Consider the following 55,814-nt stretch of genomic DNA (forward strand, 5'->3'; position numbering starts at 1 on the left):
ACGTCACGCCGCGCTATTGCGAGGCCGACCCGTTCGAGGGCGGCAAGCAGGCGGTGGCGGAAGCCTGGCGCAACATCACCGCGGTCGGCGGCCGGCCGCTCGCCATCACCGACAACCTCAATTTCGGCAATCCGGAACGGCCTGAGATCATGGGGCAGTTCGTCGGCTGCCTGAAGGGCATTTCGGAGGCCTGCCGCACGCTCGACTTCCCGGTCGTGTCCGGCAACGTGTCGCTCTACAACGAGACCAACGGCAGGGCGATCCTGCCGACGCCTTCGATCGGCGGCGTCGGCCTCCTCGACGACTTCACCAAATCGGCGACGCTTGCGTTCAAAACGGAAGGCGAGGCGATCCTGCTGGTGGGCGAGACCCATGGCTGGCTCGGCCAATCGGTCTACTTGCGCGAGCTCTGTGGTCGCGAGGAGGGCGCGCCGCCGCCGGTCGATCTCGACGCCGAGAAACGTAATGGCGATGTGGTTCGCGGCATGATCCATGCGGGCACTGCGACTGCTGTGCATGATCTGTCCGATGGCGGACTTCTCGTTGCGATTGCCGAGATGGCGATGGCATCGGGCATCGGCGCGCGGCTGTTGGCTGCATCCGGCGCGATCGTGCCGCACGCCTATTGGTTCGGCGAGGACCAGGCTCGCTACCTCGTCACGGTGCCGGAGAGTGAGGCGGGCCGGGTGCTTGCGAAGATGCGCGGCTGCGGCATTCCCTGCGTCAGGATCGGCACCACCGGCGGCGACGCCATCGCGATCGCCGGCGAGGCCTCGGTCGCGGTCGAAGCGTTGAAGACGCGGTTCGAGAACTGGTTGCCGGCCTACATGAGCGGCGAGCTGTAGGGGGCATTGCCTGCTCGTCGTCCCGGCCAAGCGAAGCGCGAGCCGGGAGCCAACTCCCAGGCCGGAGTTGGCTTACGCGCTGGTCGAAGATCGCGGGGACGACAGCGGTATTTGTTCGTCGTGCGCAATCTCGCTCTTGTGATTGCGGATCGCTCTACAACACGCTGTTTGCACCGGGAATCTGCCGCAGCGCCCGCGTCGCGCCCCAGCTCAGCAGCAGCGTGCCGACAAAGGCGATCGTAGCCTTGACGATCGCTGGCAGGTGGAAGTCGAACAGCCAGTATTGGATCCACAATACGAACGGATAATGCACCAGGAAGATGCCGTAGGCGTCGGCCTGCATGCGATCGAGCACGGAGAATTCCGAGCGCCGATTGTTCAGGAAGTAGGCGAGAATGCAGAACATCATGCCGGCGCTGAACACCGCAAAGAACAGGCCGTAGCTTGCTTCATACCAGTCGGGCTGGTCCGGAGGATTGCCCAGCACCTCGCGCTTGATCGCGATCAGGCCCCATAGCAGGCAATACGGGATCAGCGTGGCGATGATCCAGCGCGGCAGCCCGTCTTGCGAGAGCTGGCCATCGGCGCCCAGCACGCCGCGCTCGAAATTGGCCGCTCCAATGCCGGCTCCAACGTAGAAATAGGCCGCATAGAGCAGTACACGGCTCGTCTGCACCGAAAAAGGGCCGAATTCGAACCATTCGTTTGGACCGAAATAGACCCGCGAGGGGACATAGACGATTGCGGTGAGGGCGACCAGGAACAGGAAGACGGTGCGCGGCCGGTCGAAGCCGCGCAGCGATAGCCGGTTGATCGGATCGAGCAGGTTCGGCGACAGCTGATGGAGCAAGCAAGCCGAGAGATCGAAGGCGAGCAGCACCCAGACGAACCAGACCGGGCCGCTTGGCCATGGGCCAATCGTGACGGTGGTCCACCAGAAGGCGGAAAAGCTTGTGCCGGGATTGGCGCGCAATTCGATCGCATAATAGGCGAGCGGGATGATGGTCAGGGTGGCGATGGCGAAAGGCAGGCCGAGCCGCAACAGGCGATCGCGCAAGAAGACATGCGGCGCCTTGTGCTTCAGTCCCGGCCACACGAACAGCCCCGACAGGAAGAAGAACATCGCCATGAAGAAACTGTCTGTGGCGAGCACGATGCAGTCGAACCCTATGAACGAGCTCGGGTCCGTGTGTCCGAAATAGGTGTAGGGGATGACACTGTGGTGCAGCACGACCACGATGGTCAGGAACGTGCGCGCGTGGTCGAGCGCGGCATTGCGCGCCCTGGTGTGCGGCAGCGTTTGGAGTTCCACCTTTCCAGCCGCAGCGGATTGCGAAACCGAGATGACCATGCGAGCCCGCCCCCCTGATGCCCTGATTCCGCAACCTGCAAATGAGCTTGCCGAGCGAACTTCGGAATCGAAGCACTCGATCCATGTTGTCGGTTGCACTGCAAATGGCAAGGGCAGCGCACCATGTTGCTCAGTCTGTCTTGCGGAAACACCCCCGTTCCGGCGGCGGCTGGCGCTCGCTCTCCGCGCATTCGCTGGAACTGTCTCCAACCCTCCTCGTTAATCACGTGGACTGCGCCGCTGCGGCGCACAATTCACTACTGGGAGGATTGGACCGTGACACTTCTGAGATGGGCGCTGCTCTTCTTCGTGATCTCGGTGGTCGCCGGCATTCTCGGCTTCACCGGAATCTCGGCGGCTTCCGCCGACATCGCGCGCATTCTGTTCTACATCTTCCTCGTGATCTTCCTGGTGCTCTTGGTCCTCGGACTTACGGTCTTCAGGGTATAGCGTTGTGTGCCGATACCGTTGGCCCTCCGGCGTCCGGTGCCTTCGCGCCAGACGCTGGAGGCTGAACGATGGAGTCAGCCGGCCACTTCCTCGATCCTGACCCTGTCCGGGTAGAACGCCAGATAGCCCGAGATCTCGGCCATGGCCGGGAACGGCGTCTCATACGTCCAGATCGCATTATCCAGCGTCTTGCCGTCTGCGGCGACGCTGAAATAACTGGCGTCGCCCTTGTACGGACAATGCGTTACACGCTCGGTGCGCTGAAGCAGCTCCATCTTGGTGTCCGCGCGTGGCACATACTGGACGGCGGGATAGCTTGCCTCCTTCAAGGTCAGCGCCTTCGTGGTGTCGGCGATCACCACGCCGTCGGCTATGACGCGCACCCGGTTCGGATTCGCGGTAATCGTGATCGGATGATCTGGTCCCGGGAGTTTCATGACGGGTTGGCCTCCAAATCGCCGCAGGCAAGCAAGTCGCCGCAGGCAAAATAAGTCGCTCCGGAGAAAATCCGCCGCAGATCATGCGGTCTGCTCGTCCCCGGCGCTGTGGTGGTTATATAGGCACTTGAGAGGTGACGCTGGAAGCGGTTCGGGCTAAATTTCCGCATCACGGTCGCGCGAGAGGGCCTTGATTCGCGCCGCTCAATCGGCACGAATGAGCGCGACGATCGATTGGCTCAACTGAAGGAGACAAACTGGGATGCCGATGGATGCCCGCGATATCGAAGCGATGATCAAGGCTGCGATCCCTGATGCCGAGGTGACGATCCGCGATCTCGCCGGCGATGGCGACCATTATGCGGCGACCGTCATTTCCGAATCCTTCCGGGGCAAGTCCCGTGTCCAGCAACACCAGGTCGTCTATCAGTCCCTGCGCGGGCAGATGGGCGGTGTTCTGCACGCGCTGGCGCTCCAGACCGGCGTGCCGGAGCGCTGAAACCGGCCGCTTTCTTTACGGCTCCGCGACCAGCGCGTGAACCGAGAACATCTTCGCGTCATCGGTCCAGGTCGTCCTGACTCTCCAGCTCGAGGCGTGGGCGAGGGCGTCAAAGCGCTCGATACTGTATTTGTAGCTGTTTTCGGTGTGGATGCTTTCGCCTGCCCGAAAGTGGAAGCCCGCGCCGAGCAGGCGCACCGTCTGCGGCTTCTTGGCGATCAGGTGCATCTCGACCCGGTGCTGCTCCCGATTGTAGATCGCATCGTGAGCAAAGGCGGATACGTCAAAATTGCCGCCCAGTTCGCGGTTGATCCGGACCAGGAGATTGAGGTTGAAGCGCGCCGTCACGCCGGCTGCATCATTATAGGCCGCGTGCAGGATCCGCTCATCCTTCTCCAGGTCGACGCCGACGATCATCAGCGCGCCCGGGCCGAGGATCTCACGTGCCGAGCGGAGAAAGCGGCAGGCTTCGTGCGGCTCGAAATTGCCGATCGTCGAGCCCGGGAAGAAGCCGACCTTGGGCAGGTCCTCGATGACATCAGGCAATCTGAATGCTGTCGTGAAATCTGCCGTGACCGGATGCACCGCCAATGCTGGAAAATCGTGGCGCAGAGCGTCGGCTTGCGCATTCAGGAATTCCCCGGAAATATCGACGGGTACATAGGCGGCGAAGTTGCAGCTTTTCAGCAGAAGCCGAACCTTGGTCGTAGCGCCGGCGCCGAACTCGACCAGCGCCGCGCCCTCGGGAATGATCGCCGCAATATCTGGCCCGCGATCGCGAAGAATGCCGAGTTCGGTCCGGGTCGGATAGTATTCCGGCAGGCGCGCGATCTGCTCGAACAACTCAGAGCCAGTGCCGTCATAAAAGTATTTGGGTGACAGCTGCTTGCGGCTTTCCGAGAGGCCCGCGACGACATCTTTCGCAAATGCCGAGGTCTGTTCATCGGGCAGATGCGCATTGGCCAAGGCAGACATGTGCATACTCATGAGACTCTCCTCAACACGCAATCCCGCGCGCTGCGATCGAAAACTGGAGACGGGTCGAAGACGGCGGTAGTCAGGCGTAATCGGCGAGCCGCAGCCCCGTGAACTGCCAGCGGTGGTGCGGGTAGAAGAAATTGCGATAGCTGATACGGCTATGACCGGCCGGCGTTGCGAGCGACGAGCCGCGCAGCACGAGTTGATTGACCATGAACTTCCCGTTGTATTCGCCGAGCGCGCCTTCTGTGGCGCGATAGCCGGGATAGGGAGCATAGGCGCTGCGGGTCCATTGCCAGACGATGCCAAAGGCGTCGTGAAGTTCGTTGCTGCGCGCGGCAACCTCCCATTCCATTTCGGTGGGCAGGTGTTTGCCGCTCCAGCGTGCGAAAGCATCTGCCTCGTAATAGCTGACGTGACAGACCGGCGCATCGGGATCGATTGGCCTGAGTCCACCGAGCGTCATGATCTTCCATTCATCACCGACCCTGTACCAATGACCGGGGGCTTGCCAGCCATCCTTGGCGGCGGTTGCGAAGCCGTCCATCAGCCAAAGGGTCGCTGTTTCGTAGCCGCCGTCCTTCATGAAGGCGAGCCACTCGGCGTTGGTGACAAGATTGCGTGCAAGCTTCACCGGGCCGACCAGCGCGCGATGCGCGGGTTTTTCATTGTCGAAATGGAAGCTGGTGCCGGAATGACCGATGGTATGGATGCCTTCCGGCAGCGTCACCCACGCGTCGCCGCCTCGGTTTGACGACGGAAAGCGCCAATTGACGTCGTAGGCTGGAGCGACCGGATTTTGCGCGAAAGCATGCAGGATGTCGGTAAGCATCAATTCCTGATGCTGCTGCTCGTGGTTCAGCCCCACCTCGATCAGTGGGGCGACGGCGGACAACATCGATGCATCCGCCGCACCCAGGAATTCGACCATGGCCGCATCGACATGATGGCGATAGGCGCCGATCTCCTCGACGCCGGGGCGCGTGATGAGACCGCGCGCGCCACGGGTATGGCGCGGGCCGGCGCTGACATAATAGGAGTTGAACAGGAAGGCGTAGTCAGGGTGAAAGGGCTGGTAGCCTTTACAATGGTCCGTCAGCAGAAACTGCTCGAAGAACCATGTCGTGTGCGCGCGGTGCCATTTGGCCGGGCTTGCATCCGGCATCGACTGCACGACCTGGTCCTCGGGGCTCAGGGGGGCCGCGCGGCGCTCGGTTTCGCCGCGCACCGCCAGATAGGCCTCGATCAGATTCCGGGCGAGCGGCTCGGAGCCGAGGGGGGGCGCTGGGGCGATCGGGGACAGCGTGGCCGCGGCGGAGGCTTGACTGGTCACGAGGAGCTCCGTGTGGATGGGGAAAACGTTGCTCAGGGAAACAGGTTCCAGACAGTCCGTCCTAGATAGGGGCTCGGTTGCAGGATAAAACCCTCGACCGGCCATTATATTGTTCCCATCAGCCCATCGATTCCGGCCCGTCCTTTGCATGCCAGCTCTTCGGCATTTTACTTTGGCGAAACAAGCATTTGCGCTACATATAGATTCAGTGAAGGTTTGCCGGGGACCGAGCCGGTCCGACCACCCGGCGGCAGGGGGCTTCAATCGCCCCAGAGGAAGCGAAAATGAGCATCGAGCAATTCATTGAAAATGAAGTGAAGTCGAACGACGTCGTGTTGTTCATGAAGGGCACGCCGCAGTTTCCGCAGTGCGGCTTCTCTGGCCAGGTGGTGCAAATCCTCGATCATGTTGGCATCGGATATAAGGGCCTGAACGTGCTGGAGTCTGCCGAACTCCGCAACGGCATCAAGGTCTATTCGAACTGGCCGACCATCCCCCAGCTCTACGTCAAGGGTGAGTTCGTCGGCGGTTGCGATATCGTGCGCGAGATGTTCCAGAGCGGCGAGCTGCAGCAGTTGTTCGCGGACAAGGGCATCCCGGCCGGCACGGCAGCCTCCGCCTGAGCTCCCCGGCCCGCAAGATCGGCGCGACGGCGTTCGAGGTCGTCATTGCCGACATTGCGGGCGGATGGGCTTCCCGCGATCTCAACCGGCCTCTAGCGCCCTCTGGCCGAACGCGCCGCGCCCATCGCGGTCGGCGTGACGATCGAGGCTACGCGGGAGGAAACCTACCTCAGTCAGATTGTTTTCTGCTGCTTCTCGGACAAAAGCGCGCAATGGCATGAGCAAGCCCTGAGCGACATCATCGCCCAGGGCAGTTGTTGAGGTTCGTCCGTGGCTATTGGGCCGCTTTCCCGGCGTCAGATACTTGGCGGTCTTGCCGCAGCTGCGATCGTAGGGCTCGCGCACGCCGAACCGCCAGCGACGTCCGCCCGTCATTTCAATTCTCAGGCGCTGCAAAGGGTGGACGACTATTTCCGCCACGAGGTCGCCACCGCCAAGATTCCGGGTGCCGTCGTCCTGATCCAGCAGCACGGCCAGCCTGTCTTTCTTAAGAGCTTCGGCATGCGCAATGCGGCCAGCGCCGCGCCGATGACGCTGGACACGATCTTCCGCCTCTATTCGATGTCGAAGCCGATCACATCCGTGGCAGCGATGATGCTGGTCGATGACGGGCGGCTCAGGCTCGACGATCCCGTATCCAAATACATCCCGGCGTTCGCGGATGTGAAAGTCGCGCTGGCGGCACGCGACGGCAAAACTGTGCAATCGCTACAACCCCCGGCACGCTCGATCACAATCGAGGATCTGCTGCGCCACACCTCCGGCATTACCTACGGCTTCTATGGCGAAACCGCTGTGCGCAAGCTCTATGGGAGCTCGGATCTGTTCGAGGGAGACATCGATAACGCCACCTTCGCGAATCGTCTGGCGAAGCTGCCGCTGGCGGAGCAGCCGGGCACCGTGTGGGACTACGGCCATTCCGTGGATGTGCTGGGCCGCGTCATCGAGGTGGTCTCGGGGCAGACGCTCTATCAGTTCGAGAAGGAAAAGCTGCTCGATCCGCTCGGCATGCTCGATACAGCATTCTCGCTCACCGATCCGGAGAAGCGTGGCCGCGTTGTCGAGCCGCTGCCGCAGGATCGTTTCGACGGGCCGATCGCCGGGCTGGACGATCCCGTCCGTCCGAGGAGATGGGAATCCGGCGGCGCCGGGATGACCGGTACGATTGGCGATTATGCGCGGTTCGTGCAAATGCTGTTGAACGGCGGCACGTTCGACGGCCGCCGCTATCTGAAGGCCGAGACGGTGGCCTCGATGACGCGCGACCATCTCGGCCGGGAGATCGCGCACGATGATTTCTATCATCCCGGACCGGACAGCGGCTTCGGGCTTGGCTTTGCGGTGCGGGTATCCGCCGCACCGCCGTTCACGGCCGGCGAATATCGCTGGGACGGTGTCGGCGGCACCTTCTTCTTCGTCGATCCCAAGGACGACATGTTCGCGGTGGTGATGATGCAATCGCCGTTGCAGCGCGGCCGGATCGAGACCGAGGTGCGGCGCCTGATCTATCAGGCGCTCGCGCCGTAAAGCCGCAGTCTTACGCCGCGCGCACGATCTCCCGGACGTGGCCAATGGTTTCTTCAATCATCGCCGATGTCACGTCGAGATGGGTACAGGCGCGGATGCGGCCGTCCATCATGGCGAGCAGCACGCCGCGCTTGCGCAATTCGCCGACCATCTTCGCACCGGAGACGCCGGCTCCGTCAGGGGTGAAGAACACGAGATTAGTCTCGGGCTCCTGCACCGTTACGCCCTCGATCTGCGATAGCCCCCGCGCGAGCGCTCGCGCATTGGCATGATCATCGGCCAGACGCTCCACATGATGATCGAGCGCATAGAGACACGCCGCGGCGCACACACCGGCCTGGCGCATGGCGCCGCCGAGCCGCTGCTTCCAGCGCCAGACCTCGTCGATGAAGGCGGCACTGCCGGCGAGTACGCCGCCGATCGGCGCCCCCAGTCCCTTGGAGAAATCGATCCAGGCAGAATCCCAGCCTGCGGCCATTTCCGCGGGAGCAATGCCTGTCGCCACCGTCGCATTGAGCAGCCGCGCGCCGTCCATATGGGTTGCCATGCCGTTCGCCTTGGCAATGGCGGCGATCTCGTCGAGCGCGGCTTTCGTCCAGATCGTGCCGCCGCCGATATTGGCGGTCTGCTCCACGCTCACCACCGTCTGCGGCGGCTGGTAGCGGCTGCGCGGGTGCAGCGCGGCGCGCAGTGTGTCCGGCGTGAACTGGCCGTTATCACCCTTGAGCGGCATGATCTGGAAGCCGCCGAGTGCCGCGTGCGCGCCGCCCTCGCGGGAGATGATATGCGCGGTCTCGTGCGCCAGGATCTCATCGCCCGGCCGGCAGTGCACGAGGGTTGCCGCGACATTGCACATCGTGCCTGACGGCATGAATACCGCCGCTTCCTTGCCAAGAAGGCTGGCGACGCGCTCGCATAGCAGGTTGACGGTCGGATCATCGCCGATCTGCTCGTCGCCGACCTCCGCGCGGGCCATCGCCTCGCGCATCGCCGCTGTCGGGCGCGTCTGCGTATCCGATAGAAGATTGATCCGCACGGGCGGGGCGTTCGGATCTCGCGGAGGGGGGGTATAGAACATTGGCTGTGGTCCGCTTCAGGTCTTCAGGCTGCAAGCGGCGGATGTAGCCAGATATCCGGCCGGCGGGAAGGGGCCGTTTCGAACGGCACGGCAACCAGGGACGGCGCCTCGGCATAGTCGAACAGCCAAGGGTCCAACCGGCTCTGCCGCGACGGCGACAGGTAGAACGCGCTGTTCAATCCCGGCGGGCGCTGTCGCCGGACATTCCAACCGACATTCAAGGCAGCCCAGCCGATCAGCATGCTCCGCCACTCATCGGCGACCTCGCGCGCATCTTCGAAACAGTGCAAAAGCTCGAGCGCGTGCGGATCGTAAAGAAGCCGGGGGTCCGTAAACGTCAGCCCGCTCTCCAGATGCCGGATGACGTGGGCGGTGGGATCGGATTGAACGTGCCAGTCGGACCGTTCGAGAATGTCAAAGACCGTCGAAGGAAACGTGCCGTCGTTGAACCGGTAGCGAATTCCGGAGGGACGGCCGCGTAACGGGGGCGAGGCCCGCAGCGGCGGCAAGGGGGACGCAGTGACCGCCTCGGTCATCACCGCGCCAAAACCGATACTGCGCCTGTTGAACTCCATGGCGAACGCCCCGCTACTTTACGAACGCAAACATTGAATCACGGGACGGATTCGCTGTCAGCGGGGGGTAAGGCGATTTCGTGGCACCTGTTGCATTCGGGAATCGGTTGCCGATTCACGACAAAAGGCCCCGGCAACGCCGAGGCCTTTGACGACTGCAATTGGTGGCGGGCAAGCCGCCGGTCAAGATCAGCGCGAATAGAACTCGACGATCAGATGCGGCTCCATCTGCACCGCGAACGGCACGTCCGACAGGGCGGGGACGCGCACGAATTTCGCGGTCATCTTGGAGTGGTCGGCCTCGATGTAATCAGGCACGTCACGCTCGGCGAGCTGGGTCGCCTCGAGCACGAAGGCGAGCTGCTTGGAGGCTTCCTTGACCTCGATCACATCGCCCGGCTTGAGCATGTAGCTGGCGATGTTGACCTTGCGGCCGTTCACCTTGATGTGACCGTGATTGATGAACTGGCGCGCGGCGAAGATGGTCGACACGAACTTGGCGCGGAACACCGCCGCATCGAGCCGGCGCTCCAACAGGCCGATCAGGTTCTCGCCGGTGTCACCTTTCAGGCGGCCGGCCTCGACATAGATGCCGTGGAACTGGCGCTCGGAAATGTTGCCGTAATAACCCTTCAGCTTCTGCTTGGCGCGCAGCTGCACGCCGAAGTCGGAGAGCTTGCCCTTGCGGCGCTGGCCATGCTGGCCGGGGCCGTATTCGCGGCGGTTCACGGGGCTCTTCGGGCGGCCCCAGATATTCTGGCCCATGCGGCGATCGATCTTGTACTTCGCCTCACTGCGCTTAGTCATCGCGTCCTCTTTTCAAGTCGGAAGTCGTGGGTTGAGGAAACGCGCCCTCCTGTGTGGCCCGAGAGTGTCAGGCCACCGACAGGTCCGGCCCCAAAGCTTGCAAAGGGACGGACCACGGGTCGCGAAACGCTTCGCGGGCCGAAACGGCCCGCGAGCAGGGCGGGTTCTAGGCGAGAAACCGGTGGTTTGTCAAACCCTTCAGCTCCCATTTTGAGCCAGAATCCGACGAAAACCGGCCGCATCCGCCGGGATCAGAGGCCCAAATGGCTGCTGCCCCGCGCCCCGGCCACCCGCACCGGCTCTCGAAGGGCCTTGAGCTCGACCGCACGCAGCCCACGCAGCTCGGTTGCGATCTCGGTATTGAGCACCTGCTCCAGCTGGCTGAAAACCCGGGCGATCAGGGCCGCATCGGTCACCCGGTGGTCCCAGCGAATCATCACGGCGATGCTGCCGTCCGGCTTGGCCACGTCGAAGCTGAGGATATACGGCCCCGGGCTCAGCGCCTGCAGCTCGCCCCCGCCGTAGGCAGCAACGCCGGTGACGGCGAAAGTGCCGAACCAGTTGCCGCGCTGGCGTGCGAAATTCAGCCCGATCCGCCAGGCCAGCCGCCGCAGCGGCCAGGGCAGGTGCGTCGCCCGCATGATCTTGCGGAACATCGGCACCTCAGCGATCGGCGCCTCCTTGGCATGGCGGATCAGCCGGTCGACCTCGGTGAGCGCAAGCCGGTCCGGTCCACAAACGCACTGCGGCAGAACGCAAGGTTCCCCATCCTCGACGCGGGCGATTGCGACCATCGCCATGCTGCGCGGCAGCTCGTAGAAGCAGGGCCAGGGCCATTTGGCGTAGACGGTGCGCAGCGTCGGTTCGTCACGCGCGACGATCGCGAAGGCCTTGGCGAAAATCGCCGCGAAACCCGGCGGCTGGGCGAGCAGGCCGCGCGCCTCCAGCGGCGCACGGATGTTCAGCGACCGCGCCAGTGACACAAACGGCACGTCGCGTGACGCGTGCATCAGGTCGATGATGAGGCGGCGCGGCGGCGATATTTTCTTGCTCGTTCCGCGCATTCCTGTCCCGGACTCCCGAAAGGCTCGTTATGGTCTGGCCGGCCTCCCGCCAGCGACGTAGGGCTTGGCTAGCTACCGTTTATGGTGCCTGCGTGGCAAGCGGCTTCGTCTTGCAGGACAAATCGCCACGGGTCCTCAATCGCTTACTGTGCTGGGCTGGTCCCATCGGGAACTTCCGCCGCGCTGCAGGTAATCGGGGTAAGACCAAGACCAGCTCATCGGCGCTTGATTCCCTCAAAACTCGCCGCGATGCCGCGCTGAAACAGCGACCAGTCGAAGCCGAGCGCCAGCGCTACATAACCGCGTGCGATCATCGCATTCGCCTGCTCGGCGGTGCGCGCGACCCCGCCGATCGGCACGCCGCTTCGCAAGATGCCTTGCTCGGCGCGGGCCATCAGCTCCTGCACCTGCGGATCGTCGATCAGGCCGCGCTTGTCGATGGAGGTGGCGAGATCGCCGGGGCCGATCACGGCGATGTCGATGCCGGGCGTGGCCATGATCTCGTCGATGCGTTCGACTGCCTCGACATGCTCGATCGTGATCATGCAGATCATGTCGTCGTCGGCGCTCGCCATGTAGTCGGCCATCGAGACGTTCCAGCGGAACGGGGCATGGAACGGCCCCCACAGCCGCTCGCCGCGGGGTGGGTAGCGCAGGCTGCGCACCGCCTTCTCGGCGTCGGCCCGGCTCGAGATCATCGGAAAATTGATGCCGAGCGCACCGATGTCCATCGGCGCCTTCGCCAGATGCGGCTCGTTGGCGGCGACGCGCGCGAGCGGCACGCAAGGCGTGCCCGCCGTCGCCATGATCATGCCGTGGGCGGTCGAGAGGTCGATCGGCCCGTGCTCCAGATCGACGATGATCCAGTCCAGCGCCTGCGCCATGATCCGCACGGTCTGGATGCTCGGGATGGTGGCAATGGCGCCGAAGGTCGGGCGTCCCTCGCGCCAGGCCTGCTTGAGACGATTGAGCGGCGGCGCTGACATCGGCGTCACAACTCCAGGCGATCAGGCCGGCACGCGGCCGCCAAAGAATGGCGTGAAGGCCTCGCTCAGCCGATGTGATCTGTTCGAGGTGAAAACCATGGTGGCCCCGGCCGGGTCGGCCGTCGGGCCGGAAGGCCTCAGCAGATCCGAGACGCGGCGGGCGATCGCCGGCGCCGGGTCGATCCAGACGACCGGCCAGGGCGCGAGCCGCGTGAGACGGTCGAGCAGCAGCGGGAAATGGGTGCAGGCGAGCACGACGGTGTCGGTGCGATCAGCGGCGTCGGCGGCGTTGCCGACGAAGCAGGGCGCGATCTCGGCGGCAATGGCGCTGTCGGCCACGCTGCCCCCGCTCAGTGCGGCCTCGGCAAGCGCGGCAAGCTCCGGCGCGCCGACCAGCGTGACCTCGCAGCCGCCGGCGAAATCGCGGATCAGCGCGCGGGTATATTCGCGCTGTACCGTGGCCTTGGTGCCGAGCACGGAGACGCGCCTGGTCTTCGACTGCGCGCAGGCCGGCTTGATCGCCGGCACCGTGCCGACGAAGGGCACGCTATAGGCGGCGCGCAGCGGCGCCAGCACCTGCACCGAGGCAGTGTTGCAGGCGATCACGATCAGGTCTGGCCGATGCGCGGCGATCAGGTCCCCCATCAGCGGGACCACGCGGGCGATCAGCGCTTCCTGGGTGTGATGGCCGTAAGGGAAGAAGGCATCGTCGGCGACATAGACGTAATGCGCGTCGGGCCGCGCGCGGACTACCTCGCGCAGCACCGAGAGGCCTCCAAGGCCGGAATCGAAGACGAGAATCGTTGGGCGGATTGTCACGGGACGAGTGTAGCTGATTTGGTTCGCGGATTCAGGCGGTAATTGTGCGGGTTTTAGGGCGTCGCCGATGTCCAAGAACTCGCTGTCCTCCCGGCCTTGCGCCGGGACCTATAAGTCCTGGCGCAAGGCGGTTCGACTCGACGTTCGATGAGCGTGCGCCACAAGACTCCGTCCTGGAGCGGATACAATCCCGCGTCGGTGGACAACGGAGAGATGCAGGGCCGCCCTCTCGTTTTGGCGCGCTATCCACGATCTCACCGTCGTCCTGGCGAAAGCCAGGACCCATAATCCCAGGGAAATGTCGTTGTGGTTCGATGTTTCGACCAGCGTGCGGCAACGACTTCATCCTGTGGCTATGGGGCCCGGCTCAAGGCCGGGACGACACCGAATAGGCTGATCAGCCATTCGCGCATGACCTCACCGTCCCGCGGCACGAGGTGCCCGGGTTTTGCTGCGTCTCGCTCACCCCCTGAAACGAAGAGGGTGCAGGGAATGCCGGGTGAAGGCCTCACCCATGGCCCGCCTGCAACAAAGAAAGCAGGCGGCAGTCACCACAGGATCAGCCGGATCATCCGGCATTCCCTGCGCGACGGTTTTAACGGCTGCTTCGCGTTCTCCCCGGTGCGCCGGGCTTTTTGGCCACCGTCGTCCGCGCGAGGCGAAGCCTCGTCGCGAACTTGATACTAGCGTCGGAGTATCAGGACCGCGCGACTTGACCGTGCGCATCGACGCTGTTCGTCGGCGAGATGAACCCGCTGCAGCCTCGACACGCCCACCGCATCCCGCGCTCAACGTCCGTGACGATCGCGATACGTCCCCTCATATCGAGGCGGGATGGAGCGAAGCATACACGATTTCCGAAAAAGCGAAAGATCAAAATTCTGAAATATAGAAATTTGCAGCGCTTGTGGGTCGTGCGCCCGCATCGATCCGGCGCGACAACTAATCGCATTCCAGCGCGCGCTGCGCCGCCGCCACGGCGCGGTCGACGTCGGAGGTGCTGGTCTGCCAGTTGCAGACGGAGACGCGCATGCAGCGTTGGCCGCGCCAGGTGGTGCCGCCGAAGAAGGCTTCGCCTGACGCGGTGATGCGTGCGGTGATCGCGTCGGTGCGGCGATCATGGTCCTCATCGGTTGCGCCTGGCTGCGGATCGAAGAAGCGGACGAGGCCCTGGTTGATCACGGGCTCCCACATCACCTGCGCGCCGGGCAGGCCGCCGACCCGCATCACCAGCGCATGGGCCTGCGCGCAGCAGCGATCGATCAGGTCGGCGACGCCGGTCCGGCCGAGCTGGCGCAGTGCCGCGTAGGTCGGAACGCCGCGGCCGCGCCGCGACCATTCTGGATTCCATTCGATCTGGTCGCGCGCATCGTCGACGAACTGGGTATAGCTGGTCCGGTGCGAGAAGGCGCTGCGATGAGCGTCCGGATCGGCGACGAAAGCATAGCCGCAGTCGAACGGCGTGTTCAGCCATTTGTGGCCGTCATTGGTCCAGGAGTCTGCTTCTTCCACGCCGCGCACGAGGTGGCGATGCTTTGGGCTCGCCGCGGCCCACAGGCCGAACGCGCCGTCGATGTGCACCCAGGCCCCTTGGTGGTGGGCGAGCGGGATCAGTTCGGCAAACGGATCGAAGGCACCGATGTTGAGGTCGCCGGCGTGCAGCACGACGATGGTCGGTTGCGATGGCGCGGATTCCAGGGCCCGCGCGAGCACATCGGGCTCGAGCTGGCCGCTGGAATTGCAGGGCAGGGCGGTGATCGCGCGCTTGCCCAGGCCCAGCATGCGGATGGCGCGCTCGACCGAACCATGCCGCTCGCTGCTGGTGAGGATACGGAGTTGCGGTGCCCCAGTGAGCCCTTGCTCTTCGACGTCCCAGCCGGCACGCTCGAGCAGCCGATGACGGGCGGCGGCGAGGCAAGTGAGGTGGGCTATCTGGGTGCCGGTGACGAACGCAAAGCTCGCCGTTGGCGGCAGGCCGAACAGGCTCTTCAGCCACATGCCCGCGACCTCCTCGATCACGGCTTCGGCCGGCGCACAGGCATGGATGGCGGCGTTCTGGTCCCAGGTCGACACCAGCCAATCGGCCGCGAGCGCGGCGGGCAGGGTGCCGCCGATGACCCAGCCGAAGAAGCGTCCGCTGGTGCAGCCGAGCAGGCCGCCTTCGGCATCGCGCACGAGATCGTCGATCACCTCGGCCGCATCGGTGCCGCGCTCCGGCAATGGCCGGGCGAAGCGGGCGCGAAGCTCGGCAAGGCCTGCCGTCGCATTGACGGGGCTCACCTCGGCCTTCGAGAGGTGACCGAGCGCGTGCGCGAAGGCGCGCTGCAAAGCCGGACTGAAGGGGGCGCCACTCGACATCGTCATCTCTTGTACGGTCTCTTGCAAGCTGATGCGGATCGCGCTTGAGATAGCATCGCGGTCCAATCGGGGCTCGCCGGAATCGGACTCCGTCCTGCCGCGATGCTGGAGAGCGATCATGCTCGATGCGAAGGAATGCGAACGCGCGCGGGTGGCGCGGGATCGGCATTACGACGGCCGCTTCTTCATCGGCGTCAGGACCACCAGGATCTATTGCCGTCCGGTTTGCCCGGTGCGGCCGGCGAAAGCCGGCAATGTCAGCTTCTATCCGTCCGCTGCGGCGGCAGAGGCAGCCGGCTTCCGTCCTTGCCTGCGCTGCCGGCCCGAAACCGCACCGTTCTCACCAGCGTGGCAGGGCACGCGGACCACGGTCGCACGCGCGTTGCGCTTGATCGATCGCGGCGCGCTCGACGAAGCGAGTGTCGAGGATCTGGCGGCGCGTCTGGGCATTGGAGCCCGCCATCTCAACCGGCTCTTTCAGCGGCACCTTGATGCAAGCCCGGTGCAGGTCGCGCAGACCGCGCGCGTGCAGCGTGCCAAGCGCCTGCTCGACGAGACCGATTGGCCGATGACGGCCATCGCGTTGCAGGCCGGCTTCGGCAGCCTGCGACGCTTCAACGCGGTGTTCGCCGCGGTCTATCGGCGCCCGCCCGGAGAGATCAGGAGGGCGCACCGGAGCTGATCCGCGTTTCATGATGGCGCGGTTGATAACGCGGAGAGCCGCGTCTCATCAATGAATGATCTTCACCGCCAGCTCCGGCCGCCGTCCGCGCACTCCGCCACCCGTCCACCTGAATGCATGCAGGCGCGATAGAGTGATGGCTCGACGAATCGGCCGGCCCAGATGCCGCGGCCGGCGCGGCGCGCCGCCAGCTGGTCGGCGGTGTAGGCGCCGTGCGAATATTGCGGTTCCTCGACGGCGAGCCCGCGCGACACCAGCATCTGGCCGAGATCGATGCGACCGACCATGCAGCGGGCGACGATGCGGCCGTAACGATCGCCGTCCAACGGCGTGCAGCGGACTGTCTTTGCCTTGGTGAAATTGTAGAGCGCAAGCGCGGCCTGCTGGCCGCAACGATAGGGCCGTCGGTCGCGGCCGCGGCAGGTTTGCGTGCTCTCGGGCGCATCGACGCCCCACAGCCGGATGCGATCGTCATGGATGTCGAGCGTGTCGCCATCGACCACGCTGGCTTGGCCGATCAGATCGCGGCCGATCAGGTCGCGCGCGTGGGCCGGCAGCACATGGAGGGCGAGGACGAGGGCGCAGGCGACGCGCTTCAATTGGTGGTACAAAATGGTCCCTCGATTTGGCGCAGTGCTCCGCGGCGGGCGGCAATGGCGGCCCGCCTGAGACGTCGAATCAGTCTTTTGATGTGTCTGATGTGTCGTTCCGAATGCGGCCGATTTCCCATTCGGACCGGGCAGGTCTTACATGCAGGGCTGTCAGCGCTGGAAGCTCAGCTTCTCGAGCCGCGCATGGCGCGCCAGCGCATGCGCGATCAGCCTGTTCAGCAGCTCGGGCTGGGGCAGGCCGGTCGCCTCCCACATCTTCGGATACATGCTGATATTGGTGAAGCCCGGCAGCGTGTTGACTTCGTTGACGTAGACGTCGCCGCCGCTGACGAAGAAATCGACGCGCGCCAATCCCTCGCAGCACAACACGCCGAACACCTCGACCGCGAGCTTCCGGATGCGTTCGGCCAAAGCGGGGTCCAGCTGCGCCGGAACGTGCAGCGAGGCACCGCCGGCGTCGGTGTACTTCGCCTCATAGGAATAGAAGCCGTGCTGCCCGGCCGGGACGATCTCGCCGAGCTCGGAGGCGCTGACCTTGCCGTCGGCATCTTCCAGCACGGCGCATTCGATTTCGCGCACGGGGGCGATGCAGCGTTCGATCAGGATCTTGCCGTCGTAACGCAACGCGAGCTCGCAACTCGCCGCAAATTCCCCGGCGCTGCGCGCCCGGGAGATGCCGACGGAGGAGCCGAGATTGGCGGGCTTGACGAACAGCTCACGCGCGCCGGTCGCGCGAGCCGCATCTTCGTAAGTGACTGGCGCCGCGGCGGTCATCGTGATGTACGGCACGATTGGCAGACCCCCATCCCGCAGCAGGCGCTTGGCGACGTCCTTGTCCATCGACGCCGCCGATCCCATCACGCGCGCGCCGACATAGGCGACGTCGGCGAGTTCGAGCGCGCCCTGGACGGTGCCGTCCTCGCCATTGGGGCCGTGCAGCACCGGAAACACGACATCGAAGGCGGCAAGCTCGCGCACGCTGGCCGCATCCTTTTCGACCACCAGCGCGCGGCCCCGGCCGCCCGGCAGCAGCACCAGATCGGGCCCATCGGCTGGAATCACCAGGGCCGGGCTCGCCTTGTCATTGGCCGCATCGGCGATGACCCAGCGGCCGTCGCCGGTGATTCCGACCAGCGTGATCTCGTAGCGATCCGGGTCGAGCGAACGGTAGATGTTGGCGGCAGACGCCCGGGAGACATCGTGCTCCGCGGAGCGACCGCCGAACAGGATCGCGACTCTCGTCTTGCGCTGTGCCATCGGTTTCTTCCGGATTGCGGCGGATGTCATGCAAGGGCCTGTTTATAGGGGAACGATTTGCGCCGCAATCGGCGCTGCGTGATCCCTTTGCCCGCGAGATGCGCGGGTGCTAATCTTACTCCATGATGACGACCTCCCATATCGCCTCGGTCTTCTTCCTGAGACGCTGACGTCGGCGCCTGCGCGACGCAGGCGGTGCAGCGGCGCGGGGCCGATCGGCGTGCCTCGCGTCAGACCACATAGACCCGGCCCGCCGGTCGCTGCACAGCGACGGTGCTTGGCTTCGAGCGGTATGAGGATTCTCCATATGAATAGTGATGAGACCACGCGTGCGCTATCGTCTGCGCAGATCATGCAATTTGTTCGCGACGGCTTCATTCGCGTCGAGAACGCTTTTTCCAGCGAGCTCGCGGCTGTTTGCAGGGCGATCCTATGGCGCGATCTGCCTTGCGCGCCGGATGATCCGTCGAGCTGGACGCGTCCGGTGATCCGGCTCGGCTATTATGGCGACGAGCCGTTCGCTTGCGCGGTGAACAGCCCCGTGCTGCATGCGGCGTTCGATCAGCTGGTGGGCGTCGGACGCTGGCGGCCGCGCCACGACCTCGGCACCTTCCCGGTGCGGTTTCCACATGCTGACGATCCCGGCGATGCGGGCTGGCACATCGATGTCAGCTTTCCCGGGCCGAGCAGTAGCTGGGACGAACGGCGTGATTTCTCCGATTGGCGCGCCAACGTGACCTCGAAAGGGCGGGCGCTGTTGATGCTGTTCCTGTTCTCCGACATCGGCGAGGACGATGCCCCGACGAGGATCAAGCCCGGATCGCATCGCGACGTCGCACGATGTCTCGCACCGGCCGGAGACGGGGGGCTGTCGCTCGGCACGCTCGGTCAGTTCTGCGCGGGGCTGCGGCGGACCGAGGTGCTCGCCACCGGCAAAGCGGGCGATGTCTATCTTTGCCATCCGTTCCTGGTGCATGCGGCGCAGATGCATCGGGGCAGGGCGCCCCGCTTTCTGGCGCAGCCGCCGCTGCATCCGGCCGAGCCGCTGCGGCTGGACCGGCCGGATAAGGAGACATCTCCGGTCGAGCGCGCAATCCGGGAGGCGCTGCACGAGTCCGAATAGTGCGGTGACGGCTCACCCTGCCGGCACGATCCGGCGTGCCGGCAAGGTCATCGCGATGACGCCGATGAGCACGAAGGCGAGCCCGAGCCACGCCGTCGGCGAGAGCTGCTCGCCCAGCACGACGATGCCGATCGAAGATTGCTGTGCCCTTAGCGAAGGTCATCCTTTGTCGGCCACTTCGGCGAGTCCCAGATCGTTCTCCATTCGCCCTCCGGCCTTTCCTTCTGAAGCTCAACGCGAATGAGTACGAGGCCAATACCCTCACCGGGGTTTTCGCCGATGCGATAGACGTGGCGCAGCATTGGGCAGGGGCACATGTCCGTACTCGTTTCGGAGTGAAAGTACGGCGTACCCTTCTGCCAGGTGATAAATCCCGGCGCAGAGGTGGAGGTCATTCCTGTGTCGGGGGCTATGACCGGCAGATGTACCAATCTCGGCCTTCTCACATTCGATAGGTCGTAGACGTGGTGCCATACGCGGGTCATGCCAGGGCATGGCAGGAGAGCAAACCGCTGGCGTTCGAATGCGATGAACTGCGCCGGGATACTCTTGATGATCTCCTTGTACCGGCATCCCGAATGTTCAAGCTCCCACACAAGTTGCTTCGGCAACTGCTCCGGGGCGGAGATTTCAAACTGCGATTCTCCTTTGAAATCGATGCCGTCGAACTCGGCCTTCTCGTAGCGCATGATGTGCGACGAACTATCCTCGCCGCGTACGGGCGCAACGGCTGCGGCGAGCAGGACTGCAATCGCCAGGACGAAGCGTGCGGGGGCCGTAGTTGTGATGCGCATATTCCCGCTCGCATTGAAAGGGCGGTGAGCACGCTTCCGCCTTCGCTCATCGAGCTTCGGCGGACAAGTCGCTTTGCCCACCCTACCAAACTGTTTGTTCATCGTCATTGCGAGGAGCCGAAGGCGACGAAGCAATCCAGGCTTCCTTCGAAGGGGCTGGATTGCTTCGCTTCGCTCGCAATGACGGGCTGAGAGCGGCCGCCGTGACTTTGCTGAGCGATCAGTCCAACTAACCCGCCGGCATGCTCTTCTCGACCAGCCGCACCCAGTAGGAGGCGCCGTGGGTCAGGACGTCGTCGTTGAAGCGGTAGGCCGGGTGATGCAGTTCGGCGCCCTCGCCGATGCCGAGGAAGACGAATGCGCCGGGGCGCTCCTCCAGCATGAAGGCGAAATCCTCGCCGCCCATCCGCGGCAGGGCCTGGTCGTTGACGCGCTCGGGACCGGCGATGTCACGGGCGACATCGGCCGCGAACGCCGCCTGCCGCGCATGGTTCATCGTCACCGGATACATCCGCGTGTAGATGGTCTCGGCTGAGCCGCCATAGGCCCGCGCGGTGGCATCGGCAACTTCGGCGATGCGCCGCTCGACGAGATCGCGGATCTCCGGATCGAGCGTGCGCACCGTGCCCTTCATCTCCACCGTCTCGGGGATGACGTTGAAGGTGGTGCCGCCGTGGAAGGCGCAGATCGAGATCACGGCTGATTTCAGCGGATCGACGTTGCGCGCCACGATCGACTGCAGCGCGCCGACGATCTGGGCACCGATCAGGATGCTGTCCACCGCCTTGTGCGGGCCGGCGCCGCCATGACCGCCCTTGCCCGTGACCTTGATCTCGATCGCGTCGGCGGAGGCGAGCATCGCGCCCGGTGAGAGCGTGAAATGGCCAGCCGGCAGGCCGGGCATGTTGTGCATGCCATAGACTTCCTGGATGCCCCAGCGCGTCATCAGCCCGTCGTCGATCATCGCCTTGCCGCCGGCGCCGCCTTCCTCGGCCGGTTGGAAGATCACGATCACGGTGCCGTCGAAATTGCGGGTCTCGGCGAGATGCTTGGCGGCGCCGAGCAGCATCGTGGTGTGGCCGTCATGGCCGCAGGCATGCATCACGCCGGGCGTTTTCGACGCATAGGGAACGCCGGAGGTCTCCAAGATCGGCAGCGCGTCCATATCGGCACGCAGGCCGATGGTGCGGCCGGAGGCGGTGTTGCGGCCGCGGATCACGCCGACCACGCCGGTGCGGCCGATCCCGGTCACCACCTCGTCGCAGCCGAAGGCGCGCAGCTTGTCGGCGACGATGCTGGCGGTGCGATGCACCTCGTAGAGCAACTCGGGATGTTCATGGAAATCGTGGCGCCAGGCGGCCATGTCGTCGGCGAGCGCGGCGATGCTGTTGATGATGGGCACGAGAGAAACAACTCACTGTCTGGACGGAGAAGCGCGCAAGAGCGCGCGTTCGAATGCGCCGGCCAACTATGACCCGGCGTCGCAGACGATGCAAGTTTCAGACCGCGCGGCTGTGCCGGAAGCGGGGCCTCAGGCGGGTGAAGGCGGCGTCACCCGCGGATATTTGTTCTCGGGCGGAACGATCAGCCGCAGCGCTCGCAGCCGCGGCTCCCGCCAGTCCATGATCAAGGCCCCGCAGACCGCACATTCGGCGCGTTCCGGCGTTGCCGCCGCCGACAGCGATTCCGCGACCTCGTAAGAGGCTCCGCAATTCGGACAGCTCACGCTGAAGATTTTCATCGCCATCGTCTCCGGTTCCGACGTTCGCGCCACCTCGCGGCATCTGCGTTCTGCGAACTTCGGAATCATAGCGGCACGAACAGATCATTTGATCCTCGTGGGGCATCGAATTCGAAAGTTCCGCTGAAGCGCGGCTGGCAGCTGATAGGAACCTCAACTTCGCCGCGCGCGCATTGAACTCGATCAATGTGCGGATGAACAATTGGCGATTCAGCCGCAGCAGATGGCAGCGCCGCTGCGGCGGTCAGGACGCCGCGTCATCCGACCAGGGCGTCGTGGCGTGTTTGAAGCTGCGCCACGCCTTGCGCAGGGGCCCTTCGACCCCGAGCATGGCATGGGCCTGCCAGCCGGTGATCGCGGCGGCGGCGATTGCGCCGTCGGTCGATTCCATGCCGAGCCCGGACAAGAGGCCCGCGGTCACGGCCATGTCGTTGTAGTGGCCGAGTTGCTCCTGCAGGCCGGCGAGCTTCTCGGAATATTTCTTGGTGGCTTTGCGCTCGGCGAAGAAGGGCAGCAGGAAATCGACGCTGTAGCGCAGCTTCTTCAAGGCGAGGCGCACCCTGTGGCGCTGCTCCGGCGGCAGCGATTTGAAATGCCGTCCGCGCTTCAGCAACTTCTGATGCCGCTCCGACAGGATATGGCCGGCGAAGCCGATCGCGGGCTCGGCCAATTGCCCGAGCGTCTCCGGCGAGACGTCGCTGCGCCAGCCGCGGCTCTCGATCCATTCGCCGAGGCCGAGCAGGAAGATCGCGCAGCGCCGCTCGGACAGCGCGTGGCGCAGCTTGCGATAGCCGAGACTGCGCTGCCGCTCGGCGAGCTCGCGCAAGCTGTCGAACCCCGCCACGGTGGGGCAGTTTTCGGCGATGGCGGGCAGGGTGGAGGTCTGGAACACGTCCCAGTCGCGCGCCGCGGAGAGACTTTGCGCGAGCCATCTCGCATCCGCAAGCAGGCCGGCGAGCCTGCCGTTGCCGCCGACCGCATGCATCAGATGCAGCGCCGCGCGCAGCCGGCGCAGCGACACGCGCAGCTGGTGCACGCCTTCCGGATCGCGGCCGTCTTCGGCCGCCGGCACCGCCTGGAGCAGATGGCGGAAGCAGCCGCGCAGGATGATGGCGAAGGTCTCGTCGAGCGACACCGCCGGATCGAAATGCAGCTTGCGCGGCTTCTCCGCGCCCGGTGGTTCGTCCGCGGCAAGGTCATAGCCGCGCGCCGACTTGCTGCGGATCGATGGACGCAGCCGGTCGTGCTCGGCGAGCCGGAGCGCGATCTCGTAGATCGCCGCGGTGCTGCCGCTCTTCAACTCCAGCTCGATCTCGCTGACCGGCAGGCTGCGCTCGCCTGCGATCAGCGCGCCATGATCGAACGCGATCTCGACCGTGCCGGACGGCAGCTCGATGATGCGCTGGTGACGGTGGACGTCGGTCACGAACACGGTCTCGAGCGGGGCGGCTTGCAGTTCCTCCCGCAACTCTTCCGGAATGAGCGGCGTCGCCAGCGCGAGGTCCGGCGCGAGCGAGGGCACCGCGGCCTCCCATTCGGCGCGGCGCAGCGGATCGCCGGTGCGCTGCGCCTTCACCGTTTGCACGAAGCGCGCGCCACTCTGGCGCACCCGCAGGCTCAGGCCATTGCGCCACAGCGTGCGCTCCGGCGTGTCGTAATAGACCGATTTCAGATGCTTGCGCGCGCCCCTGTTGCGCGCATGCGCCGCGATGATCGCCGCGTTGTTGAAGCCCGCCAGCTGATCCGCATCGACCAGCAGCTTGAGCTCGATCTCGCTGCCGGGAGCAGCGACATTCGGCCGCACGACATCGGTGGACGTTGGAGATGTTGCCGCATCCGGCGTCGTTGTGTCGGTCGCCGCCGCTGCAGTAGCCGTGTTGTCCTGTTTCACCGCAGCGATATCCGTGTCGGCCGCAGCACCGTTTGGGCGCGGAGGACTATCAGGTCCGGGAGCAGCACGCAGGCTGTCGCGGACCGATGCTGTCGCATCAGAATCCGGCATGCTCAGTCTGTAACAGTTTGATGACAATCGCCCATAGCTATAGTCGATATGCCTGCAAAGTAACAGAAGAAAACCTTGCAGCGGATGACAGCTGCAATGCAGGGTGTATCCTCGCGAGGTGGCGCGCTTTTTGCTAACTGCTTCAGCGCGATAGGCTGGAGCCCGCGGCTCACTTGCGAGCGAATGGCGCGAATGCGTGCAGGCACAATGCACAGCAGGCCTATCAAAATCCTGTGCCGAGCCGGCTCTTCGCCCTTGCTCGGGCCTTGCGCATGCACGGAACCCGACCTCGCCTTCGGAGATTTCATCTCGGAACGCATGCGCCGGATCTCACGTGCATGTCCTCGGATCGCACGGAGTCGGGAATGACGAGTGGAGCGGAGGCGAGCGTCACCGATCGGCCGAATGCGGGCAACTCGTCACCTTCACGCCGGCGCGCTTTTCGGTGCGGCCGACGGCGATCAATGTGTTCGTGCCAGCTCACGCAATCATGATCGGCGGCACGAGGCCAATCATCACAGCGCGCGCCGTCTGCGTGCGCCGGGCCACATCCGCGCCAGCGTCTCGTCCTGCTTGATCAGCGCATGCCAGAGCGTCGCCGCAACATGCAGGGCAACCACGGCATAGACGAAGTAGGCGAGGGTACCGTGCGCGATCTCGCCGGCATGCGCGATCTCTTTGTCGCCGGCGAACAGGCGCGGCCAGCTGAAGGTGCCGAAATATTTCAGCGAGTAGCCGCCGGCGGAGGAGAACATGTAGCCGGTGACCGGCATCGCGAACAGGATGAGATAGAGCGCCCAGTGATTGAGGCGGCTGGCGAGCCGCACCAGCGGCCCGAACGATGTCGGCTCGGGCGGCGCCGTTGTTGCCGCGCGCACCATTACCCTCAGGATGGCAAGGACAAACAGCGTCACGCCGAGCGACTTGTGCAGCTCCAGGAGTTCGCGCCTGGGCGAAGTGCCCGGCGGCTGCAGCCCGCAATAGAGTCCGATCAGCATGGCCGCGATGAACAGCGCCGCGGTGGCCCAATGTATCCAGCGCAGCAACGGATTGTAGGCGGCGGTCTCCGACGTCATGGCATCCTCAACATGAATGAGTCTGCGCGGAGCCATAATGCGCCGGCAGCGACAAGTCGAAGTGTCAGAGGTCGACGACGCGTCGTTGGACAACCTGTCGCAGGTGTTCTGCCGTCACATTCGGGTGATCACGTTGGGCCGCGAGGTGAGCCGGTCAAGGGACTGCACCATGGCGCTTGCCTTGGTCGGCCTTGGAATGTCTGCACCGCCGATCCGCTTAGCCCACTTTGGCGTTCTTCTTCGCTCGATGCCCTTCGCCGGGTTTTCCTTCGGCCGCCGCCGCATGGTATTTCCGGCGGATCTCCGCGATGTCGACGCGCGCCGGCGGCAACTTCAACCCCATCTCGTTGATGGTATCGCTGACGATCTGCGAGATCGCGAGATTGCGGAACCATTTGTGATTCGACGGAATGACATACCAGGGCGCCTGCTTGGAGCTGGTCGCCGCCATCGCATCTTCATAAGCCTCGATGTATTGCGGCCACAGCTCGCGTTCCGAATAGTCGCTTTCACTGATTTTCCAGTTGCGCGACGGATCGTCGAGCCGCTGCTTGAAGCGGGCCAGTTGCTCCTCCGGGCTGATGTGGAGGTAGAACTTCAGTATGGTGGTGCCGTTCTGGGACAGCATCGACTCGAAGTCGTTGATGAGGTCATAGCGCTTTGACCAGACCGATTCCGGGACCAGCTTATGGACCCGTACGACGAGAACATCCTCGTAGTAGGACCGGTTGAACACCACCACTTCGCCCTTGCCCGGCGTTCGCAGGTGGGCACGCCAGAGGAAGTCGTGAGCGGCCTCGTCTCTGCTCGGCTGCTTGAATCCGAACACGGACGTTCCTTGCGGATTCATTCCGCTGAACAAGTGTCGAATGACACCATCCTTGCCCGCCGCATCCAGCGCCTGCAACACCACCGCCAGGGATTTGTTGCCATCGGCGTAAAGCAGATATTGCAATTTATCCATGCTCTCGACATGGGCCTGGATCTCGGGGAGCGCCTTCTCATGCGACTCGTGTTTCCCGGTGTAGGACGCATCGATTTTCGACAGGCGCGGCTTCTCACCGCGCTCGACTGCAAACTTCTTGCGATAATCCATGTTGCTGCTCCAGATTTACGCGGCCGCGTGCGACCGCAACGGCTGGTTCACAATGCTGGCGCTGCTGACCTGCCGGGAGGTCCGGTAGCTTGCGAAGCGCTCGGTGATCAATCGGACACCGCCCAGCACGAACATCCAGGCGAGGCTGTACGCCCACACCCACCCGATCAGGGACCAGCTGATTGCGGGAACGAGCCAGCCGAAGCGGCACATCAGCATCGCCAGCAATTGGGTCGCCACGATCGCGCCGATCAGCGGCATCGCCGGGAATGGCGGCGTAAAGAACCAGCGCTCGGTGCGGGTCACGAACAGCAGCAAATGGCCGCCCACGACGAGCTGCAGGAACAGGATGGTCTGCAGCTGCCCCGCGGTTGCCACTCCAAAATACGGCTGCAAGTGAGGATGCGAAAGCACCCTGGTGCCGATCAACAGCAGGCCAAACGATTCGATGATGGAAAACAATCCCAGCACCGCCGCTACCCCAAGCAGCCGAGGCATCTGCCAGCGGATCGGCTTTTCGCTCACCGCCGTGTTGTCGTAGGCGATGGTCATGATCGGCACGTCGTCGAGTAGCGACATGATGACGATCATGACGGCGGTCAGCGGCGCGAAGTCGAGAAAGATGGTGGACAGCACGACCAGGAACATGATGTCCATCGTCAACGCGACCCGGTAGATCGTATAGCTCGTGATCCGTCCGAAGATGCGTCGCGCCTCGTCGATCGCGTTATTGATCACCGACAGGCCGGGGGCGGTGAGGATCAGGGCGGCGGCGCCGCGCGCCGCGTCGGTCGCGCCGGAGACGGCCGTGCCGCAATCGGCTTGCTTCAGCGCGGGTGCGTCGTTGACGCCGTCTCCTGTCATGGCGACGAGGTGGCCGCGTGCCTGCAGTGCCTTCACGATCGCGTATTTGTGTTCCGGGAAGACGCGCGCGAACCCGTCGGCCCGTTCAATCGCGTCGGCGATGTCCGGCGGCACGTTGTTCGGATCCATATTTTTCGGAAACGCATCGGCCGCCGGGATGATGTGTGTGCCCATGCCGAGCTGCCGTGCGGTCTCGATCGCAATCGCGGTGTCGTCGCCCGTCACCATCTTGACACGCACGCCTTTTGCGTTCGCCAGGTCGATCGTAGCCTTTGAATCGTCGCGTGGCGGATCGAACATCGGCAGAATGCCGAGCAGCGACCAGCTCTTGCCTCCGTCTTCGGAGCGAGCCACGCCGAGGGCCCGCGACCCCTTTGCGGCAAGGTCGTCCACGGTTCTCTTAACTTGCTGCACGATGTCAGCAGAGGGGCTCGCGACCTCGACGATGACCTGCGGCGCTCCCTTTGTTACGACGAGCGTCTTCCCCTGGCCGTCGACGATCGTCGCCTCGGTTCGCTTGGTCACCGGGTCGAACGGAACAAATTTCACCTGCCTGCAGGATTTCAGACGGCGCTGATCCCTCAGGGCGCCGATTACTGCGGTATCGATCGCGTCGGCATCTTCGATCTTCGAGGCCAGTGCTGCGGCTAAAATGCAGTCCTGACCATCGCTGGCGGAAAACAGGATTGGTTCGCCGAGGTTGAGCTGGTTCTTGGTCAGGGTTCCCGTCTTGTCGGAGCACAAGATGTCGACCCCGGCCATTTCCTCGATCGCGGAGAGCTTGGAGACGATTGCCTTTTCCTTCGACAGGGCGAGGGCGCCGAGGGCCATCGTAATGGAGAACACGGCGGGCATGGCGACGGGAATCGAGGCCGCCAGCAAGACCAGCACGAACTGCAAGATCCGAAGCGCGTCGGCCAGCCCCCAATCGTCGGCGATCACGATGTCATGGTAGACCCTGACCGAGATCATGATCAGGGCCAAGGTCACCGCGACCACGATGAGAAAGTTCCCGATTTCAAACATCGCCTTTTGCGCGTGGCTGATTGCGCCCGCTCGAGCGACCAACTGCGCGGTCCGGCCGAAGAAGGTGTTGGCGCCGGTCGCTATAACGACCCCTTGCATCTCCCCCTGCTTGACCACGCTGCCGGAATAGGCCTCGTCTCCGACCTTCTTCGTCACCGGCAGGGATTCTCCGGTCAGCGCCGCCTGATCGATTGACGCATAGTCTCCGCCGATGAGGCGAAGGTCGGCGGGAACGATGATGCCCAGCCGCACATTGACGACATCGCCCGGAACGAGCGTGGCGGCTTGGATCGTCTGCCACTTGCCATCGCGCAGCGCCGTCGCTTTCGGAGCAAGACCTTTCTTGAGGGCGGCCAACGCGTTGGAAGCCTTGTGATCCTGCCAGAACTCCAATCCGGCGTTGAAGATCAACAGGCCGCCAATGATCGTAAAGTCGTCCCAATGACCGATGATGGCCGAGACGATCGCTGCCGCCTCGATCATGTAAGCGATCGGCCCCGTGAAATATTTGAGGACGCGGCGCGCTAGGCTGGGTTCCTTTTCGACGATGGCATTGGGGCCATATTGGGCAAGCCGCTTCTGAGCCTCGGCGCTGCTGAGTCCTCGGCTCGATTGAACCCCGAGCGCCGTCAACACGTTTTCAATCGGCGCTTTTTCGAGATCGTCTGCGGGATTCGCCATAACCACGGACGGTGAGTCAGTCGACTGCAAAGCGAGGGTGGGCATGAACTCCTCCGCCGTTCCAGTGTCAGGCCGCTGCCGGCAATTTCAATCCTATGATCTCAACCCGATTTTTCGTCGCAAAATATCACATCCTGAATGCAACTTCAGGTTTTGAGTACTTGCCTTGACTTGTGTCAAGTCCCTCTGGATGCCGGCTTCCTGTTTTGCATGCCTTATTGCCTGTGCAGATCGACTGCGGAGGGATGATCTTGAGGCAGGAAGTTGCGGCAGCGCAAACAGCAGTTAGTACCGCTGCGTCGGTCCGCTACGTCATCAATTTCGGAGAGCCAATTGCGCCGTGAACGATGACCTGCGCGACGGCGACGCCAAGCTCGATGCGCGCCGGCTCGCACGGGAGGCGCATGGCCGGCGGCCGTTCAAGGTCAGGCAATACAATTGTGAGGACGCGGGCTGGGCCGCGTCCGATTCGTCGTCCAAGCAGGGCGTTGTGCGAGGAAGAGGCCTCACGCTTCCCCGAACACGCGCCTGAAGATCGTGTCGACGTGCTTCAGGTGATAGCCGAGGTCGAACTGCTCGTCGATGTCGGCGTCGGTGAGATACTTCTTCACGTCGGCGTCGTTCTTCAGCAGCGTCTTGAAGTCGCCTTCGCCGCGCCAGACCGGCATGGCGTTGCGCTGTACGAGCTTGTAGGCGTCCTCCCGGCTGGCGCCCTTCTGTGTCAGTGCGATCAGCACGCGTTGCGAATGCACGAGCCCGCCGAGCCTGTCGAGGTTCTTCGCCATGTTGGCGGGGTAGACCAGCAGCTTCTCGATCAGCCCGGCGAGCCGCACCAGCGCAAAATCGAGCGTCACGGTCGCATCGGGGCCGATCATCCTCTCGACCGAGGAGTGCGAAATGTCGCGCTCATGCCAGAGCACGACGTCCTCGAGGGCCGGCGTCACGTAGGCGCGCACCATGCGCGACAGCCCGGTGAGGTTCTCCGACAGCACCGGATTGCGCTTGTGCGGCATTGCGGAGGAGCCCTTCTGCCCTTCGGAGAAGAACTCCTCGGCTTCCAGCACTTCGGTGCGCTGCAGATGCCGGATCTCGGTGGCGAGCCGTTCGACGGAGGAGGCGATCACGCCGAGCGTCGCAAAATACATCGCGTGGCGGTCGCGCGGGATGACTTGCGTCGAGATCGGCTCAGGCGTGAGGCCCATCGCCTTCGCGACGTGCTCTTCCACCCGCGGATCGATCTGCGCGAAGGTGCCCACCGCACCCGAGATCGCGCAGGTCGCGATCTCCTTGCGCGCGGCGACCAGCCGGTCACGGGCGCGGGAGAATTCGGCATAGGCGTAAGCAAGCTTCAGCCCGAACGTGACCGGCTCGGCGTGGATGCCATGGGAGCGGCCGATGCTCGGCGTCACCTTGTGCTCGAAGGCACGCTTTTTCAACGCGGCCAGCAGGCGGTCGAGGTCGGCGAGCAGGAGGTCGGCGGCACGGGTGAGCTGGACGTTGAGGCAGGTGTCGAGGACGTCCGACGACGTCATGCCCTGGTGCACGAAGCGCGCCTCGGGGCCGACGATCTCGGCGAGATGGGTCAGGAAGGCGATGACGTCATGCTTGGTCTCGCGCTCGATCTCGTCGATCCGCGCGACGTCGAAGGTCGCGTCCTTGGCCTTGGCCCAGATGGTCTTGGCGGCCTCTTTGGGGATCACACCCAATTCCGCCAGCGCGTCCGCCGCATGTGCCTCGATCTCGAACCAGATCTTGAACCGGGTCTGCGGCTCCCAGATCGCGGCCATTTCGGGACGGGTATAGCGGGGGATCATCGCAAGCTCTCCAGAGAGGCCAGCGGGGCCGTTCAGGCACTCCCGCCGGATTGTTTTTACGCCGCGCTTTAGCAGAGCAGGTTTGGCGAGACAAATACGGCGGTCCAAAGAGGAGAGGAAAGACCTCTTCGTATCATAATACCATTATACCGAAAATCGAGTAACAGATATTGAAATCTGTCAGCGTGAGATGCTATATCAGCTTCCCAAGATGCCGTCATCGGTGTCACCCGCGCCTGCTGGCCATCGACCAGCGGTCAAGGGAGCTGCAAGGACCTCCTCGATGAAGATTGCAAAGCTTTTTCCCAATTCACAATTCGAGCATTGGCTCAATGAGCAGGTGGCCCGTCACCTGGAAGCTCAGGCCGCGACGTTCCGGCCGGCACATCGCCAGGAAATACCGGACTTGAGCCAGCTCGAGGCCTATCCGGCAAAAGAGGACATGGTGCGCGCATGAACGAGGCCGTGGTTCTGACATCCGAGCGAATCCTCGAAGTGACCGAGGATGTGCTGCGCCGCTATGGGCTCGCCAAGGCCACCGTGGTGGACGTGGCGCGGGCGCTCGATGTCAGCCACGGCAGCGTCTACCGGCACTTTCCGAGCAAGGCCTCGCTGCGCGAGGCGGTGGCGAAGCGCTGGCTCGATCGTGTCAGCGTCCCCTTGGCGCAGATCACTGCGGAGCCGGGGCCGGCGCCCCTGAAGCTGGAGCGCTGGCTGCGAGAGCTGGTCGACGCCAAATGCAGGCGGGTGTCTGAAGATCCCGAGATGTTCACGACCTACCTGACCTTGGCGCGCGAGGCGTGCAAAGTCGTGAAGGGGCATAAGGAGCAACTGGTCGCCCAGGTCGAGCAGATCCTGTCCGAGGGGGTCGAGCAGGGCACGTTCCGGATCGACGACGTCAAAGCTACAGCCGGCGCGATCTTCGATGCCACCAGCCGTTTCCATCATCCGGCCCATGCCGACGAATGGAAGGATCCGGCGATCAAGGGCCGGTTGGACGCCGTGCTGACGCTCGTGCTCCGTGGCCTGGAGGCTGCGCCACACTGAATTCAGTTTCACCGGCCGAAGCCACAGCCGCACGGATCAATCCGTGACAATTGGTCCGAAGGCCTCCCATCGATCGCCCGTGAAGCGCATCATCCGGAACTCCTTGACCACACGATAGTCGGTCGGGCTGGTGTTGACGGAGAGCCCCGGGAGCAGCAGATCAAGTTTCACGTTTTTCAGGCTCGTCGCTTGCGCCATGACATTCTCGCGCGAGAGATTGTCGCCGCATTGCTTCAAAACCTGCACGAGCAGCTCGGCGGCGCTATAGCCGTAGACCGTGAAGACGCTTTTCCGGTCGCCTCCCGGATAATAGCCGTCCATGAAGGCGCTCCATCGCTTCATGCCTTCGTCATCACGCCAGGTCGGATCTGTGGCCTCCTTGAACGAGCTCGCGGAGATGATGCCCTTTGCGTTCTCGATGCCCGCGGGGCTTAGGACCGCGTCGATCGAGGACGAGCCGACGCCAAGGAGGTGAACGGGCTTCCAGCCAAGCTCCGCCATCTTTCTGATGACCTGGGCTGCGAATTTCGAGGCGGCCATGTTGATGAGGACGGCGACACCGGCCGCCTTGAGGCGCACGACCTGTGAGTCGACGGTCGGGTCCGTCACATCGTATGAAGCGCTACTGACGATGAGGTCGGCTGCCCTTGCGCCGAGCGCGTCCTTCAACCCGGTCAGATAGTCCTTGCCGCTCTCATCGTTCTGATAGAGCAGGCCGATCCTGGCATTCGGATAGTTATCGAGGATGAACCGCGCGTAGACGCGAATCTCCGTGCGCAGATTGGGAGCAAATCCCATCGTCCAGGGAAAATTGACCGGATCCTCGAAACGGGTCGACCGGCCGGCCACGAAGAGCTGAGGGATCTTGCGATCATTGAGATATTTCTGAACCGCAATGTTCGAGGCGTTGCCGAGCGTCTCGAATGTGAACAACACCTCGTCGCTCTCTATGAGTTTCCGGACCTGCTCCACGGTCTTGGAAGGCGCCGCCGCATCGTCGTAGGAAATCAACGTGATCTTGCGTCCATTGATTCCGCCGAGATCATTGATCATGCGGAAATAGGCTGCCTGCACCTTGCCGATCACCGCGGCTGCCGAAAGTGGACCGCTATAGGGCATCGTCTGGCCGATCTTGATCTCAGCATCACTTGCGCCTTGACCATATTGGCGGTCACCTGCGAGCATAGGGGGCGCGAGGAGAAGTCCAGCAGCAAGGATCGCCGCTCTGGCAGCATTCGTGTGCAAGCCCTTACGCATCGCCGCAGGCCTCATCGCTGTAAGGGCGTCCGCGGATACGGCGCCGTTCAAGAGGTGCATGCTCTTTCGCGAGCTGAGAGCGGACCCATCACGCAGCCAGGCGGAAAAGCTATTCGGCCGGATTTGAACAGAGAGGACCAATGCAGTCCAACGAACCTCGCCCGCAATGCACCGGGAAATCTTCCTGATGTTCGGCCAGCCTAGGATCGGCACCAACCAGCCGCGTGACGTCGAGCGCGGCTTCACGCCACAAGAATGCGCCGACCACCTCGAAGCTACAGCTCGGTCAATCCGCTGGCGACGGCGAGCCGGACCAGTTGCGCATCCGTCTGCGCGCCGGTCTTGGCCTTGACCAGATAGTGGTAGTTCTGGACCGTCTTGACGCTGAGATGCAGGTTGGCGGCAATCTGCTCCGTGGTCAGGCCTGAGGCGAACTGGCGCAGAATCTCGATCTCGCGATCACCGAGCCGCTCCAGCGTCGTCTGCACGCCGTCGAGATTGTCGGCCGCGAGCACATGGGCGACGTCGTCGCTCAGCGCTCGTCCGCCGCTGACGACGCTGCGGATCGCCCGGACCAGGGCCGCGGGCTCGCTGCTCTTGGTGACATAGCCGCTGGCGCCCGCGTTGAAAGCCGCTTTCACCAGCGGCGCTTCGCCATGCATGCTGAACACCAGGATGCGGGCATGGCCGTCACGCGCGCGGATGTTACGGATCGCCTCGATGCCGCTCGCGCCCTTCATCGAAATATCCATCACGACCACGTCGGGCGCGTGCGCCTTGAAGGCGGCATAGGCGCCAGCCGCGCTGTCGGCCTCGGCGGTGACCTTGAAGCCGTCCTGACTCTCGAGCACCCGCCGATAGCCCTGGCGGACCACCGGATGGTCATCCACCAGCAGGATGGAGATGGCCGCCGGCTCCGCCATCGCGCCTGTGCTCCGCCTCAGGCTGCGAGCGGGATGGTCGCGGCCACGCTAAGCCCGCGCGCGGCCGAGACGATCGAGAGCGAGCCGCCGACTGCCGCGATCCGCTCGCGGATGCCGGTCAGGCCGAAGCCGCTGGATTGCGCGAGCGGCGTCGCATCGCCGCCGCCATCATCCTCGATGCAGATCAGCAGCGCGCCATCCGGGCCGCTGCGCCGCTCGACCTTGAGCGAGATCTCGCTGGCGGTGGCGTGGCGCAACGCATTGGTCAGGCACTCCTGGGCCACGCGATAGGCGGTGACGGCGACGGGCCCCTGGATGTCGGCGAGATCGCCTTGCAGGTCGAGCCGGATGGTCGGCCGCGCCGCGTGCTGACAATTCTCGGTCAACGCGATCAACCCGGCTTCGAGGCCGAGCTCCTCGGCGAGCGGCCGGCGCAACCGGCTCAGCGTGCCGCGCAGGCAGGCCATCAGATGGGTGACGGCCTGCGTGATCATGCGCGCATCCTGCGCGACGCGCTTGTGTTGCGGCGCGCTTTCCGCCTCGATCGTGCTGGCGAAGGCCAGGATCGCGGTGAGGTTCTGTCCGAACTCGTCGTGCAGCTCGCGCGCCAAGGCGCGCCGTTCGTCGTCCCGGATATCGAGCAACCGCTCGGTCAGGGCGGCGCGCTGCTCGGTCGCCTGTGCCAGCCGGTTGCCGAGCTCGGTGACGGCTTGGCCGATCATCGCAAGCTCCATGGAGCGGAAGCGCGGCAGGGCGGGGCGGTGCTCGCCGTCGGCCATGCGCTGCAGCGCCGCGACGATCGCCCGCGCCGGCGCCAGCGCATGCGCAATCGCCAGCGAGGCGAGCAGGCCGATCGCAAGCGCCATGGCGAGCGCGACGCCAAAACTGTCCTGGATCCGCTGCCAGGCGAGCTGGATCGCCGCATCGGGATCGGCGATGGCCGATACCGTCCCGGCCGTCGTGCTGCGCGCGCTGATCGATTGTGCGACTGCGGCATGGTCGCCAAGCAGTGTCTGCACAGTGGCGGCGAACCAGTGCGGCGGCGCCTGGCCCAATCCCTTGCTCTGGCCGCAAAGCGGCTTCTCGAAGGCGGCCTGCGGCTGGAACTGAACGCAGATGCCCGGCGCAATCAGCTTCATGGTCTCGATGGTGCGCCATTCCGGCACGGGCAGCAGATGCTCGCTCCGCCTGCTGCTGCGCAGCAACAGCTCGCGCCAATACAGCGCTTCCAACGCCTGCGACACTCGGTCAGCAGTGGCTGCGGTGGCGCGGTCGACACTGCGATAGGCATCGATCGTGACCCACACCGCCGCGGTGGCTAGGCACAGCACGACGATCAGGGCCAGGCGGGCGATGAGCTGGAGCACGAGGCGCATGCGATCCCTCCACCTTGGTTCTGCCGAGCGTAACACATCGGCGGCACCCGCCAAGCGAAAGCGCCGCAGCAAGGCGAATTTGGGAAATTTGCCCAGCCGCTTCAGGGCATATCTCTTTGGACGGCGTCCGGCCGCTCTGCTTAACTCGCGCCGACGGTTCGCGCGGAAGAATGCGAACGGGACATCGTAGCGGAGGGAGTCCGAGAGCATGAGTGCGGTCAGCAGCGCCGAGATTGCGCCCCCTGTGACCGACAGCGCGGAGCGCGGGCCGCTCCTGTTGTGGATGATCTTCACCGGGCTTTCCATCTTCGCCGCGGTGCTGCTCTGGCGCTATGGCATGATCCATCAGATGCTGTCCTCGGACCGCACCTATATTTCGAGCGTGGTCGTCGTTCTCTACGGCCTCACCTGCGTCCACTGCTTCTGGCGGACCCGCGCGATCGCGCGCGAAGCGGACGCAGCCCGGCGCTGCCGCGCGATCCTCACCACGGGCGATGCCGCCAAGGTGCTCGACGGCAATGCACGCGCGCTTCCCGCGGGCCTGGTGAGCGATCACATCAGAAGCCTCGTCACCAAGGCGGCCACGCAAGCGGGCGGGCGCATCGATCAGACGCTACTGCTCCGCACGCTGGCCGATCGGCTGCGCGGCTCCAACGGCTTCGGCGGCTTCGCTTCCGATACGCTGATGAAGCTCGGCCTGCTCGGCACCATCATCGGATTCATCATCATGCTGGCGCCGATCGCAGGTCTCGACGTCTCCGACAAGCTGGCGATGAAATCGTCGATGGGGCTGATGAGCGACGGCATGGCGATCGCGATGTACACGACGCTCGCGGGGCTGGTCGGCTCGATCCTGGTCCGCATCCAATACTACATGCTGGATGCCGCGACCCAGCGCGTGTTCTCCGACGCCGTGATGCTGACCGAGACCAGGGTCACGCCGCTGCTGGAGCGTCCGTGATGATGGACGATTTCGGACTCTATCCGCGCGACGAGCAGTTCGATCCGTTCAGCGTGATGCTGTTCAAGGCGCTGCAGATCGTCGCGTTCTTTTTCTTCATCGCGGTGCTCGCGATCTCGCCCGACGCCAAGGACGGCAAGATCGACACCAAGGCCGAATTCATCATCACCCTGGACTGGCCCGACAATCATCCCGATGATCTCGACCTGTTCGTGCAGGACCCGCTGGGCAACATCGCCTGGTATCGGCATCGCGAGGCCGGTTTCCTCACCCTCGACCGCGACGATCGCGGTGGCGCCAACGATTTCATCCTGGTCAACGGCATGAAGATCCCGTCGCCGATCCGCGAGGAGATCGTGACGGTGCGCGGCATCGTCGCCGGCGAATACACCGTCAACGTCTCGCACTTCCAGGCGGTGGCGGGAACGCCGGTGGATGCGATGGTGAAGGTGCAGAAGCTCAATCCGAAGGCGCAGGTCATCTTCGACGACAAGGTGACGCTCGACCATACCGGCGACGAGAAGACGGCGCTGCGCTTCCGCCTCGATGCGGAGGGCAAGGTGGTCGATGTGCAGCGCCGGCCGAAATCGCTGCTCGAGACCTTTCGCAATGTCCGCGCCAACGGCGCCGACATCGATCCGAAAACGGGCGTGAGGATGTTGCGGTGACGAACCTGCAGAGCGTGATCTTGATCCTGTCGGTGTGCTATGCGCTGATCGGCGCGCTGCTGCTGCTCGTCCTGGTCTATGCCCGCCTGCCGTGGCCGGCCAAGGCCATCGCCGTGGTCGTGACCAGCGCGTTCTATGTCGGCAGCTTCATCGGGGCGCGCGGCTTGCTCGGGTGGGCCAGCATCGACGCGCTGCCGGCGCGCTTCAAGCTGTTGCAGGCGCGGATCGTCGAGCCGCATAGCCTGGATGGCGATCCCGGCTCGATCTATCTCTGGGTCGAGAGGCTCGACGAGGACAACCGGCCGAGCGGGGTGCCGCGGGCCTATCGGCTGCCCTACACCGACGGGCTGGCCGGCAAGGCCCAGCATGCCTCCGACCAGATCGCGAGCGGCCATCCGCAGGGCGGCCGTGCCGCCGATTTCGGCACCGGCGAGGGCGGCATCATCGATGCCGCACGCGAATACATCCTGCCCAAGACCATCATCCAGACCGCGGGCGGCGATCCCTCGACCGGCGAGTTCAAGGCGGCGCAGCAGGCCGGCGACGGCGTCTCGTTCACGCCGCTCTTGCCACCGCGCATGCCGCCGAAGGACGAGCAGTAGGGGGCTGCATTCGTATCCCCTGCGAACCGAGGGGCGAGACGAGCAAAGCTCGCTTAGGCGGATCAGCTTCTTCGCGGTGAAACCTCAAATCCTCATGGTGAGGAGCGTCGCGCTCGCGACGCGTCTCGAACCATGAGGCCACGAAGCGCGTAGCCCGGACGAGCGGAGCGATATCCGGGTCTCGGTCCCGCATATTGCTCCGCTCATGCGGCTACGCCTGCTGCTTCAGGCGAGTTTTACACAGCATTACCGTAATTCCCGGCTATGCGGGCCGGCCGGGTAACCCAGGACTGGTCAGATTGTCGGGGCCTGCCGTCCGGCGGCGATGTTGACGACCGCCCTCGATAACCTGCCGTACATACCGATCTGCCTGCCGGCGAACTTCGTCGCGACGTCGAGGATATCGAGGGGCGAGCGCGTCGCGGCGAGGCTGGCGGCGAAGTTGAGATTGTCCCGCGTGATCTCCATGAACAGCGCTTGGCAGGCCTCGATACCCGCGATTGCTCCCAAGGGTCCATTCAAGGGGCTGTCCACCTTTGGACCGGCCGGCCTCGCTTCGCCTGTGGCGGCGTGTACCGATTCCTTGGCTTCCGCCAGAGCTTCGACAGGAAGGACGACGTCCGGTTTCGGCTCGGCGAGATGAGGGGGGAGCGCCGGCTTGGATTCGAGTTCGGCAGGTGGGACCGGCGGCAGTTTTTCAATCTCCTGGCCTGGGAGTTCCGGCAGCCTCGTTGCGATGTCGGGAGCCGCCCGGAGTTCCTCGCCGTCCGAGCCTGTGAGGTCGGGGGCCGGGACGGCGCGCTTCGGCGTCGATGCGGGCTTGGCGACGCCCTTCGTCCCAGCGTCCGGTTTGCGGGACTTAGTCGATTTGCGCTTGCTCATTCGGGGCACTCCTGTGCGGCGTTGCCGGATCGTGAGGCCAGTCCAACTCGGACCAAGCTCGTCGTCAGGCAATTGGTTCCCAAGCTGCTTTCCTTGTATGCGATAGCCCCGCCCCCAGGAGCCCGCAAGAGGCGAGGGAGCACATTGCACTCTCGATCCGGCTTCCAGCCTCATAGGCTTAAGGAAAGTTGCGGCTCACACCAGCCCGCTGGGAGAGTCGCGCCGTCGGGACGCGACGGCTTCGTCATCATTGGCGTCGGAAATCGCATTCAGGCGGCGGAGCGCATCAACGACTCGCCGATCGCTGTTGCTATAGACTGGGGCGATGAGATCAATGCCCAGACGCCTAAGCTCGCCGGTGATTTCGCCGCCCTCGGCGAACGCGCGCACCTCCTCATCCGGCTTGATCTCCCTACCATCGATCCAGACTTGAAACCCGATGAAGTTCGCGTCTTGCCTGAACGGAATGTTGAAGGGTCTGTAGTAGTAGGCGTCGGCCTGATTCAGATCCGGCAGCGGAAAAGCAACCTCCGTCGTGTTTGATTGTGTGTTTCGCGTGCATCAATGGCGGGGTTTGGCCCAAGCTCGGTCGCTATCAGAGCGTCGCCGACATCAAGAAGCCTCTTCGATCGATTTGACTGAACTTCCCGAGATTTGGATTACCGTGTGAGCGCAGTAAGCCGCTGGCGGTGGATTAATTTCGCAAATCCTTTCAACGCGATCGGCACCATCCAGCCCACCCGCTAAAAAGATCGCTTTCTTTTTTTCAGAAATTGTGATTGTATGCCGCCATCCCGCCTCGTTGAGAGGGGCGTTGCGCGCGATCGTCACGACACGTGAGGCGGGGATGCGATGGACGTTTTGGTGGCGCCAGACGAGCGCGATCAGGCGGACGTGAAGTCGTGTGGTCCTGGCACCCCGATGCTGGTGTCAACTTCGTGATGATGCTTTGCGTCACACGGGGGACGGTGGCCAAAAAGCCCGGTGCACCGAGGAGAGCACGATATAAGCGTTAAAACCGTCGCGCGGGGAATGCCGGATGTTCGGCTGAACCTGTGGTGACTGCCGCCTGCTTTTTTTGCTGCAGGCGGGCCATGGGTTGCGGCCAGCGCCCGGCATTCCCCGCGCCCTCTCGCTTTTCGACAGGGCACAACGATCGCAGAGCTCGGGCGTGATCCGCCGCGAGAAGGCGCGGTCATGTGGCCACCCCAACAGTCCCTCGCAAGCGCAGGGCGATCGCATATGTCCGAAGATGGTTCTCAACGGCAAAAAGGTGCCAATTGGGTTACTCGTCATGCACGGGCTTGTCCCGCGCATCCACGTCTTTCTTCGGGGCTAGCGAAGTCGTGGATGGCCGGGTCAAGCCCGGCCATGACGATCAGGAGGCATTGGTGCCGATCGGCCAAATCTTCATATGCGGTCGCCCCGCCCGCAAGCGGGGGAGGGAGCGCATCGTCGGTGCGGAGGCGGCACATGCGGCCACGGTCTTGGATCGGAACAATGCCTCCGAAAACGCCTTGCTCCGGCTCAACTTATTTGATGTTGCTCAACTCCCGTGCGAAGGGCGCGGTTAGAGTGGAGGAGGAGGAAGCGGGTGCTCTTGGCGTTTTTCTCGGACATCCACGCCAACCGGCAGGCATTCGATGCGTGCCTGAAGGCGGCGCGCGCCCGCGGCGCCGAGCGCTTGATCTGTCTCGGCGACATCGTCGGCTATGGCGCCGATCCCGAATGGTCGGTCGACGCCGTGATGGAGATGGTCGAACAGGGTGGGCTCGCCGTGCGCGGCAATCATGACAATGCGGTGGCCGTCAGCAGCGAAAACATGAACGCCGAGGCGCAAGCGGCGATCGAATGGACGCGCGGCCGGCTCAGCGCCGCGCAGCGCCGCTTTCTCGCCGAACTGCCGCTGATGGCCCAGGACGACGACCGGCTCTACGTGCATTCGGAAGCCTCGAGCCCGTCGCGCTGGCGCTACGTGCAATCGACCTCCGACGCCGCGCGCTGCATGATCGCGACCGACGCCCAGGTGACCTTCTGCGGCCACATCCATCGTCCCGCGCTGTATTCGATGTCGGTGACCGCCAAGATGACGAGTTTCACTCCGACCGCGAACGTGCCGGTGCAGCTCCTGCGCGGCCGGCAGTGGCTGGCGGTGGCCGGCTCGGTCGGCCAGCCGCGCGACGGCGATCCGGCGGCCGCGTTCATGACCTTCGAGACCAGGACGCGCGAGATCACCTATTGCCGCGTGCCTTATGATGTCGAAACAGCGGCGCAGCGCATCCGCGCCAACGGGCTGCCGCCCTGGCTCGCCGAGCGGCTTGCGATCGGACGGTAAGCGCGATGCCGAAATCCGCAGTCCAACCCGGCGCAGTCATCGATGGCTTCACCATCGGCGAATGCGTGCATTCCGGTGGCATGGCGACGCTCTGGAGCGTGAGCCATCCCGGCATCGACCGGCCGCTCCTGATGAAGGTTCCACGCGTCGCGGAGGGTGAAGACCCCGCTGCGATCGTCAGCTTCGAGATGGAGCAGATGATCCTGCCTCGGCTGTCGGGACCGCATGTGCCAGCCTGTTTCGGCACCGGCGATTTCACTGCCCAAGCCTATGTCGTGATCGAGCGCATTCCGGGCGAGACGCTCTACCAGCGGCTGCCGGAACTGCCGTTGCCTTACGAGGAGGCGCGGGTCCTGGTCGCAAAGATCGCGACCGCGCTCGCCGACCTGCACGGCCAGCACGTGATCCATCACGACATCAAGCCGTCGAGCATCATGTTCCGGTCCTCGGGCGAAGCGGTGCTGATCGATTACGGCCTGTCGTGCCACCGGCATCTGCCCGACCTCCTGCAGGAGGAATTCCGGCTGCCTTACGGCACCGCGCCCTACATGCCGCCGGAGCGGCTGATGGGCGTGCGCTCCGATCCGCGCAGCGATCTGTTCTCGCTCGGGGTGCTGCTCTATTTCTTCACCACCGGCGTGCGGCCGTTCGGCGAGACCGAGACCCTTCGCGGCATGCGGCGCAGGCTGTGGCGCGACCCGCACCCGCCGCGGCAGCTCAGAAGTGACTATCCGCCATGGCTGCAGGAAATCGTGCTGCGCTGCCTGGAGATCGAGCCGGTGTGGCGCTATCCGACCGCCTCGCAGCTTGCCTTCGATCTCGGCCATCCCGATCAGGTGAAGCTGACGACACGCTCGGAGAAGACCAGACGCGATCCACTGACCACGGTGTGGCGGCGCAGGTTCAATCAGGGGCTGATGCAACCGGAAGCCAAATCCGACGTCCAGGTGCAACTCGCGACCAGTCCGATCGTTGCGATTGCGATTGACGTCTCCGAAGGCACGGACGAGCTCAATGGCGCGTTGCGGGTCACCACCGAACGCATCCTGGCGACACTGCCATCGGCGCGGCTCGCTTGCGTCAACGTGCTGAAGCTCGGCCGCATCAGCATCGACCGTACCCTCGATGAGCAGGGCAACAACAAACATATCGACCGCATGGTGGCGCTGAAACATTGGGCCTCACCATTCAAGCTCGATGCGAGCCGGCTCACCGTGCATGTGCTGGAGGCGATCGATCCGGCCACCGCGATCCTTGAATTCGCTGAAGTGAACCACGTCGATCATATCATTATCGGCGCGCGGCAGGATTCGGTGCTGCGCGCGCTGCTCGGCAGCGTCTCCGCCAAGGTCGCCGCGGAAGCCAGATGCACGGTCACCGTGGTGCGCCCACCGCGCCTCGCTGGGCGGGGCGAGCCGTCAACTGATCAAACGGTAACCCAGGCCGAAGCCTCCTAGCCGATCGAGGACGAATTTGCCGGTGCAGGGCCGCAAAATGAGGCGCGGCTGCGTTGATTTTCATGAGTTCCCCCGCCAAAGTGCCCGGCTCAGTCGTCGCCAATACCGGCGCGGCGGCGTAGGATAGGAGCTTCTTATGACGGCAACGGATGCGGGGGTAGTCAGGACATCGCGCGGCGGCGGCAGCCTGTTCGGGTCGCTGTTCGTCCAGGTCGTGGTGGCGCTGATCCTGGGCATCCTGATCGGCTTCGTCTCGCCGGAAACGGGCCAGGCGCTGAAATTCTTCAGCGACGCCTTCCTCAAGCTGATCTCGATGGTGGTGGCGCCGATCGTGTTCTGCGTGGTCGTGCACGGTATTGCCAGCGCCGGGGACTTGCGGAAAGTCGGCCGGGTCGGGATCAAGGCGCTGGTTTATTTCGAGGGCATGACCACCGTTGCGCTCGCCTTCGGCCTGATCCTCGCGCTGGTCTTCGGCCCCGGCCATGGCATGAACATCGATGTCGCCAAGCTCGATCCGAAGGCCCTCGCGAGCTTCGCGGACAATGCGCACAAGCTGCAGGGCGGCGGGCTCGGCGGCTTCATCCTCAACATCATCCCCTCGACTGCGTTCGACGCCTTCTCGCGCAATGACGTGCTGCAGGTGCTGTTCTTCGCGGTGATCTTCGGCGTCAGCCTGGCGCTGGTCGGCGAGCCGGCCAAGCCGGTCGTGACCTTCGTCGACGCCACCGCCAAGGTGCTGTTTCGCGCCATGGGCCTGATCGTGCGCGTGGCGCCGCTCGGCGTGCTCGGCGCGATCGGTTTCACGGTCGGCAAATACGGCATCGGCTCGCTGCAGCAGCTGTTGACGCTGGTCCTGCTGTTCTATGTCTCGGTCGCGCTATTCGTCGTCGTCGCGCTCGGCATCGTGATGCGGCTGGCCGGCCTGAGCCTGTTCAAGCTCCTGCGCTATCTGAAGGAAGAGCTGATGATCGTGCTGGCCACGGCCTCGTCCGATGCCGTGCTGCCGCAGATCATGCGCAAGCTCGAGGCGATGGGCGTCAAGGAAGAGGTGGTCGGCCTCGTCATCCCGACCGGCTATTCCTTCAACCTCGATGCGTTCTCGATCTACCTGACGCTTGCAGTCGTGTTCATCGCGCAAGCCACCAACACGCCGCTGTCGGTCAGCGAACTCCTGCTGGTGCTCGGAGTCTCTCTGATCACCTCGAAGGGCGCGCATGGTGTGCCGGGCTCGGCGATCGTGATCCTGGCTGCGACCTTGGGGGCGGTGCCGGCGATCCCGGCGATCGGCCTTGTGCTGGTGCTCTCGGTCGACTGGTTCGTCGGCATCGCCCGCGCCGTCGGCAACCTGATCGGCAATTGCGTCGCCACGGTCGTGGTTGCGGCCTGGGAAAACGATCTCGACCACGCCAAGGCGGTCAAGGTGCTCGATCGCGGCAGCTCGGATGAGGTCGAGTATCAAGCCACGTGAGATACGTGACTTGATCGTTGCGGGACGACCTGCCGCTTACCGGAACGGCCGCAGCGGCATGTGGCGGTTGGCGTCCTTGTAGAGCAGGTAGCGGAAGCGGCCGGGGCCGCCAGCGTAGCAGGCCTGCGGGCAGAAGGCGCGCAGCCACATGAAGTCGCCGGCCTCGACCTCGACCCAGTCGCGGTTCAGCTTGTAGACCGCCTTGCCCTCGAGCACGTAGAGTCCATGCTCCATCACATGCGTCTCCAGGAACGGGATCACTGCGCCCGGCTCGAAGGTGACGATGTTGACATGCATGTCGTAACGCACGTCGAGCGGATCGACGAAGCGCGTCGTCGCCCAGCGCCCCTGTGTTTCCGGCATCGGAGCGGGTGAGATCTCGGCCTCGTTGGTGACGAAAGCGTCGGGTGCGGGAATGCCTGGCACCGCCTGATAGGCCTTGCGGATCCAGTGGAAGGTCGCAGGTCCCGTGCCGGCGTTGCGGAGTGTCCATTGGCACGCCGGGGGCAGGAAGGCGTAGCCGCCGTGGCGCAGCCGGTGCTCGGTGCCGGCCAGCGTCAGCGTGACCTCGCCGCCGACCACGAACAATACGCCTTCGGCTTCAGGATCCGGTTCCGGCTTGTCGCTGCCGCCACCGGGCGCGACCTCCACGATGTATTGCGAGAAGGTCTCGGCGAAGCCGGAGAGGGGACGCGCGATCACCCAGACCCGGGTCTTGTCCCAGAACGGCAGCGCCGAGGTGACGATGTCGCGCATCACGCCCTTGGGGATGACCGCATAGGCCTCGGTGAAGACGGCACGCCCCGTCAGAAGGTCAGTCTGCGGCGGATGCCCGCCGCGGGGAATGAAATAGGGTTCGTCCATCGTCTTGCTCCAAGCCGGCAATAAAGGCCGGCAGTATCAGTCTGCGCGCGCCGTCATGCCGGCGTCAGCGACAGCGGCCGATCCAGCCATACTTCCTCGAGATTGTCAGCACCGAGGCGGTCGGCGACCAGGAAGCGCTCTCCTTCCCCGAGCACCAAAAGTGGATGATGCCAGATATTTCGCGCGTAGTTCACGCCTTGCCGACCGCTCGCGGTAAAGGCGCGATAGCTTGAGGGATCGCGCGGGTCGTCGCAGACCAGTACCAGCCAGGGCCTGTCCTGCAGCGGCATGAACAATTGGCTGCCCAGCGGGTGCCGCTCCATCAGCTTGATTTCGATCGGCAGCGGGCGCGGCCTTGCCTCGAACAGGCTGATATTGACCGAGGCGCCGCCGCTGGTCACGTCGATACCGGCAAGACCATTGAAGCGCCGCGCAAAACCCTGGTTGATTTCGATCGGTTCGGCGCCGTCGATCTCGACGACATCGCCGAAGCGCGCAAAGCCCGCCTTGGTCAAGGGCTGGGGCGTGATCTGCAGCATCGGCGGTCCGAGCTCAGATGGCTTCGCCACGCGCGAGCGCAGCGGCGCTGCGGATGGCGGAGATGTTGCCGCGATAGGATTCCATCGTGCCGCCCTTGAATACGGCAGAGCCCGCGACAAAGGCGTTGGCGCCGGCTGCAGCCAGTTGTCCGGCGACCTCGGGCCCGACGCCGCCATCGACCTCGATATCGATGGGCCGGCCCGCGACCATGGCGCGCAGGTCCTGGATCTTGCCGAGCGCGGAGGGGATGAAGGCCTGGCCGCCGAAGCCCGGATTGACCGACATGATCAACACGAGGTCGATCATGTCGAGCACATATTCGATCGCGTTGAGCGGCGTCGCGGGATTGAGCGAGACGCCGGCCTTCTTGCCGAGCGCGCGGATCGCCTGCAGCGAGCGATGCAAATGCGGGCCGGCCTCGGCATGGATGGTGATGTGGTCGCAGCCGGCCTTGGCGAACGCCTCGAGATAGGGATCGCAGGGCGCGATCATCAGATGGGCATCGAATACCTTCTTGGTGTGCGGGCGCAGCGCCTTGATGACGTCGGGGCCGTAGGAAATGTTCGGAACGAAATGCCCATCCATCACGTCGAGATGGATCCAGTCGGCGCCGGCACTATCGACTGCGCGAACTTCCTCGCCGAGCCTGGAAAAATCGGAAGCCAGGATCGAGGGCGCGATGACGAGTGGACGCGGCGTGAAGGCTTGAGTCATGGCGTTGTCTCCCGGCGGACTGACATTCAGAGCGCCCTAACATGCAGACGCAATTCCGGCAACGTAAGGCCGGCAAAATTGACCTGCTTGCGGCATGAAATGCCTGGGTCATCGCGGGAGCGATCGGAAAAAGCTGGACATATCAGCGCGTTGCGATTGGCACGGTGCTTGCGAGGAGGGCATCGCATAAGGTTTCGCCTCGCTTGCCGGGGCGCTCTTTCGGAGTCCTGCCATGTGGTTTGCGCTTGGGGCCGCCTCGTCGATCCTGGAAGGCCTGCAGTCGCTGGGGTCATCAAGATCCGGCGCGAGCCAATCGAACGGCTCCGGCTCGGGTCTGTTCGATTTTCTCGGCGGGTCAGGCTCGACGAACTCGTCGGCAAACTTCACGCCCTGGCAGCCGAGCACGAGCGGCGGCTCGGCGCAGATCTCCTCGGAGACCATGAGCGCCCTGATCGCGGCGCAGAGCCAGTCGGGGACGAGCGCGTCATCGGGCTCCACCTCGTTCAAGGACCCGCTGCAGGACCTGTTCTCGCAGCTCGACGGCAACGGCAACGGCCAGATCAGCAAGTCGGAATTCGAAAGCGCACTCGGCGCCGGCGGCACCAATGTCGCCAATGCCGACAGCGTGTTCGGCAAGCTCGACAGCAACGGCGACGGCAATGTCAGCTTCGATGAGCTGAAATCCGCGCTGAAGGGCGGGCATTCCGGTCGCCATAATCAGGCCGCCAGCGCCAACGACGGCAGCGGTTCGAACGGGATGAACGCGAGCAGCGATGCCCTGATGCAGGCGCTATCGGGTGCCTCGAGTAGTTCGAGCAACAATAGCGACGGCTCGACCACGACCACCATCACCTATGCGGACGGCTCCAAGGTGACCATGACCTCACCGGCGGCGTCGGCCAGCGCGAGCTCTGCGAGTTCGTCCTACAATTTGATCGAGAAGCTGATCCAGCGCGAGTCGAACGCGCTGTCAAATTCGGCTTCGTCCGCCTCCGCCGTCAGCGCCTAGCTTCCGTACCGGTCCTGCCAGGCCGGCAGCGCGCCGGCAAAGGGCAGGGCCGTCGCGTGATAGACGCCACGCGCGATCGCCCGCGCCAGCACGTTGGCGGCGACCATGCCGAGTTCGCTCAGTTCGACCAGCGGTTCGATCGGCTTCTCGCAGGTGGCGGCCGCGAACACCACATCGCCGTCGAGCGGCAGATGCACCGGATAGATCGCTCGCGCCATGCCGGTCTGCGCGATCATGGCGAGCCGTTTCGCTTGCGCCTTGGTCAGGATCGCGTCCGTTACCACCGCTGAGACCGTGGTGTTTTCTGCCGCCGTTGCCGCCGGACCTCCCTTGATGCGCATCGCGAGCATGTCCGGCGTGAACGAGGCGGGCTGGCCGCGTCCGCCGAACTCGCCGTTCACTTCAAATGGGGCTGCCCAGAACCACGGCCCGTTGCCGATCGTGACGCTGCCGACCGCATTGACCACGGCAAGCGCGGCGACCGTGATTCCGCCTGACGTCATCGCCGAGGCCGAGCCGAGCCCGCCCTGGAAATTGGCGGTGGTGGCTCCCAGGCCTGCTCCGACGCTGCCGAGTTTGAAATCGGTGCCCGCAGCTGCGGCCGCCGCGTAGCCGAGATCACGATAAGGTGCAAAGCGACCCCAGGACTTGTCGCCGCCGTTCAGCAGATCGAAGATGACCGCCCCGGGTACGATCGGGATCAGCGCGTCATGCACCGCAAAGCCGCGGCCCTGTTCCGCGAGCCAGGCTTGTACACCGCCGCCGGCATCCAGGCCGAAGCCTGAGCCGCCGGACAGTGCGATCGCGTCGATCCGGTCGACGGTATTGACGGGATCGAGCAGGGCGTCGTCGCGCAAACCCGGACCGCCGCCGCGAATGTCGATCGCCGCGACCGCCGGGGTGTCGAACAGGATCACGGTCACCCCGGAGGCGAGCTTGGGATCGTCGGCATTGCCGACATGCACACCTTTGACATCGGTGAGGAGGTTCTTCACGTGACGGTCTCTCGGCTGCATCGTGTCAGCCAGCTCGTAGCGCAACACGCGCTGCGCCTCAACGTTCGAGCGCGCCCTGGATCCCCATGCCAGCCCACGCCTGCGATCGGGATATTTTCCCTTCGCCATGTGCCTTCACCGTGAGGTTGAGGACGGCGAGGTAAGCGGGTCTGGATCGATTGAGGTCACATTTTACCGATCGATAATTTGTCATATGTAAGTGCCGATTGATGAGGTAACTGCACCTTTACCGCGGATCCCATACACATACCCATGGTTGTATCTGGGTTCCGTTCCTGGTCTTAGTCGAACCCACAAACGCTGGAGCCGTTCATGCCGCGCATTCTCGTTGTCGACGATCAGAAGGATGTTCGCGCGATGATCTGCATGGTGCTGCGCGTCAATCATTTCGATGTCGCAGAGGCCGCGAGTGCGGCCGCCGGGCTTCAAGCGTTGAAGGATACGCCGTGCGATGCTGCGATCGTCGACGTCTTTCTGGGCGACTCCAACGGTCTCGATTTGGTCGCGGCGATGCGCGAGACGATTCCGGACCTGCCCGTCGTTGCGGTCTCCGGCATGACCGCCTTCGATGGGGTTGCGCCTTCGGACGAGCTGAGACGCGTCGTCTATCTGCAAAAGCCGTTTCGACCGGCCGAGCTGATGCGCGCCGTCGCCGCCGCACGGACGGCGGTGGCCGCCTCGGCCTGACCCGCAAAAGAAAAACGCCCCGGCGGACCGGGGCGTTCGTAGTTCGCTATTCGTGTCGGACTTCGATCAGGACCCCTTCGGGTTGATCTCGGCATAGTTGCCGTTCGCATCCCACTTGTAGACGACGTAGTCGAGCTGCTTGATGTCGCCCTTGGAGTCGTATTCGAGCTTGCCGATCACGGTATCCCACGAGCCCGCCTTGATGGCGTCCATCACCTTCTTGGGGTCGGTGGTGCCGGCCTTCTTCGCCGCTTGCGACCACACCTGCATCGCCGCGTAGGTGTAGAGCGTATAGCCTTCGGGATCGATGTTCTTGGCCTTGAACTTGTCCACGATGGCCGCCGCGGTCGGCTTCTTGCGCGGATCCGGACCGAAGGTGAAGAGGGTGCCTTCCGCGGCCGGCCCGGTGATCGAGGCGTATTCCTTGTCCGCCATCGCGTCGCCCGCCATCAGGATCGTCTTCAGGCCCTGGTCGCGCATCTGACGCAGGATTAGGCCGGCTTCCTGATGGTAGCCGCCGACATAGACGAGATCGATGTTCTCGCGCTTCAGGCGCGAGACGATCGCGTTGAAGTCCTTGTCGCCCTTGTTGTAGGACTCATACAGCTTCTCGGTCACGCCTGCCTTGTTGAGCGCCTTCTTGGTCTCGTCGGCCAGACCCTTGCCGTAGGTGGTCTTGTCGTTGAGGATCGCGATGTTTTTGCCCTTGAAGGTCTTCGCGATGTAGGCGGCGGCGACCGCACCCTGCTGGTCGTCACGGCCGCAGACGCGAGCGACGTTCCACAGCTTGCGCTCGGTGAAGGTCGGGTTGGTCGAGGCTGGCGTGATCTGCAACACATTGCCATCGGCGTAGGCCTCGGACGCCGGGATCGACGACGACGAACAGTAGTGGCCCGCGACGAACGGAATGCCGGCACCGGCAATCTTCTCGGCGACCGAGCGCGCCTGCTTAGGATCGCAAGCATCGTCCTCGACGTCGAGCGTGAGCTTCTTGCCGAGCAGGCCGCCTGCGGCGTTGAGGTCGGCCACCGCCATCTCCGCGCCGTTCTTCATCTGCCGTCCGAAGGCGGATTCGCCGCCGGTCATGGGACCGGCCACCGCAACGGTGAGGTCATCCGCTAGCGCTGCCGTCGAGAGCGCGAGCGTTGCGCCCAGAGCCAAGCCGAAGAGTTTGAGTGGTTTCATGAGAAATCCTCGAATGATCAATACGGACGTCCCGGGACGGCCGGGTGGTAAGACCGGCCGCATTGTGGCTGATTTTATCGCGAAGTCACCGGCAAAATTCGGGCAGATGGTGCTCGGAACGAATCTAAAACCGGCAGCTAGGCGTGGCGCCCGCCCTCGAGATAGGCGGCGCGGATCTCCGGCCGCTGCAGCAACTCAGCGCCCGAGCCGGCCAATGTGATCAGGCCGTTGACCAGCACATAGCCGCGATGCGCGAGTTTGAGCGCATGGTTGGCGTTCTGTTCGACGATCAGCACGGTCAACCCGTCCTGCCGGTTGAGCGTACGGATGGCGTCGAAAATTTGCCGCGCGATGAGGGGGGCGAGGCCAAGCGAGGGCTCATCCAAAAGTAGCAGGCGCGGGCGGCTCATCAGGGCGCGCCCGATCGCCAGCATCTGCTGCTCGCCGCCGGACAGGGTGCCGCCCCGCTGGTCCATCCGCTCCTTCAGCCGGGGGAACAGGGCGAACACGCGATCGAGACTGTTCGCGCGCTCGGCCTCGCTGGTCTCGGTGGCGTCGGCGCCCATCTGAAGGTTTTCCGCCACGCTCATGCGCGGGAAGATGCGCCGCCCTTCCGGCGATTGCGAGATTCTGAGCCGGGCGATCTGATGGGTCGGCACCTGCGTGATGTCGGCTCCGTCAAACAGGATGTGGCCGGAACTCGCGCGGGGCCGGCCGAAGATCGTCATCATCAAGGTCGACTTGCCGGCGCCGTTGGCGCCGATCAGCGCAACGATCTCGCCCGCCTTGATGTCGAGATCGACGCCCTTGAGCGCTTCGATCTTGCCATAGGCCGCGCGGAGATTGCGGATCGCGAGGAGGGGGGCGCTCACGCCTGAGCCTCCATCACGGCAATGGCCTCTTCTTCGTCGCTGCCGAGATAGGCCGCGATCACCTTCGGATCGTTGCGAACCTCGCTTGGCGCGCCCTCCGCGATCTTGACGCCATAGTCCATCACTATGACTCGATCGGAGATTTCCATCACGACGCTCATGTCGTGCTCGATCAGCAGGATCGAGGTGCCGTAATCGGCGCGGATCGAAAGCAGCAATTCGCTCAGTGCGCCGCTCTCGCGGGCGTTCAGGCCGGCCGCCGGCTCGTCCAGGCAGAGCAACGCCGGCTGCGTGCACATGGCGCGCGCGATCTCGAGCCGGCGCTGGTCGCCATAGGCGAGATTGCCGGCGGCGTCATCGGCGCGGTCGAGCAGGTTGACGCGCTTCAGCCAGACGATCGCATTGTCGATCGCTTGCCGCTCGGCGTGGCGATAAGACGGCACGCCGAGCAGACCGAGGAGCGTGAAGCCGGAGGCGCGCATCAAGGCGTTGTGCTGCGCCACCATGAGGTTCTCCAGCAAAGTCATGCCGGGGAACAGGCGGATGTTCTGAAAGGTGCGTGCGACCTTTGCGAGCTTCGAGATCCTGAAGTCGTTCAGCTTCTGCAACTCGAACTGTGCGCCATCGGGATGGGTGAGCCGGATCGTGCCGGAGGTCGGCCTGTAGAAGCCGGTGATGCAGTTGAAGACCGTGGTCTTGCCGGCCCCGTTGGGGCCGATCAGCGCGGTGATCTGCCGCGGCCCGGCCGCGAACGACAAGTCATTGACCGCAACGATGCCGCCAAACCGCATGGTCAGGTTTTCGACGGAGAGGATCGGCGGTACGGCAGCATCGGCCCTCATCCGTGGCCCTCCTTCACGAGGTCGGACGAGATCGCCTGCGCTTTCTGCAGATAGACGGTCGGCGCGCGGTGGCCGATGATGCCGCGGGGCCGCCAGATCATCAGCAGCACCATCGCCATGCCGAACACCAGCATGCGGTAGACCTCGAGGCTGCGGAAAAGCTCGAACCCGCCGATCATCGCGAGTGCCGCGAGTGCGACGCCGAGCTGCGAGCCCATGCCGCCGAGCACTACGATGGCCAGCACCAACGCCGATTCCTGGAAGGAGAAGGATTCGGGGCTGATGAAGCCTTGGCGCGTGGCGAAGAAGGCGCCGGCGAAACCGCCGAACATCGCCCCGGTTGCGAACGCCGTGAGTTTGGTCGTCGTGATGTTGATGCCGAGCGCGCGGCAGGCGATCTCGTCCTCGCGCAACGCTTCCCAGGCCCGTCCGATCGGCAGCCGGCGCAGCCGGATCGTGGCCCAGTTGGTCAGCAGCGCCAGCGCCAGGATCAGGTAGAACAGGAAGCCAAGCCGCTGGCTCGGCGAAAACGGGATCCCGAAGGCGGAGGCGAGGCCGTTCGGACCGGGGGTCAGCGTGTAGCCGAACAGGCTGGGGCGCGGGATTCCCGAGATGCCGTTGGGGCCGCCGGTCAGGTCCTGCCAGTTGATCAGGACCAGCCTGATGATTTCGCCAAAGGCCAGCGTCACGATGGCGAGATAGTCGCCGCGCAGCCGCAGCACGGGGAAACCGAGCAGCACGCCCCAGAATGCGGCGAGGATGCCGGCCAGCGGCAGGCAGATCCAGAACGACAGCCCGAAGCTGGTCGAGAGCAGGCCGTAGGAGTAAGCGCCGACCGCGTAGAACGCGACATAGCCGAGGTCGAGCAGACCCGCCAAGCCGACCACGATGTTCAGCCCCCAGCCCAACATCACATAGGTCAGGACCAGGATCGCCTGGTCGATAATATAGGGCTGCTTGTAGAAGATGACCGGAACCAGGAACGCGATGCCGAGCAGCGCCGGCGCGACGAACCGGCCTGCCGCCGCCATGCCGCGCCCGACCACGGGCGGGATCAGTCCGGCCGCGCCGCCGCGGGGCCCCAGCCAGAGCCGGAACAGTTCGACCGCGATCGATCCGATGAAGACTGCGCCAACGAGTTCGGCGAGTTCGTCGAAACGAGTCCAATAGATGAGCTGCCCGGTCGGGCCGGCTTCGGTCCTGACTCCGATCATCAGCGAGAACAGGCCAAGCGCGACCAGCGCACTCAGGAACGCTTTCTTGAAGATGGCGGCCGCCCCCATCGGTTGGGCGGTCTTCGACGATGCGGGATGTGGTGCGCTCACGCCGGACCCGTTCAGACTTTTTCGACTTCGGGCCGGCCGAGCAGGCCGGTCGGCAGGAAGATCAGCACCACGATCAGGATCGAGAACGCCGCGACGTCCTTGTACTCGACCGAGAAATAAGCCGACCAGAAGGTCTCGATCAGGCCGATCGCAAGGCCGCCAAGCATTGCCCCGGGCAGCGAGCCGATGCCCCCGAGCACCGCGGCCGTGAACGCCTTGATGCCGGCCACGAAGCCCATGAAGAAATCGACCAGGCCGTAATAGAGCAGATACATCATGCCGGCGACCGCAGCGAGCGCCGCGCCGATCACGAAGGTCATGGAGATGGTGCGGTCGACGTCGACGCCGAGCAGCGAGGCCATGGTCTGATCCTGCTCGCAGGCGCGCATGTCACGCCCGAGCCGGGTGCGCGACACCAGCCAGGTGAACAGCGCCAGCAGCACGATTGTCGTGACGACCACGACGATCTGGATGTTGGAGAGCTGCACGACAAAGCCATCGGAACTCTCGTGCAGGGTGTAGCCCCCGGTGACGATCGGCGGCACCGGCTTGACGCGCGCGCCTTGCGCGACCTGCGAATAGTTCGTCAGCACGAACGACATGCCGATCGCCGACAGCATCGGCGCGAGCCGGAACGAGTGTCGCAGCGGCCGGTAGGCGATCCGCTCGACGGTCCAGCCGTAGAGGGCGGTGGTTGCCATCGCAACCAGGAGCACGATCAGAAGGATCACCGGAACCGCTGTCATTCCGATCGAGACCAGGACCAGGAACGAGATCAGCGCGATGAACCCGCCGATCATGAAAATGTCGCCATGGGCGAAGTTGATCATGCCGACGATGCCATAGACCATCGTGTAGCCGATGGCGATCAGGCCATAGATGGAGCCGAGAACCAGGCCGTTGATGAGCTGCTGCGCGAAGTAATCCATTGACTACCGAGAGTGGTTCGCAAACGCGGCGAGGAGCGTGCGCCTCGAAGCGACGCATCTTGAGGTTCTAACAGCAAGGAACTGCGGGCGGCAACAGAGTGCGCTGCCGCAAATGCAGGCTTATCCCGCCTTCTTTGGCGGCGCCGCTACGGTTGTAACGGCCTCGCCGCAGAATTGCCGTGAATAGTCGCGGAGGAACGGATTGTTCCATGCAACGTTAGTTGGAGTTTTGGATTAGATAGCTGCGACGTTCACAAAGGGAGATCCTGCGATGAGCAGTCAGATGAACCAGAACCCCGGTCAACAGAACCCCGGTCAACAGAATCCCGGCCAACAGAGCCAGAATCCCAGCCAGAAACCTAACCAGAAACCCAATCAGAAGCCTGGCCAGCAGCAGCAGGGCGGCGGGCAACAGCCCGGCCAGCAACAGCAGGACCCGGGTCGGCAGCGCTAGTTCGCGTCGATGAATTCACAAGAAGGCCCCGCCCAGCGGTGGGGCCTTCTGCCTTGGCAGAGGGGCGCCTTTACCCTGGGGCGCCTGGCCCGCGGTCTTGAGCATGACTTGAGGATGACTTGTGAGGGGACGCCTTGGGCAGGAGCCTGCGCGCGCCGGGGGGGGGGGCAGGTACCAAAGCACCGGGCGCCGCAGTTAAGGTAAACGAAGGGTTTAAATTGCCCGCCGTAATTTCAGCGCGTTAACTCCGTCAGATCGGCACCACGGCCTTTCGGGCAGGGGGACGGCGGGAGAACAGTATGTTCAAGAACTGGCGGCTCAGTTCCTTCAGCGGCGCGCTGCTTGCGGCCTACTTCATCCCAGTATGGAGCATCATCGCGTTCCGGATCATGGTCGCGCCCGTTCATGGCCTGTTCGAGCGGCCCAACATCTCGGTTGCGCTGTTCGTCAGCGACTACCTGCATCTGGCCGGTGTCGGCACGGTGCGCGCAGCCTGGCTGCTGGCGCTGGCGCGGCTCACGGTCGCGGGCTTCTTTGCGATCTTCCTGATCCTGATCAGCTTGCCGGCCGCGCGCCGGACCGGAGCCGCCGACGAGACGCTTGGGATTGCGCTCGGCCTCGGCAGCGTCGTCAGCTTCTTCAGCATGATCGTGGCATCCCGGGTCGGGGAGGCCGAGGCGCTGCGGCTGCACGCGACCGAATTGATGCTGCTGCTTGGCACCGCGATCGTGATGCTGGTGGAGCAGCCGACGCAACTCCTGGCACGAACTGCAAGCGACGCGGGTGCGCCGCACGGGGCCGGACACTCGGCTGCGCCTACCGCCTGATCGCGGCTGGTCGGGCTCGCTGCGGCTTCAGATGTCGGTTGTTGCCTCGATGTCATTCAACCGGCCGATCTCCGTCATGACCCGTTCTATGACGGTCTCGACGGCCGCGGCCACTTGCGGCGTCATCGTGCGGCCTGCATCGAAGCAGCGACCCTCCACCGCATAGACGATCGTGGATATCGGGAGGCCGTCCAACTGGCGGGCGAGGGCGATCGCCTCGGCCAGACCGAAGGCATGACTCGAGGCGAGACGTGGGCGGGGCGGCATCTCGTCCTTGGCGGCATCGACACGATGGATGCGCCCGGGTGCTCCCATCGGGGCGGCGGCGTCAACGCAGATCAGCGCGTCGCAACTCGCCCAATCCGCGACAAGGCCGAGGAAATCGCCACGGCAAACGGCGAGCGCCACGCCGGGCGGCAGGCGTCCCGCCAATCGCTCCGCGACACGCACGCCAACGGCGTCATCGCCGCGGTCGATATTGCCGATGCCGAGGACGGCGATCCGCCGCTGTATAGAGGCGTTCACGATCGGTGGACCGTCAGATTCACAAAGTGCGTGGAGCAGGAAATGCAGGGATCGTAGTTGCGGATGGTCTGCTCGCAGCGAGCGCGGATGATCTCGTCCGGCTGGTCGAGCATCGAACCTGCAACGGCGGCGAGATCGGCCTCGATGCTCGGCTGATTCTGCGAGGTCGGCGGGACGATGCGCGCCCGCTCGATGCTTCCGTCCGATGCGAACTCATAGCGATGCCAGCAGATGCCGCGCGGCGCTTCGGTGCAGCCGAATCCGGTGGCCGCGCGGGGGACGAGGGGCACGGCGGCGACCGCCGGCTGCTCATAGGCTGCGATGATGCGAAGCGCTTCCTCACAGGCGAACAGGATTTCGAGCGCCCGCACCACAATGCTCTGATAAGGATTCCGGCACACCGGAGATAGGCCGACCTCCTCGGCGAGCGTCTGGACCGCCGATGGCAGGCGGTCGAAATTCAGCGCGTAGCGGGCGAGCGGGCCGACCAGATAGGCGCCGCGTCGCTTCAACAGCGCATGCAGCGCGGTCGAGTGCGGAACGTGCCGCTCC

General features: G+C 64.3%; 56 protein-coding genes and 1 pseudogene (2 of these 57 running past the window's edge). 19 read left to right on the forward strand and 38 right to left on the reverse strand.

The genetic code is table 11. The annotated features are described in order from the left end of the window. Positions 1–845 carry the final stretch of a phosphoribosylformylglycinamidine synthase subunit PurL gene (gene purL / locus QX034_RS24595; protein WP_315706341.1) on the forward strand. 1,366 nt of this gene lie to the left of the window's left edge, so the window shows 845 of its 2,211 coding nt (coding positions 1,367–2,211); the start codon falls outside the window, past its left edge; it ends in the stop codon at positions 843–845. A gap of 154 nt (positions 846–999) precedes the next feature. Here the strand turns inward: purL and QX034_RS24600 are convergent, their stop codons facing one another. Further along, entirely contained in the window at positions 1,000–2,196 is a 1,197-nt protein-coding gene (locus QX034_RS24600; protein ID WP_315706053.1) for an acyltransferase, read from the reverse strand. A 276-nt stretch (positions 2,197–2,472) separates the two neighbouring features. On the opposite strand from QX034_RS24600, the gene QX034_RS24605 reads away from it, so the two are divergent. Beyond that, positions 2,473–2,646, forward strand: a complete 174-nt coding sequence (locus QX034_RS24605; protein WP_315706052.1) for a DUF1328 domain-containing protein — start codon at positions 2,473–2,475, stop codon at positions 2,644–2,646. Positions 2,647–2,720: 74 nt separating this feature from the next. Here the strand turns inward: QX034_RS24605 and QX034_RS24610 are convergent, their stop codons facing one another. Then, the gene (locus QX034_RS24610) at positions 2,721–3,083 is read right to left on the reverse strand and encodes a DUF427 domain-containing protein (RefSeq protein WP_315706051.1); all 363 of its coding nucleotides are present in this window, start codon (positions 3,081–3,083) and stop codon (positions 2,721–2,723) included. A 262-nt stretch (positions 3,084–3,345) separates the two neighbouring features. Between QX034_RS24610 and QX034_RS24615 the strand changes: the two genes are divergently transcribed. Next, positions 3,346–3,582, forward strand: a complete 237-nt coding sequence (locus QX034_RS24615; protein ID WP_315706050.1) for a BolA family transcriptional regulator — start codon at positions 3,346–3,348, stop codon at positions 3,580–3,582. 15 nt (positions 3,583–3,597) lie between these two features. Here the strand turns inward: QX034_RS24615 and egtD are convergent, their stop codons facing one another. Together egtD and egtB are read right to left on the reverse strand one after the other, a co-directional pair. Next, a complete protein-coding gene (egtD, locus tag QX034_RS24620) occupies positions 3,598–4,569 on the reverse strand; it encodes an L-histidine N(alpha)-methyltransferase (RefSeq protein WP_315706049.1) in 972 nt (323 codons plus the stop codon). Between the two features lie 70 nt (positions 4,570–4,639). Beyond that, on the reverse strand, positions 4,640–5,893 hold the full coding sequence (gene egtB / locus QX034_RS24625; RefSeq protein ID WP_315728677.1) for an ergothioneine biosynthesis protein EgtB: 1,254 nt from the start codon (positions 5,891–5,893) through the stop codon (positions 4,640–4,642). Positions 5,894–6,177: 284 nt separating this feature from the next. Here egtB and grxD point away from each other — a divergent pair, with 284 nt between their 5' ends. Further along, positions 6,178–6,516 carry a Grx4 family monothiol glutaredoxin gene (grxD, locus tag QX034_RS24630; RefSeq protein WP_315728576.1) on the forward strand — a complete coding sequence of 113 codons (339 nt, stop codon included), beginning with the start codon at positions 6,178–6,180 and terminating at the stop codon, positions 6,514–6,516. A gap of 81 nt (positions 6,517–6,597) precedes the next feature. Here the strand turns inward: grxD and QX034_RS24635 are convergent, their stop codons facing one another. Next, the gene (locus QX034_RS24635; protein ID WP_315706358.1) at positions 6,598–6,891 is read right to left on the reverse strand and encodes a hypothetical protein; all 294 of its coding nucleotides are present in this window, start codon (positions 6,889–6,891) and stop codon (positions 6,598–6,600) included. On the opposite strand from QX034_RS24635, the gene QX034_RS24640 reads away from it, so the two are divergent. Further along, positions 6,793–8,043 (forward strand): serine hydrolase domain-containing protein, encoded by a 1,251-nt coding sequence (locus QX034_RS24640; RefSeq protein ID WP_409977535.1) that lies wholly within the window; start codon positions 6,793–6,795, stop codon positions 8,041–8,043. The genes QX034_RS24635 and QX034_RS24640 overlap by 99 nt on opposite strands. 10 nt (positions 8,044–8,053) lie before the next feature. Here the strand turns inward: QX034_RS24640 and QX034_RS24645 are convergent, their stop codons facing one another. The 7 genes from QX034_RS24645 to QX034_RS24675 form a co-directional block, all read right to left on the reverse strand. Next, entirely contained in the window at positions 8,054–9,121 is a 1,068-nt protein-coding gene (locus tag QX034_RS24645; RefSeq protein WP_315706046.1) for a threonine aldolase family protein, read from the reverse strand. Between the two features lie 23 nt (positions 9,122–9,144). After that, complete coding sequence (locus QX034_RS24650; protein WP_315728578.1) at positions 9,145–9,657, reverse strand: hypothetical protein; 513 nt, start codon at positions 9,655–9,657, stop codon at positions 9,145–9,147. 228 nt (positions 9,658–9,885) lie between these two features. Beyond that, a complete protein-coding gene (gene rpsD / locus QX034_RS24655; RefSeq protein WP_315706044.1) occupies positions 9,886–10,503 on the reverse strand; it encodes a 30S ribosomal protein S4 in 618 nt (205 codons plus the stop codon). 251 nt (positions 10,504–10,754) lie between these two features. Continuing rightward, a complete protein-coding gene (locus QX034_RS24660; protein WP_315706043.1) occupies positions 10,755–11,567 on the reverse strand; it encodes an acyltransferase in 813 nt (270 codons plus the stop codon). A gap of 215 nt (positions 11,568–11,782) precedes the next feature. Further along, entirely contained in the window at positions 11,783–12,553 is a 771-nt protein-coding gene (locus tag QX034_RS24665) for an HpcH/HpaI aldolase family protein (RefSeq protein ID WP_315706042.1), read from the reverse strand. 21 nt (positions 12,554–12,574) lie between these two features. Beyond that, complete coding sequence (gene murI / locus QX034_RS24670) at positions 12,575–13,372, reverse strand: glutamate racemase (protein ID WP_315706041.1); 798 nt, start codon at positions 13,370–13,372, stop codon at positions 12,575–12,577. 942 nt (positions 13,373–14,314) lie between these two features. Further along, complete coding sequence (locus tag QX034_RS24675; protein ID WP_316195897.1) at positions 14,315–15,730, reverse strand: pyridoxal phosphate-dependent decarboxylase family protein; 1,416 nt, start codon at positions 15,728–15,730, stop codon at positions 14,315–14,317. Positions 15,731–15,848: 118 nt separating this feature from the next. On the opposite strand from QX034_RS24675, the gene QX034_RS24680 reads away from it, so the two are divergent. Then, complete coding sequence (locus tag QX034_RS24680; protein WP_315706039.1) at positions 15,849–16,412, forward strand: bifunctional transcriptional activator/DNA repair enzyme AdaA; 564 nt, start codon at positions 15,849–15,851, stop codon at positions 16,410–16,412. Between the two features lie 62 nt (positions 16,413–16,474). Here the strand turns inward: QX034_RS24680 and QX034_RS24685 are convergent, their stop codons facing one another. Both QX034_RS24685 and QX034_RS24690 read right to left on the reverse strand, forming a co-directional pair. Beyond that, positions 16,475–17,023 carry a thermonuclease family protein gene (locus QX034_RS24685; RefSeq protein WP_316189461.1) on the reverse strand — a complete coding sequence of 183 codons (549 nt, stop codon included), beginning with the start codon at positions 17,021–17,023 and terminating at the stop codon, positions 16,475–16,477. A 150-nt stretch (positions 17,024–17,173) separates the two neighbouring features. Further along, the gene (locus QX034_RS24690; protein WP_316189459.1) at positions 17,174–18,280 is read right to left on the reverse strand and encodes a D-alanine--D-alanine ligase family protein; all 1,107 of its coding nucleotides are present in this window, start codon (positions 18,278–18,280) and stop codon (positions 17,174–17,176) included. A 307-nt stretch (positions 18,281–18,587) separates the two neighbouring features. On the opposite strand from QX034_RS24690, the gene QX034_RS24695 reads away from it, so the two are divergent. Beyond that, entirely contained in the window at positions 18,588–19,403 is an 816-nt protein-coding gene (locus tag QX034_RS24695) for a phytanoyl-CoA dioxygenase (protein WP_315729732.1), read from the forward strand. Positions 19,404–19,552: 149 nt separating this feature from the next. Here the strand turns inward: QX034_RS24695 and QX034_RS24705 are convergent, their stop codons facing one another. The 8 genes from QX034_RS24705 to purB all read right to left on the reverse strand — a co-directional run bounded on the left by QX034_RS24705 (position 19,553) and on the right by purB (position 30,497). Further along, positions 19,553–20,197 (reverse strand): hypothetical protein, encoded by a 645-nt coding sequence (locus QX034_RS24705; protein WP_315729731.1) that lies wholly within the window; start codon positions 20,195–20,197, stop codon positions 19,553–19,555. Between the two features lie 229 nt (positions 20,198–20,426). Continuing rightward, positions 20,427–21,599: a M20 aminoacylase family protein gene (locus QX034_RS24710; protein WP_315706034.1), complete on the reverse strand. Its 1,173-nt coding sequence runs from the start codon at positions 21,597–21,599 to the stop codon at positions 20,427–20,429. Positions 21,600–21,728: 129 nt separating this feature from the next. Continuing rightward, positions 21,729–21,938 carry an MJ0042-type zinc finger domain-containing protein gene (locus QX034_RS24715; protein ID WP_315729730.1) on the reverse strand — a complete coding sequence of 70 codons (210 nt, stop codon included), beginning with the start codon at positions 21,936–21,938 and terminating at the stop codon, positions 21,729–21,731. A 244-nt stretch (positions 21,939–22,182) separates the two neighbouring features. Further along, positions 22,183–23,940: a CHAD domain-containing protein gene (locus QX034_RS24720; RefSeq protein ID WP_315729729.1), complete on the reverse strand. Its 1,758-nt coding sequence runs from the start codon at positions 23,938–23,940 to the stop codon at positions 22,183–22,185. Positions 23,941–24,455: 515 nt separating this feature from the next. Continuing rightward, positions 24,456–25,016, reverse strand: a complete 561-nt coding sequence (locus QX034_RS24725; RefSeq protein WP_315706031.1) for a cytochrome b — start codon at positions 25,014–25,016, stop codon at positions 24,456–24,458. A 217-nt stretch (positions 25,017–25,233) separates the two neighbouring features. Continuing rightward, positions 25,234–26,112, reverse strand: coding sequence for a polyphosphate kinase 2 family protein (locus tag QX034_RS24730; RefSeq protein ID WP_315729728.1), 879 nt, complete (start codon positions 26,110–26,112; stop codon positions 25,234–25,236). A gap of 15 nt (positions 26,113–26,127) precedes the next feature. Further along, on the reverse strand, positions 26,128–28,728 hold the full coding sequence (locus QX034_RS24735) for a plasma-membrane proton-efflux P-type ATPase (protein ID WP_316195898.1): 2,601 nt from the start codon (positions 28,726–28,728) through the stop codon (positions 26,128–26,130). Positions 28,729–29,189: 461 nt separating this feature from the next. Next, complete coding sequence (purB, locus tag QX034_RS24740; protein ID WP_315728580.1) at positions 29,190–30,497, reverse strand: adenylosuccinate lyase; 1,308 nt, start codon at positions 30,495–30,497, stop codon at positions 29,190–29,192. Between the two features lie 283 nt (positions 30,498–30,780). Here purB and QX034_RS24745 point away from each other — a divergent pair, with 283 nt between their 5' ends. Both QX034_RS24745 and QX034_RS24750 read left to right on the forward strand, forming a co-directional pair. Continuing rightward, positions 30,781–30,954, forward strand: a complete 174-nt coding sequence (locus QX034_RS24745) for a hypothetical protein (protein WP_315728582.1) — start codon at positions 30,781–30,783, stop codon at positions 30,952–30,954. Continuing rightward, positions 30,951–31,544 (forward strand): TetR family transcriptional regulator, encoded by a 594-nt coding sequence (locus QX034_RS24750; RefSeq protein WP_315706026.1) that lies wholly within the window; start codon positions 30,951–30,953, stop codon positions 31,542–31,544. The genes QX034_RS24745 and QX034_RS24750 overlap by 4 nt, the downstream gene beginning before the upstream one ends. Positions 31,545–31,580: 36 nt before the next feature. Here the strand turns inward: QX034_RS24750 and QX034_RS24755 are convergent, their stop codons facing one another. The 3 genes from QX034_RS24755 to QX034_RS24765 form a co-directional block, all read right to left on the reverse strand. Then, complete coding sequence (locus tag QX034_RS24755; RefSeq protein WP_409977521.1) at positions 31,581–32,801, reverse strand: ABC transporter substrate-binding protein; 1,221 nt, start codon at positions 32,799–32,801, stop codon at positions 31,581–31,583. Positions 32,802–33,076: 275 nt separating this feature from the next. After that, complete coding sequence (locus QX034_RS24760; RefSeq protein ID WP_315706024.1) at positions 33,077–33,724, reverse strand: response regulator transcription factor; 648 nt, start codon at positions 33,722–33,724, stop codon at positions 33,077–33,079. Between the two features lie 17 nt (positions 33,725–33,741). Further along, a complete protein-coding gene (locus QX034_RS24765; RefSeq protein WP_315728586.1) occupies positions 33,742–35,100 on the reverse strand; it encodes a histidine kinase in 1,359 nt (452 codons plus the stop codon). Positions 35,101–35,308: 208 nt separating this feature from the next. Between QX034_RS24765 and QX034_RS24770 the strand changes: the two genes are divergently transcribed. Genes QX034_RS24770 through QX034_RS24780 form a run of 3 tightly spaced genes read left to right on the forward strand, consistent with a single transcriptional unit; the run spans position 35,309 to position 37,331 of the window. Beyond that, a complete protein-coding gene (locus QX034_RS24770) occupies positions 35,309–36,061 on the forward strand; it encodes a MotA/TolQ/ExbB proton channel family protein (protein ID WP_315706022.1) in 753 nt (250 codons plus the stop codon). After that, positions 36,061–36,729: a hypothetical protein gene (locus QX034_RS24775; RefSeq protein ID WP_315728589.1), complete on the forward strand. Its 669-nt coding sequence runs from the start codon at positions 36,061–36,063 to the stop codon at positions 36,727–36,729. Before QX034_RS24770 ends, QX034_RS24775 begins: the two co-directional genes overlap by 1 nt. Further along, on the forward strand, positions 36,726–37,331 hold the full coding sequence (locus QX034_RS24780) for a hypothetical protein (RefSeq protein ID WP_315706020.1): 606 nt from the start codon (positions 36,726–36,728) through the stop codon (positions 37,329–37,331). The genes QX034_RS24775 and QX034_RS24780 overlap by 4 nt, the downstream gene beginning before the upstream one ends. A 294-nt stretch (positions 37,332–37,625) precedes the next feature. Here QX034_RS24780 and QX034_RS24785 read toward each other — a convergent pair whose 3' ends face one another. Both QX034_RS24785 and QX034_RS24790 read right to left on the reverse strand, forming a co-directional pair. Further along, complete coding sequence (locus QX034_RS24785; RefSeq protein ID WP_315706019.1) at positions 37,626–38,213, reverse strand: hypothetical protein; 588 nt, start codon at positions 38,211–38,213, stop codon at positions 37,626–37,628. A 195-nt stretch (positions 38,214–38,408) separates the two neighbouring features. Then, positions 38,409–38,750 (reverse strand): annotated as a pseudogene (locus QX034_RS24790) (DUF4424 family protein); the annotation flags it as partial. A 1,057-nt stretch (positions 38,751–39,807) separates the two neighbouring features. Here QX034_RS24790 and QX034_RS24795 point away from each other — a divergent pair. The 3 genes from QX034_RS24795 (at position 39,808) to dctA (ending at position 43,473) form a co-directional block, all read left to right on the forward strand. Further along, on the forward strand, positions 39,808–40,548 hold the full coding sequence (locus QX034_RS24795) for a metallophosphoesterase family protein (protein WP_315706018.1): 741 nt from the start codon (positions 39,808–39,810) through the stop codon (positions 40,546–40,548). Between the two features lie 5 nt (positions 40,549–40,553). Continuing rightward, on the forward strand, positions 40,554–42,005 hold the full coding sequence (locus QX034_RS24800; RefSeq protein WP_315706017.1) for a bifunctional serine/threonine-protein kinase/universal stress protein: 1,452 nt from the start codon (positions 40,554–40,556) through the stop codon (positions 42,003–42,005). A 136-nt stretch (positions 42,006–42,141) separates the two neighbouring features. Then, entirely contained in the window at positions 42,142–43,473 is a 1,332-nt protein-coding gene (dctA, locus tag QX034_RS24805) for a C4-dicarboxylate transporter DctA (RefSeq protein WP_315706016.1), read from the forward strand. 36 nt (positions 43,474–43,509) lie between these two features. On the opposite strand, the gene QX034_RS24810 is transcribed toward dctA, so the two are convergent. Genes QX034_RS24810 through rpe form a run of 3 tightly spaced genes read right to left on the reverse strand, consistent with a single transcriptional unit; the run spans position 43,510 to position 45,591 of the window. Beyond that, entirely contained in the window at positions 43,510–44,337 is an 828-nt protein-coding gene (locus QX034_RS24810; protein WP_315706015.1) for a bifunctional allantoicase/(S)-ureidoglycine aminohydrolase, read from the reverse strand. A 53-nt stretch (positions 44,338–44,390) separates the two neighbouring features. After that, positions 44,391–44,876, reverse strand: a complete 486-nt coding sequence (locus QX034_RS24815) for an ureidoglycolate lyase (RefSeq protein ID WP_315706339.1) — start codon at positions 44,874–44,876, stop codon at positions 44,391–44,393. Positions 44,877–44,889: 13 nt separating this feature from the next. Next, positions 44,890–45,591, reverse strand: a complete 702-nt coding sequence (rpe, locus tag QX034_RS24820; protein WP_315706014.1) for a ribulose-phosphate 3-epimerase — start codon at positions 45,589–45,591, stop codon at positions 44,890–44,892. 232 nt (positions 45,592–45,823) lie between these two features. Here rpe and QX034_RS24825 point away from each other — a divergent pair, with 232 nt between their 5' ends. Next, on the forward strand, positions 45,824–46,600 hold the full coding sequence (locus tag QX034_RS24825) for an EF-hand domain-containing protein (protein WP_315706013.1): 777 nt from the start codon (positions 45,824–45,826) through the stop codon (positions 46,598–46,600). On the opposite strand, the gene QX034_RS24830 is transcribed toward QX034_RS24825, so the two are convergent. Further along, positions 46,597–47,595 (reverse strand): P1 family peptidase, encoded by a 999-nt coding sequence (locus QX034_RS24830; RefSeq protein ID WP_315706338.1) that lies wholly within the window; start codon positions 47,593–47,595, stop codon positions 46,597–46,599. The two genes, QX034_RS24825 and QX034_RS24830, sit on opposite strands and share 4 nt — an antisense overlap. 333 nt (positions 47,596–47,928) lie before the next feature. On the opposite strand from QX034_RS24830, the gene QX034_RS24835 reads away from it, so the two are divergent. Further along, the gene (locus tag QX034_RS24835) at positions 47,929–48,303 is read left to right on the forward strand and encodes a response regulator (protein WP_315706012.1); all 375 of its coding nucleotides are present in this window, start codon (positions 47,929–47,931) and stop codon (positions 48,301–48,303) included. 66 nt (positions 48,304–48,369) lie between these two features. Here the strand turns inward: QX034_RS24835 and QX034_RS24840 are convergent, their stop codons facing one another. From QX034_RS24840 to QX034_RS24860, 5 genes are all read right to left on the reverse strand, one after another. Next, positions 48,370–49,488, reverse strand: coding sequence for a branched-chain amino acid ABC transporter substrate-binding protein (locus QX034_RS24840; protein WP_315706011.1), 1,119 nt, complete (start codon positions 49,486–49,488; stop codon positions 48,370–48,372). A 137-nt stretch (positions 49,489–49,625) separates the two neighbouring features. Then, positions 49,626–50,360: an ABC transporter ATP-binding protein gene (locus QX034_RS24845; protein WP_315706010.1), complete on the reverse strand. Its 735-nt coding sequence runs from the start codon at positions 50,358–50,360 to the stop codon at positions 49,626–49,628. Continuing rightward, positions 50,357–51,202, reverse strand: coding sequence for an ABC transporter ATP-binding protein (locus QX034_RS24850; RefSeq protein ID WP_315706009.1), 846 nt, complete (start codon positions 51,200–51,202; stop codon positions 50,357–50,359). Before QX034_RS24850 ends, QX034_RS24845 begins: the two co-directional genes overlap by 4 nt. Continuing rightward, positions 51,199–52,485 carry a high-affinity branched-chain amino acid ABC transporter permease LivM gene (gene livM / locus QX034_RS24855; protein WP_315706337.1) on the reverse strand — a complete coding sequence of 429 codons (1,287 nt, stop codon included), beginning with the start codon at positions 52,483–52,485 and terminating at the stop codon, positions 51,199–51,201. The genes QX034_RS24850 and livM overlap by 4 nt, the downstream gene beginning before the upstream one ends. 53 nt (positions 52,486–52,538) lie before the next feature. Then, positions 52,539–53,456 carry an ABC transporter permease subunit gene (locus QX034_RS24860; protein ID WP_315706008.1) on the reverse strand — a complete coding sequence of 306 codons (918 nt, stop codon included), beginning with the start codon at positions 53,454–53,456 and terminating at the stop codon, positions 52,539–52,541. A 271-nt stretch (positions 53,457–53,727) separates the two neighbouring features. Between QX034_RS24860 and QX034_RS24865 the strand changes: the two genes are divergently transcribed. Both QX034_RS24865 and QX034_RS24870 read left to right on the forward strand, forming a co-directional pair. Continuing rightward, positions 53,728–53,910, forward strand: a complete 183-nt coding sequence (locus QX034_RS24865) for a hypothetical protein (protein ID WP_315706007.1) — start codon at positions 53,728–53,730, stop codon at positions 53,908–53,910. A gap of 299 nt (positions 53,911–54,209) precedes the next feature. Then, entirely contained in the window at positions 54,210–54,737 is a 528-nt protein-coding gene (locus tag QX034_RS24870) for a hypothetical protein (protein ID WP_315706006.1), read from the forward strand. Positions 54,738–54,764: 27 nt separating this feature from the next. On the opposite strand, the gene QX034_RS24875 is transcribed toward QX034_RS24870, so the two are convergent. Next, positions 54,765–55,262, reverse strand: a complete 498-nt coding sequence (locus tag QX034_RS24875) for a hydrogenase maturation protease (RefSeq protein WP_315706005.1) — start codon at positions 55,260–55,262, stop codon at positions 54,765–54,767. After that, positions 55,259–55,814, reverse strand: the 3' end of a protein-coding gene (locus QX034_RS24880; protein ID WP_315706004.1) for a Ni/Fe hydrogenase subunit alpha. Its footprint extends 734 nt past the window's final position; 556 of the gene's 1,290 nt are visible here — the last part of the coding sequence; its start codon lies off the right edge, out of view; the stop codon is at positions 55,259–55,261. The genes QX034_RS24875 and QX034_RS24880 overlap by 4 nt, the downstream gene beginning before the upstream one ends.

The sequence above is a fragment of the Bradyrhizobium sp. SZCCHNR3119 genome, assembly GCF_032487775.1.
Lineage (GTDB): Bacteria > Pseudomonadota > Alphaproteobacteria > Rhizobiales > Xanthobacteraceae > Bradyrhizobium.

What these genes read in the sequence shown, in the direction of transcription:
- QX034_RS24600 (WP_315706053.1), bottom strand. Translation starts at nt 2,196, where the DNA reads ATGGTCATCTCGGTTTCGCAATCCGCTGCGGCTGGAAAGGTGGAACTC.
- QX034_RS24610 (WP_315706051.1), bottom strand. Translation starts at nt 3,083, where the DNA reads ATGAAACTCCCGGGACCAGATCATCCGATCACGATTACCGCGAATCCG.
- QX034_RS24615 (WP_315706050.1), top strand. Translation starts at nt 3,346, where the DNA reads ATGCCGATGGATGCCCGCGATATCGAAGCGATGATCAAGGCTGCGATC.
- egtD (WP_315706049.1), bottom strand. Translation starts at nt 4,569, where the DNA reads ATGAGTATGCACATGTCTGCCTTGGCCAATGCGCATCTGCCCGATGAA.
- grxD (WP_315728576.1), top strand. Translation starts at nt 6,178, where the DNA reads ATGAGCATCGAGCAATTCATTGAAAATGAAGTGAAGTCGAACGACGTC.
- QX034_RS24635 (WP_315706358.1), bottom strand. Translation starts at nt 6,891, where the DNA reads ATGACGGGCGGACGTCGCTGGCGGTTCGGCGTGCGCGAGCCCTACGAT.
- QX034_RS24645 (WP_315706046.1), bottom strand. Translation starts at nt 9,121, where the DNA reads ATGTTCTATACCCCCCCTCCGCGAGATCCGAACGCCCCGCCCGTGCGG.
- QX034_RS24650 (WP_315728578.1), bottom strand. Translation starts at nt 9,657, where the DNA reads ATGACCGAGGCGGTCACTGCGTCCCCCTTGCCGCCGCTGCGGGCCTCG.
- rpsD (WP_315706044.1), bottom strand. Translation starts at nt 10,503, where the DNA reads ATGACTAAGCGCAGTGAGGCGAAGTACAAGATCGATCGCCGCATGGGC.
- QX034_RS24660 (WP_315706043.1), bottom strand. Translation starts at nt 11,567, where the DNA reads ATGCGCGGAACGAGCAAGAAAATATCGCCGCCGCGCCGCCTCATCATC.
- QX034_RS24665 (WP_315706042.1), bottom strand. Translation starts at nt 12,553, where the DNA reads ATGTCAGCGCCGCCGCTCAATCGTCTCAAGCAGGCCTGGCGCGAGGGA.
- QX034_RS24675 (WP_316195897.1), bottom strand. Translation starts at nt 15,730, where the DNA reads ATGTCGAGTGGCGCCCCCTTCAGTCCGGCTTTGCAGCGCGCCTTCGCG.
- QX034_RS24680 (WP_315706039.1), top strand. Translation starts at nt 15,849, where the DNA reads ATGCTCGATGCGAAGGAATGCGAACGCGCGCGGGTGGCGCGGGATCGG.
- QX034_RS24690 (WP_316189459.1), bottom strand. Translation starts at nt 18,280, where the DNA reads ATGGCACAGCGCAAGACGAGAGTCGCGATCCTGTTCGGCGGTCGCTCC.
- QX034_RS24695 (WP_315729732.1), top strand. Translation starts at nt 18,588, where the DNA reads ATGAATAGTGATGAGACCACGCGTGCGCTATCGTCTGCGCAGATCATG.
- QX034_RS24705 (WP_315729731.1), bottom strand. Translation starts at nt 20,197, where the DNA reads ATGCGCATCACAACTACGGCCCCCGCACGCTTCGTCCTGGCGATTGCA.
- QX034_RS24715 (WP_315729730.1), bottom strand. Translation starts at nt 21,938, where the DNA reads ATGAAAATCTTCAGCGTGAGCTGTCCGAATTGCGGAGCCTCTTACGAG.
- QX034_RS24720 (WP_315729729.1), bottom strand. Translation starts at nt 23,940, where the DNA reads ATGCCGGATTCTGATGCGACAGCATCGGTCCGCGACAGCCTGCGTGCT.
- QX034_RS24725 (WP_315706031.1), bottom strand. Translation starts at nt 25,016, where the DNA reads ATGACGTCGGAGACCGCCGCCTACAATCCGTTGCTGCGCTGGATACAT.
- QX034_RS24730 (WP_315729728.1), bottom strand. Translation starts at nt 26,112, where the DNA reads ATGGATTATCGCAAGAAGTTTGCAGTCGAGCGCGGTGAGAAGCCGCGC.
- QX034_RS24735 (WP_316195898.1), bottom strand. Translation starts at nt 28,728, where the DNA reads ATGCCCACCCTCGCTTTGCAGTCGACTGACTCACCGTCCGTGGTTATG.
- purB (WP_315728580.1), bottom strand. Translation starts at nt 30,497, where the DNA reads ATGATCCCCCGCTATACCCGTCCCGAAATGGCCGCGATCTGGGAGCCG.
- QX034_RS24745 (WP_315728582.1), top strand. Translation starts at nt 30,781, where the DNA reads ATGAAGATTGCAAAGCTTTTTCCCAATTCACAATTCGAGCATTGGCTC.
- QX034_RS24750 (WP_315706026.1), top strand. Translation starts at nt 30,951, where the DNA reads ATGAACGAGGCCGTGGTTCTGACATCCGAGCGAATCCTCGAAGTGACC.
- QX034_RS24755 (WP_409977521.1), bottom strand. Translation starts at nt 32,801, where the DNA reads ATGCGTAAGGGCTTGCACACGAATGCTGCCAGAGCGGCGATCCTTGCT.
- QX034_RS24760 (WP_315706024.1), bottom strand. Translation starts at nt 33,724, where the DNA reads ATGGCGGAGCCGGCGGCCATCTCCATCCTGCTGGTGGATGACCATCCG.
- QX034_RS24765 (WP_315728586.1), bottom strand. Translation starts at nt 35,100, where the DNA reads ATGCGCCTCGTGCTCCAGCTCATCGCCCGCCTGGCCCTGATCGTCGTG.
- QX034_RS24770 (WP_315706022.1), top strand. Translation starts at nt 35,309, where the DNA reads ATGAGTGCGGTCAGCAGCGCCGAGATTGCGCCCCCTGTGACCGACAGC.
- QX034_RS24775 (WP_315728589.1), top strand. Translation starts at nt 36,061, where the DNA reads ATGATGGACGATTTCGGACTCTATCCGCGCGACGAGCAGTTCGATCCG.
- QX034_RS24785 (WP_315706019.1), bottom strand. Translation starts at nt 38,213, where the DNA reads ATGAGCAAGCGCAAATCGACTAAGTCCCGCAAACCGGACGCTGGGACG.
- QX034_RS24800 (WP_315706017.1), top strand. Translation starts at nt 40,554, where the DNA reads ATGCCGAAATCCGCAGTCCAACCCGGCGCAGTCATCGATGGCTTCACC.
- dctA (WP_315706016.1), top strand. Translation starts at nt 42,142, where the DNA reads ATGACGGCAACGGATGCGGGGGTAGTCAGGACATCGCGCGGCGGCGGC.
- QX034_RS24810 (WP_315706015.1), bottom strand. Translation starts at nt 44,337, where the DNA reads ATGGACGAACCCTATTTCATTCCCCGCGGCGGGCATCCGCCGCAGACT.
- QX034_RS24815 (WP_315706339.1), bottom strand. Translation starts at nt 44,876, where the DNA reads ATGCTGCAGATCACGCCCCAGCCCTTGACCAAGGCGGGCTTTGCGCGC.
- rpe (WP_315706014.1), bottom strand. Translation starts at nt 45,591, where the DNA reads ATGACTCAAGCCTTCACGCCGCGTCCACTCGTCATCGCGCCCTCGATC.
- QX034_RS24825 (WP_315706013.1), top strand. Translation starts at nt 45,824, where the DNA reads ATGTGGTTTGCGCTTGGGGCCGCCTCGTCGATCCTGGAAGGCCTGCAG.
- QX034_RS24835 (WP_315706012.1), top strand. Translation starts at nt 47,929, where the DNA reads ATGCCGCGCATTCTCGTTGTCGACGATCAGAAGGATGTTCGCGCGATG.
- QX034_RS24840 (WP_315706011.1), bottom strand. Translation starts at nt 49,488, where the DNA reads ATGAAACCACTCAAACTCTTCGGCTTGGCTCTGGGCGCAACGCTCGCG.
- QX034_RS24850 (WP_315706009.1), bottom strand. Translation starts at nt 51,202, where the DNA reads ATGAGGGCCGATGCTGCCGTACCGCCGATCCTCTCCGTCGAAAACCTG.
- livM (WP_315706337.1), bottom strand. Translation starts at nt 52,485, where the DNA reads ATGGGGGCGGCCGCCATCTTCAAGAAAGCGTTCCTGAGTGCGCTGGTC.
- QX034_RS24860 (WP_315706008.1), bottom strand. Translation starts at nt 53,456, where the DNA reads ATGGATTACTTCGCGCAGCAGCTCATCAACGGCCTGGTTCTCGGCTCC.
- QX034_RS24865 (WP_315706007.1), top strand. Translation starts at nt 53,728, where the DNA reads ATGAGCAGTCAGATGAACCAGAACCCCGGTCAACAGAACCCCGGTCAA.
- QX034_RS24870 (WP_315706006.1), top strand. Translation starts at nt 54,210, where the DNA reads ATGTTCAAGAACTGGCGGCTCAGTTCCTTCAGCGGCGCGCTGCTTGCG.